This is a genomic window from Solimonas sp. SE-A11 (genome assembly GCF_030345715.1).
Lineage (GTDB): Bacteria > Pseudomonadota > Gammaproteobacteria > Nevskiales > Nevskiaceae > Solimonas_A.
The window spans coordinates 1-57671 of record NZ_JAUASX010000024.1 but is presented as its reverse complement, the minus strand read 5'-3'; the positions used below and the strand labels follow the sequence as shown (position 1 = coordinate 57671).

Below are 57671 nucleotides of genomic sequence, written 5' to 3'. Positions count from 1 at the left end.
AGGAGAACAGGCAGACGAACTCTTCGCCGCCATGACGCGCCACCAGGTCGCCCTGGCGCACCGCGAAGCGGAGCGCCTCGGCAAAGCGCTGCAGCAGGCGGTCGCCCGTGCTGTGGCCGTGGGTATCGTTGACGGACTTGAAACGGTCCATGTCGATGAGGATGACAAAGCATCTGGCGTGCTCCTGGCGGGCCGCAGACAGGTACCTGTCTGCGCGGTGGCGCAGGCCTGACCGGTTCAGCACGCCGGTCAGCGCATCGAAGTCCGCGGCATCGGCCAGGCGATTGGCCAGGCGCTCACCGACCATCAGCAGTACGGAGATGTTCCAGATCAGGCCAATGATCAGCATCAGCAGGGTCGCCAGCGCCAGCTTGCTGCCGCCTCCGACGAAGTTGGCGGCCTGGAGTTCGCCTTGCCAGACGCCGTAGACCCGCAGCGCCAGGGCGCCGCACATCGCGAGCTGGGCGCCCATCGCGACGCGGCGCATATCCAGATGCTCGGCCCTCTGCGCTGAGCGACCTTGGAAAAAGCAAGCCAGGGAGAATCCGGCAATTAGCAGGGAGCTCACTTGAACCCGGTGGGCCGGATGATCGGCAAACCATGGGACGGCGGAGAACAGCAGGGCCATCATCAGGGGGAGTAGGGCGAGCCAGAGCCAATCGACCCGCTGTTTGGCAAATCGGCGCAGCCCAAACCACATCAGGATGTAGCCCATGGCCAGCAGTGCATTGCCGATTCCAATCATCAAGGCCGGCAACAGCACGGTTTGCAGGCCCAGCATCAGACTACCGCCCGCGCAGGCCAGGTTGGAAGCCGCCCAGAAGGCGACGGCGGACTCCTGGGGCCGGCGCAGCCAAACCCGCCACTGGAGCAGTCCAAAGGCGAGATAGGAAGCAACCACGACCAGGAGCAGCGTAATGAGATCCAGCTTCATGGCGTTGGCCTGAGGATATCCGGCAGGATATCGGAAAGCCCGGGCCCGATGAATCCGCACCCCGTCGCCCTGTGGGACGTCAGCCTGCGGACTTCCCGGGGGGGCCATCGGCCGCGACGGCTCGGGGCCTGTCCGTAGCCGCGGGTCCGCGCTGCCACGCAATCTGTGGGTCACAGAGGTAGATCCGGATGTCAGTCGCCAGACAAATCGCTTGGCCATCTCGGAGCCTCGGGCCCAGGTTGGGGACTTGTCCAGATCGCGGGGCAGCCTCCGGGCTACCTTGATCGGAGCATCGATGACGGTTTCGGAGTTCCTGTTCCCGAGCTTCGCCAGCATCAAATAACGGGTGGATCGTTCCGCCAGCATTGCTACAAAGCTGTTCCTGCTCCCGCAGGGCAGATCGCCTTCCCAGTGGCCTGGAACTGTCCGATCTTCCGCATTCAAGACTGCTTTGCAGGCGCGTGGGATCTCCCACTATTCTGTCGCAATGAATGGCCATTCTCGTGATGGTCCTTTGCTTGGCGTGTCGTTTTCTCGGAGCGGCACGTGCGGGCAAGCCTATCGGGTAGGAACGAGTGGCGGATTTGGCAGTTCAGGAAAATAAGGGAAATCATGATGTGGTTCGTGAGGCCTTGGAGGCGGGTGGCGGCAGCAACGGCCGCGGCGCTGGTTTCGTGCCATGCACTCGCTGAAGATGACCACGGCACTTCAAGCGAAGCGGATGTGGTGCAGTTGGCCCCGGTTACGGTGTCGGCGCGCCTGCGGCCGGAGACTGCCGCGAAGGTACCGATTTCGCTGGTTGCGGTGGGGGGTGATGCTTTGGCGTCGGAGGGGCGCTTCACTCTGGGGCGGCTGGACAGCCGTATCGCCAATCTGCAACTGGGTGATCTGAATGGCACGCCCGCCTTGTTCGTGCGGGGGGTCGGTGGTGGCGGGCGTCAAGTTGCCTTCGAGCCGCGCACGGGCATTTATGTCGATGGCGTGTTCATGAACGCGCCGCCGCTCACGGATGCGCTATTGCTGGATCTGGACCGCGTCGAAGTGCTGCGTGGGCCTCAGGGTAGCCTGTTCGGACAGAACTCCGTTTCCGGCGCGGTAAGCCTCGTCACCCGCGAGCCGGGCGAGGAATTCTCCCTCCAGGGTTTGACCCGGGTGGATGCCAGCGGTGAGCGCCGGTTGAGCATGGCGATGGATGCGCCGCTTGTGGACGATACGCTTCTGTTTCGTGTGAGCGGTAGCCTTGCTCGCGCGCGAGGCGAGACCACCAATCTGCTCACAGGCGATCGCCCGGATGCTTATCGCGAGGCCGGCGGCCGCATGCGCCTGCAATGGCGCATTGCGCCCGGCCTGCGCGCAGACTTCGCAGCGGACACGTCCTATCACGGCGATGATTTCCCGACCGGCGAAGCGCTCAGCAACACGCTGGGCAACGGTCCCGATGCGAATCCCGGCGCGTTTAGCGTAGCCCTGGACGCGCCACAGCGGGACGACCTGCGCAGCAGCGGCCTGAGCGGCACCGTGCATTGGGATAGCCCGTTGGGAGAGGTGACCTCGATCAGCGCATGGCGTTCGGCACAACGACGCTGGGCGGTGGACGTGGATTACTCCCCGGCAGATGGACTCACGCTGGACTTCGTAGACCAGTACCGCCGCCTCAGCCAGGAATTTCGCCTCGCCAGCCCGCAGGGCAAGGGCCCGCTGCACTGGCTCGGCGGGTTGTACGCGTTCCGTCAGATCGCGGACTCTTATCGCCCGCTCCTGGCCGGCCAGGACATCAAGATGTTCGTGCCGCCTCTTGATCCAGGCGACAGCCTGATTGTCGCCCCCGACATCGAAACCACCTCCTACGCTCTTTTCGGCAGCGTGAGCTATGCGTTGCGGCCTGGTCTGAGGGCGGATGCAGGGCTGCGACTGCTAAACGTGCGGCAGAAGCTGCGATATACACAGCAGTCTTCTGCGGGCTATCAGTCGATCGGGGCGCTGCCGGTGGACGATGCCCGGCGCAGCGACACTGATCGGGCCCTGCTGCCGGATTTATCGCTGAGCTGGGATGTAACACCAGCGACAATGATCTACACCCGCTATGCCCGGGGCTCCAAGAGCGGGGGCTTCGATGCTGACGTGCTCGGTTTCGGCCGCACCGATCCTTCGGCTTTCGCCGAGGAGACTGCGGACAGCTATGAAGTCGGTGTGAAAGGCAGTTGGTTCGAGCAGCGTCTTCAAGTGGGGCTGGCGCTGTTCCTGGCGCAATACCGGGACTATCAGGTCTCGCAGTTCCGCCCCGTGGGCAACAACCTGGTCGCCCCGGTGATGAGCAACGCCGGCAAGGTCCGCAGCTACGGCCCCGAGCTGGAATGGAGGCTGCGCCCACTGGGCGGCCTGACGCTGCGCAATTCCACGGCCTGGTTGTCGTCCAAGTACGTGGATTTTCGCGACGGCGGCGGTGCCGGAGTGGACTTCTCCGGAAACCGCACCGAGTTCGCCCCGCGTTGGGTGGTGAACACGGAGCTGGGATATATCTGGAATCTTCGCGGCGGCTCCGCTGCAGCCGGTGCCATCAGCTACTCCTGGCGCAGCCGCTTCTATACCCAGCCATCCAACCTGGCCGTGTTCGAGGCCGACGTCCGTCGCTTGCTGGGAGCGCGACTAGCGCTGCTGGACGCCGGCGGGCGTCTGGACCTGGGTCTCTATGCAGACAACTTGCTCGACGAACGCTATCTGGAGACCATCAATCGAGGAACCCTGGGGACCATCTACGGGCGCTACGGCCAACCGCGCAGTTTCGGGGTGCAGGTTCAGTACCGATATTGAGTGGCCGGGAGCGGCACACAGGCCGTGATGGAGCCTAAGCACGCCTTCTCCGGTACTGAGCCGCCATTATGCTCGCCGTTCGCGCCGGGCGACCCCTCGCCTCCGAATTTCCTCCGTTCTTCGGCGAGCGGCCAGCAGACAATGGAGGAACGACTCCGCCAGAGGTGAGCCCGCCTTATGAACTCCCCACGCTCCAAGACGGCTGCCTTCGGCGGCCGCCTCGCCGCTGCCCGTTCTTTCGTCGTTCAGCTGCATGAAGACCCGCCTAAACAGGCCAGCAAGCCCGTCAGTGGCCGTGTCGAAAATGTCGCCACCGGTGAGCAGGCCCAGTTCGGTTCCCTGCAGGAGCTGGACGAATTCATGCGGCGCAGCGCTGCTCGGGAGATTTGAGCAGAGGGGCGCCGTTTTGGGCATGGCGCGGAGTAAACTCGGCGACGCCGATGAATCCCACATAGCCGCCAATGAGCGAGACCTCCGCGATCCGCTTCGGACCGTTCTGCCTGATGGGCAGACACGGCCCCTTATTGCGCGAAAATCGGGAAATCAAGCTCCAACGCAAGGCGCTCGCCGTCCTCTGGACGCTGGCTTGCCATCCGGGGGAGGCAGTGACGCGCTCCGCCTTGATGGACGCCGTATGGTCCGGCGCCATCGTCGTCGACGACGTGCTGAGCTACCAGATCAAGGCCCTGCGGCAGGCGATCGAGGACGATCCCAGAAATCCGCAGTACATCCTTACCGCCCACCGCATTGGGTTTCGCCTTGTCGTCCCCAGCGCGACTCCTCCCTCTCCCCAGGACAGCGCCCTGGTCGGGCGCGAAGCTGAGCTGCAGTTCCTGCGCGATCTCCACGAGCGCGCCAGGCAGGGTCAGCGCCAGGTTGCCTTCATTTGCGGCGAAGCTGGCATCGGCAAGACTGCATTGGTCGACGATTTTCTCCAGCGGCTACGGCATGACGCGCCGAACACGGTCCTGTGGTTTGGCCGCTGCCTGGAAACGACCGGCGAGAGCGAGCCCTACCAGCCTGTTTATGACGCATTGGACGGAGGGGCGCGTGGCGCCCAAGGCGAGGAATTGCTCGATCAGTTACGTCGAAGCGCGCCTTCCTGGCTGCGGCAGCTAGCTCAATTCCTGCCTCCGGGGGAGATCGAGCAATTGCGGCGTATCACGGCCGGGGCTCCTCCGGAAGGGCTGCGCCGCGAGCTTGTTGAGGCCCTGGAAGCCTACACCGCCAGCCGTCCCCTGGTGATGGTCATCGAGGATTTGCATTGGAGCGATGCTTCGACGGTTGCGTTGCTTGGCTTGCTGGCTCAGCGCGAGTCGCCTGCGCGATTGCTGGTGATCTGCTCTTGCCGTCCGATTGAAACCATACTGACCCAGCACCCTGCTCGTGCGCTCCAGCTCAACCTGGCCACGCGGGGGCGGGCACAGACCCTGCACCTGGCGCCGCTGCAGCCGGACGACGTGCGGCTCCTCATCCATCGCCGGCTGGCTGAAAGCAGCCCCGAGCAGAGCGAGGAGATCCTGCGCCGCAGCGGCGGGCACCCCTTGTTCCTGATCCACCTGACCGACTACCTGCGCGAAGGCATCCCTGCGCCGGCTGGCACGTCGGGCCTTGAAGGCGTGGTGCCGCCGCGGCTGCGCGAGCTGATCGAGTTGCAGCTGTCACAGTTGACGGCCAGCGAGCAACTGCTGCTGGAAATCGGCGCGGTCAGTGGCCAGGAGTTCGCCGCCGCCGCCGCGGCAGCTGGCAGCGGCATTCCTGTGGAGGCGGTCGAGGAGGCGCTCGAAGCATTGGTCCGGCGCCAGCTCTTCATTGCCGAGCGTGGCCTGGCGATCTGGCCGGACGGCACCGTGAGCGGCCGCTTCCAGTTCCGGCATACCCTGTACGGGCAGGCGCTGCGCCAGCGTCTGAGCGGCTCTCGCCTTGCGCGTCTGCACCGCCGGCTGGCCGAGCGGCTGGAAACGGCCTACTCCGGACGCGGTGCCGAGATTGCCACCGACCTGGCCCACCATTACGAAGCCGGAGGCGCTGCCGCCAAGGCGGCCGAATGGTGCGTGCAGACCGCGCAGACCGCGCTGGACCGACTCGCCACACACGAAGTCCGAGAGCAGGTTGCGCGGGGTCTGGCGCTCCTGGCACCCCTCGCGCCCGATGCTGCGCGGCATGCCATCGAGCTGGGCTTGCGCATCGTCGCCAGTCGCAGCCTTCAGATCGAGCATGGATTCGGTGCCGATGCCGCCTTCGAGCATCGTGACCGGATCGACGCACTGATCGATCTGGTCGGCGACCATCCGCTGCTGATTCCGGCCGTGCAGGTCCAATGGGTTTCCCGGCATTTCAGCCTCGACCTGGAGCGCGCCGTCGCCCTGGGAGAGCGCTTGCGCGATATAGGCCGAGCCGTGCGTAACGTCGGCCTGGAGTGTGGAGGGCTGGGCTGGGCCAGTCATAGCTTGCACAACATGGGTCTCCACGAGCGTGCGGATCAATATGCCTCGGAAGGCCTGCGGCTGATCCATGCAACCACTGAAACGACCAAGATCGCTCCGGAGGGTCAGATCGCCGTATTGGGTATACATGCCTTGACCCGCTGGTTTCTCGGATATCCCGAGCAGGCGCTGGCCCTCGCTGACCAGGCTTGCGCGGCATCGGAGCGATTAGGCAATCCCTACACTCACTGTGTTGCGGTCTGCGCGTCGCGCGGACTGGTACTCGACTTTACCGGCGACTATCGCGGACTGCTGATATTGGCCGAAGAAATGCTGGAATTGGCCCAGCGCTATGGCCAAACTGAGGGGCGGCGTTGGGCATCGATACTGCTCGGCGTCGCGCAATTCCGCAACGGCGACCCGGCGGCCGGCGTGCGGACCTTGCAACCGATGCTCGAAGAAATGCGGCGCCTGGGCCTTGTGATCTCCGCGCCCATCGGCCTGATCAACCTCGCTCAGGCCTGGGCGGCCCTGGGTGATCTGCCGAGGGCCATGGAGGCCGCCGAGCAGGCGCTGCAGCTGATCCGCCGGCGAGGTCATCGCCCCTTGGAGCCCGAGGCCCTGCGGACCATCGGCGAGCTGCAAAGGCGCGCTCGTCCTCGTTCCCTTGCAGCGGCCACCGTACCGATCTGGGAGGCACTGGAGCTGGCGCGCAGCCGCAAGGCGCTGTCGCTGGAACTGCGTGCCGCCACCAGCCTGGCGCGGCTGCTGCGCGACCAGGGCCGTTCGGAAGAGGCGCGGGCTCAGCTGGAGCCGGTGCTGGCGCGCTTCTCCGAAGGGCATGCGCTCTCCGATCAGGTGGAAGCCCGGGCGCTGATCGCTTCGATCTGGGACTGATCGTCGCCCGCCCTCGATAGCCTCCGGCTTTCATCCCTCCGAATTTCCTCCTTTCTTCCGGCGAAACCCGGCCAATCATGGTCAACGCGCGGCCAAAGCAAGCTCCGGGCCCGTACTCCTCGTTATCTGGATGCTACTGATGTCCACCATCTGCCTCTGCATGATCGTCAAGAACGAAGCCCACATCATCCGGCGCTGCCTGGACTCCGTGCGCCCGTTCATCGATCACTGGGTGATCGTCGATACCGGCTCCACCGACGGCACCCAGGACCTGATCCGGGAGCACCTGCGCGATCTGCCCGGCGAGCTGTTCGAGCGGCCCTGGAAGAACTTCGGCCATAACCGGTCCGAGGCGCTGGAACTGGCTCGCGGCCGTGCCGACTATCTCTTCGTGATCGACGCCGATGAAGTCCTTCAACTGCCGCCGGACTACCGCCGGCCGCCGCTCCGGGCCGACGCCTATACGCTCGACGTCCACTTCGGCGGCGTCGACTACGGCCGGGTCTGCCTGCTACGGGCCCGGCTTCCCTGGCGCTACGTCGGCGTGCTGCATGAGTATCCGGATTGCGGACATCCCGTTGAAAGGCCACTGCTGCCGGGCCCGACCGTGCAGGTCCATACCGACGGCGGCCGCAGCCAGATCGACACCGTCACCAAGTACGCCCGCGACGCCGAGGTCCTCGAGGCCGCCCTGCGCGACGAGCCCGACAACGCCCGCTATGTCTTCTACCTGGCCCAGAGCTACCGCGACAGCGATCAGCCCCAGAAGGCGCTGGCGGCCTACGAACGCCGCGCGGCCATGGGCGACTGGATCGAGGAAACCTGGTACTCGCTCTACTCCGCAGCGCGGCTCGCCGAGGCCCTGGGCCACGGCGCCGCGGAAGTCACCGAGCGCTACCTGAGGGCCTACCAGTGTCGGCCCGAGCGAGCCGAAACGCTCAGTGCGTTGGCCCGCTATCAGCGCTTGTTGGGTCGCTACGCCCTTGGCCGCCTGTTTGCCGAGCGCGCCATGAACACCCCGATGACCGACGACATCCTGTTCGTCGACCGCGCCGACTACCTCTGGCGTGCCGCCGACGAGTACGCGGTCTCCAGCTACTGGACCGGCGATCATGAAGACTCCCGCCGGGCCTGCGAGCAACTGCTGGCCAGTCCGCACCTGCCGGCAGCCGAGCGGCCACGGGTCGAGGCCAATCACCGGTTCGCACTGGACGCACTGCGCGGCCTGGGCCCGGCAGGCCGGTAGGAACCCGCGATAGCCGGGTCCTGAATTCCTCCGAACTTCCTCCGTTCTTCTGGTGTTGGCTTGCCTAGCATCCTGGGGAGAGGCGGGCGGCGCCGTTACCGCCCTTGCCACCACCAGGGGACCCGGATGAACTTCCAACGCAAGCTGTGCACCGCCTCGATGCTGATCGCCGCGTGGTACGCGGTACCGGCGGCGGCGGACCTGCAGATCCACAGCGCCAGCATCCTGTCGAACACCCTGTACATCGACGGCAGCGAATTCACCCCGCCGTCATCCACGATCGAACCGCTGATCCAGCTCAACGGCACCACCCTGCAGGTACTGCAGACCAGTGACGGCCACCTGGAAGCGCGCGTACCCACCGGCTTCCAGCTGGCGCCCGGGGTGAGCTACCAGCTGTACGTCTCCTCCCTGGGCGACCCCAACCGCTTCGGGAGCCTGACCACGGGCAAGGACCTGTCCAAGCACTCCTCCAGCCTGGCCCTGGTGGCGCCGACGGGCGCCACCGGCGCCAAGGGTGCGACCGGCGCGACCGGCGCGGCTGGAGCCAAGGGTGCGACGGGTGCCACGGGTGCGGTTGGCACGGCCGGCGCCAAAGGCACGACCGGTGCCACGGGTGCCGCCGGCGCCAAGGGCGCCACCGGCGCCACCGGTGCTGCGGGAGCCAAGGGCGGCACCGGTGCCACCGGTGCAGCGGGTGCCGTGGGCGCCAAGGGCGCCACCGGCGCGACGGGTGCTCAAGGCATCCAGGGCATTCAAGGCATCCAGGGCGTGAAGGGAGCCACAGGGGCCACTGGCGCGACCGGCATGACGGGCGCCACGGGACCGACCGGTGCGGCGGGCAATGCCGGCCCCACGGGTGCCACAGGCTCCTTCTCCAACAGCTACCGCGGCGCCTTCAGCGCCGCGAGCAGCTATGCCCTGGGTGACGTGGTGAGCCACGACGGCTCGGCCTGGGTCTGCGCGATCAACGGCAGCTGCGGTGCCATCCCCGGGACCGATGCGGCCTGGACGCTGGTGGTGCAGAAGGGGGCCACGGGTGCGGCCGGCGCCACCGGCGCGGCCAGCACCGTGCCCGGTCCGGCGGGTGCGACCGGTGCGACCGGCACCGTGGGCCCGACCGGTGCGACCGGCGCCAACGGCCTGCCGGGGGCAACTGGCGCCACCGGCGCCGCGGGCCCTGCCGGCCCCATCGGTGTCACCGGCCCGGCCGGCATCAGCGGGATGACCGGCGACACCGGCGCGACCGGCCCCGCCGGCTCCAGCGGCCCGCAGGGCGCCACGGGGGCCACCGGCGCACAAGGCCCGCAGGGCGCGATGGGTGTGCAGGGTATGCAGGGCGTCCAGGGCCCTGCCGGCCCCACCGGCGCCACCGGTCCCACGGGTGCCACCGGCACCAGCGGCAACGCCACCCTCAGCGGCAGCGGCGCGCCGAGCGATAGCCTGGGCAACAACGGCGACTTCTATGTCGACACCACCAACAAGCAGCTCTACGGCCCCAAGGCCGGCGGCGCCTGGCCGGCGAGTGGCATCGCGCTCGGCGGCGGCAGTGGCGGCGGCAGTACACCCAAGTTGCAGCTGTTTGCCCAGGTCAAGGTAGCCGGCGCCTCCGTCAACATTGGCTCCTCGGTGGCGCCACCGCAGGTGCTGAACTGGGATACCACAGTCACGGCCCCCGAGGCGTCGGTCGGCACCTGGACCAACGCGTCCAACGAGACCGGCTCGGCCAGCCCTCTCCCCGCGAACGTCGGCGGCACCGGCGGCGCCGAGCTGAATACCGGCTCCGGCAATCCCGACACCTTCACGGTGGCCAAGGCGGGGCTCTACCAGATCGTCGTGCAGGCCACCGCCTCCGCCACCAGTGGCGGTCCGATACCGAGCATCCAGGTCGGCAACGTCTGGAACGACGGCGACGACCTTTACGGGGACGGCTTATTCAACAACAACACCGCACAGGCCCCGCACAAGGGTCGCGGCTGGGTGTCGACGACGGTCTACCTGAACGCCGGCGATTACTTCAAGGTGCGGATGGGGAGTACAACCACCGCTGTTGCCATCCCGCTTGCCGAGGACGGCAGCACCTTCATCCGCGTCATCAAGCTTGATTGACGCCGGCCGCGTTCGGCAAACCGGACTTCACGCTTTGGGAGCCCCCGGCCGAAATTCCTCCGAACTTCCTCCGTTCTTCGTGGCGCGGCTTGCCTAGGATTTGGTGAACGCTGCGGTGACCGTCACCGCCATTGCCACCAACAGGGGATCCGGATGAACTTCCAACGTAAGCTGTGCACCGCCTCGATGCTGATCGCCGCGTGGTACGCGGTACCGGCGGCGGCAGACCTGCAGATTCACAGCGCCAGCATCCTGTCGAACACGCTGTACATCGACGGCCAGGAATTCACCCCGCCGTCATCCTCGATCGAGCCGCTGATCCAGCTCAACGGCACCACGCTGCAGGTACTGCAGACCAGCGACGGCCACCTGGAGGCGCGCGTACCCACCGGCTTCCAGCTGGCGCCCGGGGTGAGCTACCAGCTGTACGTCTCCTCCCTGGGTGACCCCAACCGCTTTGGCAGCCTGACCACGGGCAAGGATCTGTCCAAGCACTCCTCCAGCCTGGCCCTGGTAGCGCCGACGGGCGCCACCGGCGCCAAGGGTGCGACCGGCGCGACCGGCGCGGCTGGAGCCAAGGGTGCGACGGGTGCCACGGGTGCTGCCGGCCTGGCGGGCGCGAAGGGGGCCACGGGCGCTGCGGGTGCCGCGGGCGTCAAAGGCGCTACGGGGGCCACCGGTGCTGCCGGCGCCAAGGGCGGTACGGGTGCAACCGGTGCCACCGGCGCCAAGGGTGCGACCGGCGCGACCGGCGCGGCTGGAGCCAAGGGTGCGACGGGGGCCACCGGCGCGCAGGGTATCCAGGGTGTGGCGGGCGCCACCGGTGCAACCGGCATGAGCGGTGCGACCGGAGCCACCGGCGCGCAGGGCGTCCAGGGCATCCAGGGCGTGACCGGCGCCACGGGTGCGCAGGGTGCGGTGGGCCCGATGGGTGCCCCCGGTACGCAGGGAATCCAAGGTGCGCAGGGCATCCAGGGCCCTATCGGCCCCACGGGCGCGACCGGCGCCACGGGCGTGACGGGAGAGACGGGTCCGGGTGTGCCGGTGGGCGGCTCCGCGGGGCAGGTGCTGGCCAAGGTGGATGGCACCGACTACAACACTCAGTGGACCACGCCGACGGCGGGCGCCGGGGGCGGCGCCAGCGTCCAGCTGCGGGCCAACAAGTTGGGCGGTAGCGGCGAGACATGCCCCACTGCCATCAGTACCACTCCCTCCACCATCGCCTTCAACAACGTTTTAACGTCGCCCAGCAACGGCAGTAGCTGGAACGGCAGCGTTTTCACGGTGGGTCCGGGCCAGGGGGGGCTATACATGGTGCAGGCGCGCGTCCATACGCCGGATGCATCACCGGCTACGAATACCGTTGGGCTACAGCTGACCATATCGACCAACAACACGCCCTACAGCCCGTACAGCGACTCCAACATCTACGGTCCGTATCCCGTGCAGCAAACGAACACTATCGCCGGAACCAAGGGCAAGGGTGAAGTGATTGGCTTTGTCCCGCTGGCAGCCGGAGACAGCGTCAAGCTCTACTGCATTGGAGCAAACAGCAGCACGGCGCCACAGCCGCTCGCGACCGATGGCGGAAGCAATCTCACGATCGTGAAGATGAATTGAGGACAGGCACGGCGGCGCCTGGGGAAGTTGGCAGAGACTGCATTCCTACAGGCGCCGCTCCTTTGCCTTCCGGCATCCACCGAGTCCTTGATGGGGACCGGCGCGATGGGAGCCTCTGATGTACCCGGCGAGATAAATAAAATGACTGCCAGATTCCCTCAGTGGTTGCGGAATGGCTTGATCGGGATCGTACTTGGCAGTGCTCTTGCCTCGGCCGAGGCCAATGATCTGGGTGGCCAGCAGGCCTACCGGCTGTCCGATCCCAATGCGCGTTCGGTCAAGCTCAGTACGTTGGATTTGCGCGAGCGCAAGAAGGCGGGGGGCTACGTCTTCAACACCACCAACAACATCGAGCGACAGATCAACTGCAACCTCAGCGTCAGCGCCACGGGCAACGCGGCCTCGCCGACGCATTCCGGCTCGGGTATTGCTCCCGTCGGCATGCAAGGCTCCGGGCTCAATGCGACCACCACCGGCAACCATTCCGTGGCCGACAACAGCGCCTCAGGGGTCAACAGCAGTGTCAGCGGGTCCAACACCTACCCGGCGCTCAATGCCAACAACAACGTCGGCAGCTCCCTTCAGCTCGACGGCAACAGCCAGCTCAACAGCGGCAGCCACGCCGCCAACGGTACCAACGTCAATCAGGTCGGCCAGTCCAACACTGGCAGCACCCTGACCTCCGGAATCAGCAACAGCCCGACCACGGTCTCGCTGGGCAGCATCTCCGCTGACGGCGCCCAGATTCTCAATACCGTGGATACCACGCAGTCGATGAACGACTCCCAGGTCCATGCCAACGTGGAAGACTCGCGCGCCTGCGACTTCGTGGAGACCAGCCCGTGATGCGGCACGGTCTCGTCCTTCTCACAGCCGCTCTTCTGGGCGGCTGCGCCGGAGTCGGCGGCGGCGTGCAGCGCGCCCCGGACCAAGCCCCGCAGATCGTCGGCCCCAGCGTCACCCGCAACACTACCCCGCTGGAGCCGGCCTTCCAGTGCATGGGCGCCGCCCTGCGCCAGCGCATTCCCGCCAAGCCCAAGATCGGCGTGGGCCAGGTGCGCGACTACACCGGCAAGTTCTCCGAACTGGACGGTGGTTCCGCCATCACCCAGGGCGGCTCGCTGATGACCATGTCCGCGCTGGGCAAGCTGCGCGGCGCGGTTCGTGTGTTCGAGCGCTTCGACACCACCGTGCCGGAGTGGGAGTTGGGTCTGCTGGGCAAGCGTTACCTGGGCGATGAGAAGGTGCACGCCGTCAACAACAACGGCGACGTGCAGCAGGTGCCCTGGAAGCCCTACACCGGCGGCACGGTGGTGGAGACCGACTACTTCATCGTCGGCGGCATCACGGAACTCAACTACACCATCACCAGCGGCGGCGTGCGGGCCGAGATCAACCAGATGGGCCCCTCGGCGCGCAGCTTCATCGCCAACGTTGCCGTGGACCTGCGCCTGGTGGACTCCAAGAGCCTGGAGGTGTTGGAGACCGTGTCGCTGCAGAAGCAGGTGGTGGGGCGCGAGGTCAGCCTGTCGGTGTTCGAGTTCTTCAGCGACGTGCTGGTGGACGTCGAGGTGGGCGGCAAGCACCTGGAGCCCTTGCAGCTGGCCGTGCGCACCACGCTTGAGCAGGCCGTGCTGGAGCTGCTGAGCCCCATGGCGGGTGTCGATCCGCAGCAGTGTATCGAGTACCGGCCCGAGAACCTGAAGCTGGCACCGGGCAGTTCTCTGAAGCTGGATGGGGCCGCGTCGATCCTGGCGGCGCCGAAGGCCGGCACCGCCGGCGGAGCAGGAGCCGCGTCGCGGCCTGAATCGGCCGACACGGCCGTGGCGCCCGCACCAGCAGCTTCGGCGCCAGCGGTTTCCACGCCCGTTGCACCGCTGCTGCCGCAGACCGGCCGCCCCGACATTGGCGGGGGCGAGGGACAGTTTGGACCGCGAGGCATCGGGCCTGAGGCTTCGCGCCGACCGCGCGACGGAAGCGCCCCATGAGTCCGCGCCCGATGAAGCCGGCACCGACCGGCGACCCGCCACGACGGCACGGAGGTCCGCCATGACCGGCGAACCTCGCGGCGATTGAACGCCGCACCGCAACCCATTCGATGCACCGAACGTCATACCTAAATATTCAAGGGGACCGCTTCCATGAACAACAAGCTACCGTTTGCCCTATCCGCCCTCGGCCTTATCAGTCTGGCGATCCATCAGCCGGCCTTCGCCCAGCAGTCGGGGCCCGCACTCAACATCGAGATCACCCAGACCGGTGGGGTGGTCAAGCCGCCGTCGGGCGCCGTGAGTATCGAAGGAACCCCCTTGAAGGTGATCGACGGCGACAGCCCCGAGACGAAGTATCTGGTGTTCACCGACGAAGCGGCGGACATCACCTTTACCTTTGAGATCGAGATTCCGGGTGACGGAACGCAGACGGGGGGGTTCACCATCGAGGCTGTGGACCGCGCCGATGCGGAGGCGAAGTTTGCCGCGGCCTATGCCGACTTCCTGACCGCGATCAACAACAAGAATCCCGGTACCACGGTCACTGGCGTATCGGACATCAAGATTCCGGATGGACAGGTTCTCGTGTCGACTGACAAGTACTTCGCTGTAGGCGAGCCCAGCGCCGGAGGCCCATCGCGCCTCGTGGCCGCCACCAACGAACTCAGCAACTCCGTCATCCTCACCAGCTTCGCCGACCCGAGCCAGATCCAGGCGCAGGTCCAGAGCGCGCAGGTCGGTACCGCTGTTGAGAACGCCGTGGATGCGGCGCTGGCCACCTCGGGCAACACGCTGGCATCCAATGCCACGGTCATCAGCCAGCTCGCCTCGCAGACTATTGCCACCGGCGAGAACAGCCTGGCTGTCGCTGCGCTGGCGACGACCACCGACCAGACCACCAGCACCGCGACCATCGAGCAGTCGGGAGCCGGCGTGCGGATCACCAACGATGGCACACTGTCTGGAGCCACCAGCGTGACCGTGGACAGCAACGCGCTGACGGCCACCGCGCGCGCCAACGACAGCACCAGCCGGCTGATCGCCAGTGGGGCCAACTCGGGCGCAGGCGGCAACGATGCCACCAGCGCAGCGCAGGACAACACCTATCCCGCACCGGGCACGCTGACCATCCTCGGCGACCTGCAGGCTGTCGGCGTCCAGGGCCTGGACCAGCAGTCCAACGTCAGTGCCAGCATCAACACCTCGGTCCTGGGCCTGACGGACGAGGCGGGCGCCGGTACCGTGGATACCATCGCAGGCGGCATATCGGTGAGCGGCAATCGCGCAGCATCGGTGGCCGACGGCAATCGCCTGGTGCTGGAGCTGACCGATGCCCTCAGCGGTAGCGACGTGGACAGCGTTGCCTACGGACTGCAGACGGTCAACGACACCAGCATCAGTGCCGCCGCCAGCGCCACGGTCGGCGTGGACGTCACCACGGTCACCAGCAGCGCGCTGGTCGTGGACGGCAACCGCACGCAATCCGCGGCCACCGGCAACCGTGCGACTGCCAGCGTTAGCGCACGCCCGAATGGCGCCGACGACAGCCTGGTCGCGGACGTCGAGCAGTTTGTGCGCGCGGAGACGCTCGATGTGAACATCGAGTCCATCGCCGCCGATAACCTGATCGGCCTGAGCGGCGTGGATACGGCCACCAGCGTCAGCAGCAACGTTGCCGGCAACCTCCTCACGGCCATCGCCACCGGCAACGACCAGAGCACCGTGGCCGACCTCGGCGCGGGCGTGCAGGCCGGTACGGCCAGCATCGGTGGCAACCAGACCCTGGGCGTGGTCGCTGGCGACCTCACACTGAGCGCCAACATCAGCAATTCTCGTATCGGCACCGTCGCTACCACCGACGCCCTGTCGCAGACCACGGTCTCGGACAATACCGCCATCGGCCAGGTGATCGGCAACAACGCCCAGCAGAGCGTGGCCGCGTTCGCCGGCGCGCGTGAAGCCAATCTGGGTGTGATGCAGGACCAGCAGGCGATCGGATCATCGACACAGCTCCTGACCCTGGCCGCCGACGTCAACGGGCTGGGAATCGGCTCCAGCGCCACCACGCTGGCGGCCCCGCAGCTGACCGTTTCCGGCAACCGTGCCGCAAGCCTGATCACGGTCAACCGCAACAGCCAGAGCCTGGGCGCGCAGAGCGGCGGCAGCAATGCCACCGGCACCACCGCGGTCAGCGCCACCCAGGCGGCAGACAGTATCAGCACCGGCGCCAACGTCACCGACCTGCGTCTGGGCGTGATTGACGCGGGCACCACGATCAGCGCGGACCCGGGCCGCGCCGCGGCGGAGATCACGGTCTCCGGCAATACCGTGGACGCGCAGACCGAGCTGAACCGCTCGGTGCAGACGCTCGACAGCGCCAGCGGCAATTTTGAAGGCACGGTCGTACTCAGTGCTACCCAGACCGCCAACACCGCCGCTGGCGGCGTATCGGACGTAGTGGCTGGCCTGACCCGCGCCGGCGCCGGCCTGTACGGCGCCACCGAGCCCATCGACATCGTCGATGGCCGCTTCAACCTGACGATCAGCGACAACAAGCTTGCTGCGCAGGCGCAGGCCAACCAGGCGCAGGCACAGATCGGCGCGGTCAGCGGCGTGGTCAATCTGCCCAGCGCGACCGACCGTCTCGGAGTCAGCCTCACGCAGGTCGCGGATGACGTGGACACGCGGGCGCAGAATCTTGACACCGGCCTTGGCCTGGTCGAGTCCAGCCCGACGGCAGCACTGTTCGGCAGCAACACTGATAACGTCTCGCTCAACGTCAACGGCAACACGCTGCAGGCGCTTTCGCGGCGCAACAATGCGGGAATCGTGTTCGGCGCGGTGTCCGGCCAGATCAATCAGGGCGACGTGGGCAGCCTGGTCAGCCAGACCGGCGGCATCGGTGCCTCGCTGGCTCAGAACAGCGGCGTCTATGTTGGCGTCACCGCCGCCACCACGGCCGCCGATCTCGGCCTGGGCAACGCCCGCGCGGGCACCGGCCTGACGGTCACCGGCAATAGCGTGCGCGCCGATGCGGCCGACAACCTGTCCACTATCGTGGGTGCCGGCGTCAACGGTACCGTGGGGGCCAGCGCACGCGTCGGCGCCACGGTTACCCAGGCCAGCGCGGGAGCGACGGTGGATGCCACCAACAACAGCGTCAACCTCGGCGCGAACCTGCTCAACGGCGGCACCGTCGGAAACGGCACCGGCAGCACCAGCGTGAGCGTCGCCGACAACAGCCTGGTCGCCGTGTCGGCAGCCAACAACAGCACGGCAAGCCTGGGTGGGATCTTCGGCAGCATCGCGGCCGGCGGAACGGCGGGCATCGATACCACCCAGACGCTGGACAGCCTGGTCACGGCCAGCAGCAACAGCATCAACGCCGGAATTACCGACGCCAACATCGGTAACGTTGCGGGGGCAGGTGCCACCAGCCTGAGCGTCTCGGCCAATGGCGTCACCACGGTCGCCAGCGGCAATGACAGCCGCGTGGTGGACCTGGGTGATTCCGCCGCCAACATCGACGGCACGCTCGGCGCCACCGCCACGCAAACGCTCAACAGCAACGCTTCGCTGGCGGCCAGCAACGGCGGCCTTCGGATCGGCGCGGTCGGTATCGGTGAGCTGGGTACCGAAGGACTCGCGGCACTGACGGTGGACAGCAACCAGGCCGTCACCAGCGCCACCGGCAACAACAGCGAAACCACGGGCACGGTGTCGGGCACGCTGACCGGGCAGATTGCCCTGAGCGCCACGCAGGTCATCAGCGGTTCCAGCGGCGGCATCAGTGCAACCAGCGGCACCACGGACAATGTGATCGGCGTACAGGCCGCCACGCTGGGTGCCAATACTAGTGTCAGTGTGGCCGACAATACGGTCCGCTCCGCAGTGGCAGGTAACCGCGTGCTGAACAACCTGGACGGCGCGGCCTTCTCCAGCGCCACCGGCACGATCGCGCTGACTGCGACGCAGGCCCTGACGGGCAACGCTGCGGCCACCAGTGGCGACCTGTTCTCGGAGGTGACCAACACTATGGTGGGCGTCATCGGCGGGGATGGCAGCGTTCTGCCGGCAGCGGCGGTCAGCGGCAACCGGCTGCAGGCCACCACGGTGGGCAACGACTCCAGCCGTCTGCTGAACAACCTGAGCGGCAACTTCAACGCTGCGACCACGGCGGTGACGGCCAACGACACGCAGACCACCGACGCTGCGGTGCTGGTGGCACGGGTGGCGGACAGCAGCATCGGCAGCAGCCTGTTCTCCGACTCGTCGATCCCGACGGCGCTGTCGGTCAATGGCAACGTCGTGGTGGCCCAGACGATCGCCAACAGCAGCAATCAGCAGGTGCAGCTGAATGGCGTGAGCACCATGGGCGGCCCGCTGACCAGCCTGAGCGCCGGCCAGAGCCTGCTGAACACTACGGTGACGGCGACGATCAGCAGTGTGAATGTCGGCTTCAGCACGGCCGGCCTGACCACGCCGGGCAGCTACACGGGCGGGGCCGTCACCAGCGGCAACAACCTCAATGCCACCGCCATCGGCAACCAGAGCAGTCTGGTCCGCAGCGGCCGATAAGCCAGGCGGCTCCGGTCCGGGACTGCGCCATTGTCCCCGATGAGCGCAGTCTCGGGCTGAAAGCCAGTTTTGTTGAAAGGGAATTCGAATCCGAGCAAAGGCCACGGTACTAGAGCGACGGTGAGCTGAACTCTATGAACCCGTGCCTGACGACTCCCAGCGAGCACGAGTTCAGGCCCAGTCCACGGTGTCCATCAAGCGCCGGGGCCTTTCCCTCTGCCAGTACCAAAGTGGCAGAGGGCTTTCTATTGGAGCGATCTGCAATGACACGGCCGGTTAAGTGGCGATTCAAGCGAACCGTCTGGGCCTTGGCCCTGGCAGCGCTACCCTGGGCGCCGCCGGCGCCGGCACAGACAGCGGCACCCACTCGGGCCAAGCTGATGATCAACGTCCGCGCGCAGCCTGACCTGGGCAGCGGCATCCTCGGCGTATTGAATCAGGGCGAAGCGGTTACCGTGCTGGCGGAGCATGGCGAGTTCGTGCGCCTGCGAACCCCAGGGGGTACCGAGGGGTACCTCAAGCACAAGTATCTGCTGAACTACGCAGGCCCGCGGCCAGCACCGGTTGCTCCGCCGCCTGTAGCCGCTCCGGCAACGCCGCCGGTAGAGATCTACCGCTCACCCTATCCGGCCGTGCCTCTGGCGGGAACCCCGACGCGGTCGCCGGTCTCCAGCGTGCCGCCCCCGCCGATGACTTTCCTGACCACCGGTGCCGGTGCCGGAATCCAGTTCACGGCAGGTGTGGGATCGGCATTCAGTAGTCAAAGTCGGGAAGGCCTGCGGCGGGACCTGGCCAGGGAGGGTTACGCAGGAGAGGTCGATAAGCTCGATCGCGCAGTCCCTGGTGGATTCCTGCGTGTCGGCTATGGGTTGAGTGCGCCCTGGAAGGTCGAGGTGGCACTGAGCTACATCGATGACTTTGATGTGTACCTGAGCTCAACGGCCCTGACGCCGATCACCTTGGCGCAGTCGGTGGAAGACCATGCGCCGGCCAGTGGCTTCGGATTGGCGCCGACGCTGGGCTACGGCTGGAACTGGCCTGGCAGCGCCATGACCCTGCGGGCCGGTGGATACTTCTCGCTCGGCAACGAGACGCAGGTCCGCCTAAACGGCCGTCCGTTGGATGTGGACTACCAGACGCACAGCTGGCTGGCGGGCGTTTCCTGGGAGACAGCCGGCGATTCTGGAATCTGGTACGGGCTGGACCTGCAAGTCATGGACCTGAACGAACTGGCAGGGCTGGTGGCGGTGAGCTTGCGATGGGGCAACTGAGCCGCAGCCGTATGGAAAGCCCACCGGTCGAGAGGGGTGGTGAGATTCACCGGCAGGATCGGAGACTCATGGAACGCACTGTTCTGCCCGCCGCACTCGCTCAAGCCCTCCAGGCGGCAGCACGTTCCTTCGTCGTGCAGCTGTGCGACCCCGCTGATCCCACCCCCGCCCAGGCCATCGGCAGGGTCGAGAATGTGGCCTCGGGCGAGGTCGCGTACTTCTACACGATGCAGGAACTCGGGGAATTCATGCGCCGCACGGCCGGAGCCGGCGGCTGATCCAAGGCGCATGCTGGACGATATTGGCGCATCCTGCTGCGTCGGCAGGCTTCATACTGCTGCCCTGCCTTCCTGGAAATTAACCCGTGAGCCCTGAGCGTCCCGTCGCCCGACCCTTGTATCTCTGGTTCGTCGTGGGCGTGCTGCTTCTGACGTCGATGCTGTCCTTCCTGGATCGCCAGGTCCTCAGCCTGCTGGTGGCCCCACTCCAGGCGGAGTTCCAGATCGGCGATGCGCAAGTTGGGCTGCTATTGGGCGGGGTGTTCGGACTGGCGTACGTCCTGGCCGGCCTGCCTTTGTCCTACGTGGCGGATCGCGGCCATCGCCGCAACCTGATCATCGCCGGGCTATTGTTCTGGAGCCTGGCAACAGCAGCGACCGCACTGTCGCGAAGCTTCGGAGATCTGCTGCTGGCGCGCGCGGCGCTCGCGATCGGTGAGGCGGCGCTGGCGCCCGCGGCTTATTCGTTGATCGCTGCATATGCTCCGCCTCATCAGGCTGCACGCGCGACCAGCGTATATTCGCTGGGTGTCTATCTGGGCGCTGGCGCCGCGGTGCTGATCGGCGGGGTGCTGCTACAAATGATCGAAAGCGGTGCCTACTGGACGCTCCCGGTAATCGGCGCCGTGCAGCCATGGCAGGCGGTACTGCTGCTACTTGCCAGTGCCGGACCCGCGCTGGCACTGCTGTTGCTCGCTGTGCGGGAGCCACCGCGCACCGTGCCGGCATCCCAGGCTGGATCGGCCCAATGGACGCTCCTGCGCGGGCGCTGGAGCGTGATCCTGCTTCTGGCCAGCGGATTCGCGCTGATGGGCATGTCCGGCTACGCGTCCTCGGCCTGGCTGCCCAGCTACTTCGTGCGAACGCACGGTTGGTCCGTGGCTACCTTCGGCATGACCTACGGCATCATCATCTCGGTCTTTGGAGGCGCGGGGGTGCTTTTTGGTGGCTGGCTGGCGGACCGCTGGACTGCCGCCGGGCACAGGGATGCCGTGCTTCGAGTGGGGCTGCTGGCGTCAGCGGGCAGCGTGGTGTTCGGGCTCTGGTTCCTGTTGCCGATCGATGGGCGCGTTGCTGCCGCTTTTATCGCACCTTCTACTTTCACGATCGCGATGACCGGTGGACTCTGGGCGGCCGGCCTGCGGCAGTTGGTGCCTGTGGTGATGATCGGACGAGCGACGGCGTTGTGCCTGATGATCATGACACTGGCCGGACTCGGCCTGGGGCCGACACTCGTCGGCTGGCTCAGCCATGCCTTTTTCAAAGGCGACGGGTCATTGGCAATGCCATTGCTGCTGGTCTGTGGCGGGTCACAGATTCTCGGAGGCGTGGCGTTATGGGCAGCACGCCGTCCCTATCTGTCTGCTATCAGCATATCGAGCTGAAAGAGTGACACGGAATCCGCATGGAAGGCATTCGCAGGCTTAAAGGTGGCAGAAGGGCTGCGTGGCCATGCCGATCGCTGAAGCAGGGATGCCAAGGGACGGGCACAGAGCGATTGGGTGAATGCACATGACCCCCGAGAGGCGTGGGCCTAACCTGGGCACAAGATGGGCATTCATGCCCAACTACGTTTTGTGCCTGGAATTGGGATCGGGTCAATCCGTGAAGAGCGGAGATTGGCCGAAGTTTTTCGAGAGCAGGGTGCCGGCTGCCGAGCCGGCACTAAGTCTTTGATTTGGTGCGCCCGGAGGGATTCGAACCCCCGACCCTCGGCTTCGGAAGCTATAAGTGTGTAACGCTACAAGCGACGATATTTCACTTTAATCTATTAAAAACAATATGTTAAATCAAAAAGCAGCGTCGCATTTTCATGCAATAATATAGCACAATGTAGAACTAGGTAGATTACCGCACTACGAAATCGGTCGATAAAGTTGACTGTTTCTGCGCTTTTCCAGTATACAAAGCCGGTGCGGCTCGGGTGACTGAGCGGTATAGATCCGCGTCACCAAGTTGGGGTGCTTGGGGGCATCCGGGAGGAGACCGAGCTGTCTCCGATTTGTGGCTCCCGCAGGGATCTGAGGGCAGACACCAGCTTAACCGCCGCTTGGGAAGACTCTTTGCCAGCAATATGGGTATGGGGCATGCCTTGCTTTGGCGCCTCTTCCGGCACGCGTCGACCGCCGATTTGGCGGACGTGCCAGTGACAACATGAGGTGGTTCTCGAGGCTCGTGAAGGTGCTGCAGCTGTCGCGATTCGAGGCTGCGGGACGGCATCCGCCGACGGGCGGGAATTGTGCTTAGGGGATGGTCCCAAATCGCCTGCTCAGACGACCAGGCGTGGGGTACGTGCTGGCCCCCGAGTTGGGGGTTTTCTACAGGTCGGAGTCGGGACATGGCACGTTCCCCGAAAGGGCGAGATTCAAGGGACGCAGCGGTGGGCTGCATCGAGCTCACTGCAGGGCAGCTGCAGGTGATCGCCCGAGTTCAGCCCGAAGAACTTTTCAGACTGCATATCGCGTACCGGCCGGAGAGCCCCGTCCGTACCGAAGAAGGTGCATTGGCGCTTCTTCAATTGGTGCCTCCCCAAGTGGCGTACCGGGGCGACACCGAAGCAGGCGGTTACTCCCTAGCCGGATGTGTCTCCCTGACTCGAAAGTTAATTGCTGCCTGCCGGCCCGAGTCGACCATCCGATGCCTCGTCGTGGATAGGGCGGCCCCTTCAGTCGATCCGGCAATGCTTGGAACCCTCATGTATAAGGCTTGCACCATAGATGAGTTGGTGAAGTGGGCGACCCAAACGGAGATTTGGGAGTGGTGGCACTGGAAAAAGCCCACTGCTGTTTCCGTGGCGGAGTTCTTCGATTTGGGCCGGAATAGAGCTGCAGACTTGCTCCGCAGCGCCAAAGGAGAGCCGGCCGACACCGACGCCGAAAACGCCAACGCCGACAATGCCAAAGCTGATGCCGACAACGTCAAGGTCGACGCCAACAACGTCAAAGCCGAGGCAGACGAAGTCAAGGTCGACGCCGACGACCCCGGGGCGGCAGGGGACAAGGCGTGAAATGGCGCGACCACAGGGCAGCTCTGATTGTGGAGCTTGGGGCCAGGGGAGGGGGAAAACCCCTTGCGTCGCTGCTCCAGATTTTGTTTGCTCCGCCTAATCTTCGCTACCTGGGCGCCATCCTAGAACGGGGTCGTCTGCTCTCGTCGATTGGACCATCCTGGCGCGATTTGCCAGATCCAGCCTCTAGCGCTTCCTCCTTTACCGACGCATTGGTATGGGCCGCTTCGACCGCCGGTTCAATAGACCCCTCCTACCAAAAGGAGTGGTTTCAAGCTCCGGGGCGTGATGCTGGGGTACGAAGCAGTCCCCTCAACAGATACTGCATTAGTGAATTCCCAATCTGGTCGGCGATGCTCGTCGAAATCGACTCACTGGGAAAGAATTTCTTCAATGACCTGTGTTCCGAGGTGATCGGGGATATGGTCTCGGCCTCGTGCAAGTTGGTGACTCCCGAGGCGCACAAGCAATTTGTTAACGAATGGCAGGAGCGCCGGGAGACCAAGGGTCGGACTGAGGTGATACGCCCGACTCATCCATACGGCCCCCGCCTGTCTGCCTTCAGCTCGATTGAACATACTCTCCGATTGCTGTCCCGGCCTGAGCACGACTTGGCATGGGAGCGCTTGGAGGTGGCAGGTCTAAGTGCTGACGCGGTTCTGGGTAGCCCGTCAGAGGCTTATGGAATCGGTGCCGACACCCACGAGCTCCTGGTCGAACTGTCGAACCTCCTAGAACGCCTAGATTTGGACGCGACCCGAGGTGGGAGGCGTTTCAATCGATTGCTTCGAAGCTCGAAGTTGCACGAGATCGGTCGTGGTCGATTTGTCTACCAACTGAAGTGGATCTTCGAGGCGGCCGAATTGGCCGCAGAAGAGTCAGGTCTGACTCTGCTCAGTGAAATCGATCAGAAAGGGGCAGTTGGACGACTCTCCCAGGACTATTCGCTCGAAGAAATTGTAGAGCCATCCGGAACCGTCGCGTATACAGCGACGGCCGAAGAGTCGAGTCTCCTTTCACCCGCCTTGGTGGTGCGGACGAAGTGGCACTATCAACTTGCCCAGTCCATAAACCAGTTGCCGCGGTGGACCCTCAAGGCACTGACCGGTCAGAAATTGGCGCAACTGCTACACACGGTCCTCGGTCCTGAAATCGACCTTGCAAGTGATAGTGTCGAAATTCTGCGATCCAGGATGATCAACGCGGCAAGCTTTGCAACAGGGCACGATCGGAAAACCGTTCAGGAAAGTCTCTGGATCGATGATTCAAAGCGGACCACGATATCCAGTCGCATCGAGTACCGGTTGCAGGACAGGCAATTTCGCGTTTCGGCCAAACGCCCCGAACTGGTGGCGGGCGAGATCTTGGGCGGTCCCAAGAAAATCGAGGACTTCCTTTGCATTCCGGATCGCATCGGCTTTCACCACCTGGCAGAGGAATGGTTTCGCCGCCAGGGGGGGAATCGAGCGAGCATTGCTGAAGCCGATCCCAGTCTGCAGCAGTCGATGCTTCGTGAGTCAGAAATCGACCTTGAGCTGAGGGCGGCTGGAATACTGCCGGCCCAGATAGCACAGGCGCTGCCAAGGGCAGTGCTCGACCAAACGGGCGACCTTGCATCAATCGCCCTTTGGGGTGATTGGGAGCCGGTGCACACTCGAACGATTCGCCATTACCTTGGGCCGATGTCAGGGGGCATCGAAAAGGCAATCGACGCAGCACTGCTGACATTGATCCATCGCGCGAAAAAATCGCATGGGAGGTCCCAGGACCTAATGAAGCCGGCAGACGACGTCCGTGCGCGCCTCGATGGACGGCGTATAGGTGCACCGAAGTTGCCATCACGCACTGAAGTGCAGGACCTGTGCGCCTCCTACAGGGAGCGGCTCTCGGTCGTGCCGGATGGATCGATGGCTTCTGTATGGGCTTACTCGAACAGCTACATTGCGTACTCGGCGTTCATGATGACGGCAGCTCTTGCCTATCGTGCAGCCATAGATCCACAGCAAGAGTACGTTGAGGTCGGCGGACGCACTATCGCCCTATTCAGCGACAAGGACTCCGAAGGCTTCCATCGGCGAATTGTTCCAGTGCCCGGGGTCTTTGTTGATCACCTGCACCACCTAAAAAATCATCGGCGGCTGATGGCCTCGTTGCTGCGTTCGCTCGCGCGGATGCAGGGATCCAACCTCTTCTGGATCGATGCTGGCAAGGCGAGGGTATTTGAGCCTTTGCGCGCCGAACGTGACGCTGGTGACTTGTGGCCCTACAGAATCAATGCCTTGCGACGGCGCATGAGAACGCGCCTGTTCGAACGCGGCGCGCCAGGGCTGCCTGTGGACGTATGGATGGGCCACTGGAACCTTGGCGCCTGCCCCTGGATGGAGGGCTCCGGCTTTCAGGTCGGCGAGCTGCACGACTTGGTCGCAGCGCATGTCGAACCGATACTCATTGAAGACGGATGGGTAGCGATACCGTCCATCCTGGTTGACGGGCTGGCGTGGACGTCGTGACGACCTTGTCGCCCTCTTGGGAGCATTTCCCGGATAGCGCTGCGCCAGAACTTGGGCGCTTGATTTCATCGGTCCCGCCCGATGAATTACAACAGTGGGAACTCACGTGGAGCCGACTCCACCTTCTATGTGTGGCCCCATCGGGTGATTACGTCTGGGATTCGGCTTCCCTCACCGTCGAAGGTGCCAGGGAAATCTTGCTGAAGCATCTGTCGAGGTCGACCAAAGGCTCGAGCACTCCCGTCAGTACTCTGCAGGGCGAGATCGAGCGAGCGAAGGCGATCCTCGAAACCATAGTCGGTAGGCCGATTCCGGGAATCGTCATTTGCCAGTTCCCGAAGCCGAGGCAGACGATCGGGGAAATGGTTGGAACGGATATGGAGGCGGCATCAAGGATCGATGCTCTACTCGAAATATTTCTTGATAAAGCGAGGGGCGGCAAAGAGCGCGCGCCGTTGGACCCAGTTGAGGTAATGGGCTTGATCGCGCTGCTTCTGGTTATGGACAACGGCGTTCTCAATCGCTACGAGCTCGCCTCGGCGCTTGAGGCCCTGACAGAATCGAAGAGCGTCCGCGTCTGTCACAACAGTTACTATGTTTGGTTGCCCGCGATTCGCGGGCCCAAGCATGATGGCGTTGGTGCGCGCCGTCTCTATTTGACGCCCAGAACCGCTGCGGCGGCCATGGCGCTGAAGGCCAATGGATCGGAATTTCCTCGACCAGACGAGGCGATAAAGAGGTTCTGCGCGAAGATGGGCATGCGCAGTGCCGAAATTCCAAGTTTGGCTTCTCTCATGCGCGGTGTAGCCACTCGATTGCGGCTGACGCCGAGAGTTCCCCAATTCGTGGTCGATTACGCGGAGGGCCGCGTCGTAAGTTATGCCGTTCCGGAGTCGGTCTGGCGCAGGTTAACGGGGTTGGCGCCATGGGTCGAACAAGCTCCGTTGGATCGGCCCTCGAGGGAACCTGAGTCCCAGGAAGGCGACGGGGCGACAGGTACTGATCTGCGCCGTGAAGATCGGGGATACCTGACCAGCTCCCGAAGCATACTTAGGGCAGTAAAGGAGTCCGCGGCTGCTATCGAACAGCTCCGTGCCTTGTGTGAATCCCGGCCGCCTGTGTCGGAAATTGACCAGCTTTTGCTGGAGTGGACGATACATCTGCTGGGCGAAAAGCTCACAACGGGTGTTCCGCGCAGGCTGAGCAGTGTCCGGACAATGCTCAATGCACTTGGCCCCCGTCTGATGGCAGCACTTCTGGAAACCCCCATACGAGGGCTCGCCGATGATGACTGGCATTTGGCTCAGGAGCAGTTGCTTGATCCGGAGTTATCGAGCTCCTGGAACGCCACGATCAGGAAGTCTTACTCGCACTTTGTGAGCTGGGCGTACAGATCTGGGAAGATCGATCAACTCCCCCCGTCGATTCAAGGCCAACAGCTAGAGGGTGTGGTTAACGCCAACCTGATCGCTCCGCTCGAATTCAAGAGCCTTCTCGAAATGCTCAGCGACGAGGCGTCCACGGAGAGTGTGAGTGATCGAGAATATCAGGGAGTGATCGCCCGATTTGGGTTCGCCTATTCGATGCGCCGAGGGGAGGTTGGCGGGCAGCGGCGCGGCGAGATCAATCTCGACACGGGGTCAACGATTGATGTTGTCCACAATTCTCACCGAGCATTGAAGACGGATTCGTCGCAGCGGCGTATCCCCATCGCGTTGAATGATCATTGGGGCATGGACGACGACATTCGATCTCACATCATGGAAGGAGATCCGAGCGAAGTCCTGGTTCATGGTTACGGGGCGACAGTTTCCGAAGATACCCTTCAAAGGCGGCTGAGCAAGAAGTTGACTGAAGTCACCGGGGATGAAGGGGTTAGCATCCAGACACTGAGGCACTCAGCGGCGAGTTGGCTTCTGGTTACGCTTTACGCAGATGATCTCAAGTTGGACCGGTTCTCGGACGACTGGCCCTTTCTTCGCGAGTTGATACCTCATTGTGCTCAGGCGAATGGGGTGTTGATGGGCAAGCGCGGCTCCATGCATCGCCTTCACGCCGTGCGCGGCCTCCTCGGCCATCGTCACGAAGGTATGACCTTGCTTCACTACTTGCACGCGCAAGACTGGCTGCGACATGCCGCCGTGACTCTTGGCCGGGAAGCCGAGATTTCTGGGGTGCAGGCGGTTTGTATCGCTGCCGGCGGTGCCAGGCCGCGGGACGCCTCGCTGCGGGCGGTCATGCTCAGTGTCGAACGGCAGTATCCCAGCCGAATCGCTAGAAATGATAATCCCCGCAATCCGGAGCCGAGGGCAGGCGAGGGGAGTCGCCATTCAAAAGCGCTGGCAACGCCGCGCGACTGGATGATCCTGTGCAAGCGTATCAGCTCCGGCGCAGTGGAGGTTCCGGCAGTCACGCTGGAGCTTCATACGAAGATCGTCGATCTGATCAACGAGAAGAAGGCTATATCGAGGTCCAAGCTCGGGCCGCATGGAATTTCATGCCTCGCAGACATCGCTCCAGAATCGGATGACGAGCGAGCCCTGTGCAAGGCGATGCATCTTTGGTCCAGCCGTGTGGGGGCTCGAAACAAGAAAATTCCGGCGTTCGCTCAGCTATTGCTCGAAGCGTTTGAAACGCAGGGCGGTGGACAACTCGTGCTTTCAGTCGACAAGGCCAGTCGAGTACTTTCCTTGATGGACTCGCTTTCCTCAGTGGCGGGCCTAAAGTTTGAGCTTTCGATTGAGCGCCGGGTGCGAGTATCGAAGACAAATGCTCGCCGTGTTGTAATCAAGGTCAGCAGCGTAGCAGAAGCGCGCGCCCTTGGAGCCAAGCGTATCTTCGTCCGCCCTCGATACGGAAACGAGGAAGCGGGGGGCAACAGGCTGCCTTTAGAAGCCTTTGTATGGACGCTGGCGATGCTTGTGCTTTATCCAACGGTATTGGGGGCGACTCCTGTGCCTGGCTGCGCGGAATCCGGATGATGACGCAATACCCCATTGGAGATTAGCTCCGAATCGAGCTGCTGCTCTAGAAAATCGCGGCTGCAGCACAGCGTGGGCTAGAACTTCCACATGCAAATTCCGTCCCAACAGTCGCGGGGCTGCTCACACCCAGTGCCGGTCGCATCCTGGTCGACGGCGTCAATCTGGCCGATCGCCACGCTTGGCGCGAATGCGTCGCCTATGTGTTGGCGCGCAGCGAAAGTTGACCCAGGGGGTGCGGCAGAAATCTTGGACCGGTTAAGCAGCGATCGCTAGGTTCCTGCGGTGCTCCATGGGACTGCGGTAGCCCAGCGAGATCTTAATCCGTACCTCGTTGTACCAGCGGATATAGGCGTCCAAAGCTGCGACAAACTCTTCGATAGTTGTGGACAGCCAATCGCGCGGGTAAAAAAGCTCGTTCTTGAGGCGACCAAAGAAACCTTCGCATGCCGCGTTGTCCGGCGAGCACGCCTTGCGTGACATGGAGCGAACAAGCTTCGCCTCCTCAATGCGGGACAACCAGCCAGGCCACCGATAGTGGCCGCCTCGATCCGAATGCACCACAGGTCGGTTGATGCAGCCAGCAACCGTCTCGATAGCCGTATCCAGCATCGTGTTGACGAGCTCAGCGTCTGGACGGGTGCTGATCGGCCAGCTGACGACCAGGCCGTCGTAGCAAGCGATAATCGGGGACAGGTACACCTTGCCGGCCGGAATCTGGAATTCCGTGATATCCGTGAGCCACTTCTGGTTGGGTCCCGCCGCGCTAAAGTCCCGATTTAAGAGGTTGTCAGGCGCTGGACTGATCTCGCCCATGTACGAGCCGTATCGACGGCGTTTGCGCTTGACGGGGATCAGGGACTCCTGTTTCATCAGTCGCCGAACGACCTTCTCGGAGATATTCATGGATTGCCCGGTGAGGGACGCGCGCATCCGGCGGTAGCCGTAGCACCGGTAGTTGCGCTCGAAGATGTCGGCCATGGCGCGGCGCACCTCGACGTACTTGTCTCCGACCTCAAGCCGGGCCAAATGGTAGAAGAAGGAGCTGCGTGGCAGGCCGACGGCTCGGAGCAGTTCCGCCAGAGCGTAGGTTGGTCTCAGGGCATCAACCAGCTGTGTCTTCTCCCGGTTCGTCAGGAGCTGCTGGTAGATGCCCAGATCTTTTTCTAGAAGTTCGTTCGCCTTTTTAAGAATGTCTTGCTCGAGCTGCAGGCGTCGGATGTCTCGTCGAAGCGACTCGACCTGCCGCTCCAGCTCATCGCGCTCAGGGCTTGGGGAGGGCTCACGTTTGCGTGTCATGGGGACGGAGATGTCGCTGCCGAGCAGCTGATGCTTCCAGTTGTACAGCGTGGGGCGCGACAAGCCCAACTCATCCGCCACAGACCGCGCGCTACCTTGCCGCAAGCACAGCGCGATGACTGCGGATTGCTTCTCCGCCGGGGACCGCTCCCGAGATCGCCCCACGATGCGCGGGCATCCCTCCGGGCGCCATTCTTGAACCCAGGCGGACAGCAATGGTCTGCAAGGATAGCCCAGCGTCCTGATCGTCGCCGAGATACAGCGACCATTCTCCAGATAGTGGTTGACCGCCCGTTCTCGCTGCGCCTGCGTGTACTTCGCCTGGCGCGTGTAGCCGGCCGGCATATCGATGTGCTGCTCATACTGCCGAAACCAAGCCTTGAGGTCGTTCTTGGTTGGATAACCGAGCTGCCGGATGGTCAGACCGACTCGTTTGCCCAGCTTGATGTACAACTGCACGGCGCGTAGCCGATCCTCGTGTGAATACATGAACTACCCCTTCAGATAGTCCAAGATTTTGTCCGCACCCCCCCTGGGTCAACTCTCGCTGCGTGCCAACACGCATCGGTCGTCAGTCACAGGAACTCTCGTTCTGGATTATGTGATGCAATTTCAGATCGACCCGGATGCCCGCATTTACCTCCCGGCACAATGCAGAGGTGATCGAGCAAGCCCACCGGGGGCGACTTTGTACTTCGCTCATGTGACCGTCCATATGGAGGTTAGGGACTTTGCGGCTTAACGCCGATCAGATGGACGCCGAGCCGCTCCGCCTGGCAAATGGCAAGCTCCCAGCCCGCCTGTCCAATTTTCGACTGCACCCTCGCTGCGCCCTCCCTCTCGATGTCAGACAAGAAGGCGAATGTGCCGAGGGCCTCAGAATGCCGATTCTGATGGTCATTCAAGCGTTCATCCCGAAAGAACTCGCTGGCAGTCTTGTTGAATCGCATTCTGGAAATCCACGACTCGGAGGGTGACGTTTGCACGCATATCGACCAAGGTCGGTCCGCACCTCCGTTGGTGTTGTTATGATCAAAATCGGCATTTGGATGCGCTCCTGGAGCAGCGCTTGAATGCGGATGATGTCCGCCGGTCGTATCCGACGCGCTAAACTGAACCGGCGACGCACTGGAATCGATATGAAGCCCCATGAGGCATGCCACGCATCCGACATATGAGGCGCTTACGTAGGAAGCGCATGTCAGGTGTTTTGGGGATTGGTAATGGAAGCATCGATTCTTGGCGGACGGCTTTGCGAGCGAGCTGGGCTGTCAGTCCAGTTGGCATTGCCTGTGGGTTGCCTGAATGTGTAGGAATCTGGCCCTGGTCCTAGGCGATCAGCTGGATCTAGGTGCATCGGCGTTCGACGGGTTCGATGTAGGCCGCGACCTCATCTGGATGGCGGAAGTGTGAGAGGAGTCCACGCACGTACGGTCATCCAATCTCAAGCCGAGGCTGATCCGGATCAGCAGCCTGCCGCGCTCGCCCAGCGGCCTGCAATAAGAAATTATGTGCACAGGCCGAGATTGCGTGAATCCAATTGTCGGCAAGCTGCGTAAGACCCTCCAGTTCGGGTGATCACCCTACCGTAACCAGGAGAGATTGGTGACTAGAAACAAGATTGCAATGGCTGCTGTGCTTGCCGCCACTAGCCTTGCGATGGGCAGTGCCGCCATTGCTTCCAGCCACCGCGAGGCGCCTTTCGTCGCCGGCCTGCCTAAGGTGGATGGCACCGATTTCTACATGTTCCGCAGCTACGAGCCCGGCCGCGAGGGTTTCGTCACCATCCTCGCCAACTACCAGCCGCTGCAGGATGCCTACGGCGGGCCGAACTACTTCACCATGGATCCGGATGCGCTCTACGAGATCCACGTGGACAACAGCGGCGACAGCGCCGAAGACCTCACCTTCCAGTTTCGCTTCACCAATGCCTACGGTCAAGCCAATATCCCTTCGCTGAACGTCACAGGCGGCAAAGTGCCGGTAACCGGTGGCCCGGCAGGCGGCGTGCAGGTGCCACTAGCCAACATCGGACCAGGCATGGGCGCGGCCACAGGCGCGCTCAACGTCACCGAGAGCTATACCGTGAAATTGGTGCGCGGCAACCGCCGCACGGGCTCGGTGGCAGCGGTCACCGCCGCCAGCGGCGGCGCCAGCAGCTTCACCAAGCCGGTCGACAATATCGGCAGCAAATCGATCCCGGACTACGCCGGCTACGCGGCAGGCTTCGTGCAGAACATCAACGTGCCGGGCTGTGCGGCCACCGGTGCCCGCATGTTCGTCGGCCAGCGCCGCGAAGGTTTCGTGGTCAATCTCGGCCAGGTGTTCGATCAGGTCAATCTCAACCCGCTGGGCGCTCGCAATTCGGCGGGCAACACCATCGGCAACAAAAATGTCACCACCCTCGCGCTGGAACTGCCCATCGCCTGCCTCACCAACGGTGCCGACCCTGTGATCGGCGCCTGGACCACGGCCAGCAAGCGCCAGGCGCGCCTGCTCAATCCGAACCCCGCAGGCCCCGTGGCGAACGGTGGCGGCCGGGGCCCGAGCCGGGATGGTGGCGCGTGGACGCAGGTTTCGCGTCTCGGCAGCCCGCTGGTGAACGAAGTGGTGATCGGCATCACCGACAAGGACAAGTTCAACACCAGCGAGCCGAAGAACGACGTTGCCAACTTCGGCGCCTACGTGCTGTATCCGACCCTGCCGGTGCTGGTGAACGTCCTGTTCAACGTGCCGCCCCCTGCCACGCCGCGCAATGATCTGCTGGCGGCCTTCGTCACCGGCGTCACCGCCACCGTCAACGGCGCGCCGTTCAAGTACACCGCACCCACCAACCTCACCGTGCCGGGCGAAATGCTGCGCCTCAACACCGCTATTGCGCCGGCCGCCATCGGCAACCAGAACGATCTGGGCTTCCTGGGCTGCGATCTGGCGGGCTTCCCCAACGGCCGCCGCCCGGTCGATGACGTCGTCGATATCGCGCTTACCGTCGCTGAAGGCGCGCTCACTGGCACTAACGGTCTGCAGACCTGCAACGTCTCCGGCGCGACGCCGATGGTCGTCAATCCGGGTGCGGTGGTAAACGACGGTGCTCGTCCCAATCCCGCGGCGTATCTCACCGCCTTCCCGTACCTCAATACGCCGGTTCCCGGCTCGCCGTAACGGAGGGTGCCATGACCCGACTGAAATGCTTCAGCCTTCTGCTGGCGCTGTCCTCCGCGATGTTCGTCACGGCCTGCCACGACGATAACGCGGCGGGACCGCAAGCTGCGCAGACCACATCTGAGTTAGTGGATCAGGAGATTGCCGACAACACCACCGAGGTGTCGGCACCGCTGCCGCTCAACCAGTTGAACATCAGCGACGAAGACACGAACGACACGGCACCGCCGCGTCCCATCTGAGCAGATAGAGCGTTGCTGACCGTCAATTCCCCCCGCGCATCGCGGGGGATTCTCTCGGCCGTACTGCTGGTCTTGCCACTGTCGTCAGCTGCCACCCCGTTCCGGCCCACCGATGATGGGCAGGTGCTGGAGCATGTCCCGGCCGGCAAGGTGGCGCGCATCGCGCAGAAGGCGCCCGCTACGCCGGAGGCGGCGGCGGCTTTGGCTCAGTCCTACATTGAGCGCGCGCGTAGCGAAGGTGATCCGCGCTGGCTGGGTTATGCGCAGAGCATGCTGCGCCCGTGGTGGAACCTAGCGCTCCCGCCCGCGCCGGTGCTTTTGCTGCGCGCGACTCTGAGGCAATCGCAGCATGACTTCGACGCCGCGCTGGATGATCTCGGCCTGCTGCTAAAGGACAACCCGCGTGATGCGCAAGCGTGGCTGACGCGCGCTACCGTGCTGCGTGTACTGGGCCGCTATCCAGAGGCGCGCGCAGCCTGCGCCAGGCTGATCGGACTCACGGATGACTTCGTGCCGGCGCTATGCGTGGCAGCGGTTCGTGGTCTTAGTGGCGAGTTGTCCGCTGCCTTGGTGCAGATTCAGGCGCTTGAAGCGCCTGGCCGCGCACGCCCGCCGTCGCTGAGTGCCTGGTACTGGGCCGAATACACCGAGATGCTGGAGCGCAGCGGCGCCGTTGAAGAGGCCGCGGCCGCCTACCCGCGGGCATTGGCGGTAGCGCCGGATGACTTGGGGCTGCGCGCCGCCTATGCGGATTTCCTGCTGGACCACGGCAAGTCTGCCGAAGCATTGGTGGTAGTGACACGCGATGACGGCGATGCCCGTGTGGACGCTCTGCGCCTGCGTCAGCTGCTGGCGCAACAGCAATTGGGCCGCGTCGATGCCAGCCTTCAGGCAGCCGTTGCCGACGGCTTCGCCGCTGCGCGGCAGCGCGGCGATTCTCCGCATCTGCGCGAGGAGGCGCGCTATGTATTGCAGGTTCGTGGCGACGCCGCACAGGCTCTATCGCTGGCGAGACAGAACTGGCGGGTGCAACACGAGCCCTGGGATGCACGCTTGCTGCTCGCCGCCGCCAAGGCCGCGGGCCAGCCGGCAGCTGCCAAGACGGTCCGCGACTGGATTGCGGCCACAGGCTACGAGGATGCGCGTCTCAGGCCTTACCTGGACGCCGCACCATGAGCCGCACCGGCCGTCTTTGTTGCGTCCTCCTGCTGATGCTGTGCGGAGGTGCCGCGCAGGGGCACCGCCCCAGCGACGCCTATCTCACGCTTACCGTGGAACAGGCACAGCTCCACGGCCAGTGGGAGATCGCATTGCGCGATCTCGAAGCCGCCGTGGGCGTGGATGCCAACGGCGATGGTGCCATCACCTGGGCCGAACTGCGCGATGCACAGCCGGCGCTGGAGCAACTGCTGAAGTCGTCACTGCAGGTGTCCACAGACCGTGGCGCCTGCCCGTTGCGGATCGAGGATCTGCTCGTCAACGACCGCCTCGACGGGCGGTATGCCTGGTTCACGCTTGCGGGCCATTGTGCTCAGCCACCCGGGACGCTGGCGCTGGACTATCGCCTGCTGTTTGACATCGACCCCACGCACCGCGGCATCCTGGTTCTGCATGCCGGCGCGCTGACGCAAACCGCCGTGTTCAGTCCGGCGCAGGCGCAGCGCTCGCTTTCGCTGCGCAGCGCATCGCGCTGGACACAATTTGCGGACTACCTCCGCGAAGGTATGCATCACATCTGGATCGGTACCGATCACATCCTGTTCCTGGTCACGCTGCTCCTGCCCTGCGTGCTGGTGCGGGTTGGCACCCAATGGGTGGGCGTGCCGCGCCTGCGCACCGCCCTGCTGGACGTGGTCGGTGTGGTGACCGCCTTTACCGTGGCCCACTCCATCACCCTCTCGCTGGCAGCGCTGGATATCCTGCGCTTGTCGATCGCACCGGTAGAAGCGGTCATCGCGGCCTCGGTGCTGCTGGCAGCGCTCAACAACCTGTGGCCGGTGGTCATCGGCCGCCGCTGGCTGCTGGCCTTCGGCTTCGGCCTGATCCACGGCTTCGGCTTCGCGTCGGCTCTCAGCGAACTCGGCCTGCCGGATGAGGCGCGCCTGCTTTCCCTGCTGGCCTTCAACGCCGGAGTGGAGCTGGGGCAGCTTGCCATCGTAGCCATCCTGCTGCCGGTGATATTTCTGCTGCGGCAACGGCGACTCTACCGCCTGCTGGTGTTGCAGGCGGGCTCCGTGCTGGTAGGGGCGGCGGCAGCCTGGTGGATGATCGAGAGGCTCACGTCCCTCTGACGCCCGGGCGAAAGGGCCCAGTTTGCATCCACTTTGTAGCTTGGCGCGTAACGGCAGCAGGGAATTCAATAAATTCAGGGGATTAAAGATGCAACGCATGCTTGCCGCCACCGCTTTGGCTCTGGTCGCCCAGTCCGCCTTCGCCGTTGAAACCGACCTAAGCTTCGATGCACACCTGGCCGGCTCCGTGCGCCATCTCGACAGCGATTTCGAGGCGGTCGGCGATGAATACGACACCGTCAACAATGCCTCCAAAGCCGGGCTGGCCCTGAGCGTCAAGCACGACGCCCTGCACTGGTTCGCGCGCGTGGATGCCGGCGAGAAGAACGAGAAGGCCGGCATCGAGAGCCTGCGCCAGCTCTATGCCGGCGTCGATACCCCGCTCGGGCAGCTGCTGATCGGCCGCAAGGCCAACGACTACCGTCTCTCGGGTGAGCGCCTCGACCCGTTCTACGACACCTCTGTGACCGGCTTCAACGGCCGCGAGGCGCGCGAAGGCGCGAGCTTCGGTCTTTCCAACCTCACCAACGGGTTCACCACCAACACCGTGGCCTACACCACGCCGTCGATTCTCGGCGGACTGCGCCTGAATGCCGCGGGCTATTTCGGCCGGGAGGACGCGCCGAATGATGAGACCGACTACGCGGCCGGTGCGGACTACGTGATCACCGGCCCCGACGATCAATACCTGGCGAGCGCGGGCGTGCAGTACATCAAGATCGAGAATCCGGCCTCGTTTGCGGCGGGCAACGTGGACCGCAATTCGCTGCTCACCGTCAGCGGCTCGCCTGGCAAGTCCGAGAGCGTTCGAGTGCATGGCTCCTTCCGAACGCCGCGTTACAGCGTCGGCGTGTCCTTCGAGAACGTGGACGTGGCGGCGGAACCCGAGCCGCGTCACTACCTGCTGGTTTCCGGCAGCTATTCGCTCAACGCCAGCACGCAGCTGGCGGCGACTTACGGCAAACTCGATTTCGAAGCCGGCAGCCCGGCGCTTTCAGGCGACGGCTACAGCCTGGGCGTGATACACAAGATCGGCATGGGCTTCAGTGGCTATCTGGCCGCGCGCCAGGTCATGCTGGATGTGCCGGGTGACAGCACGACCATCGCGCTGGGACTGGCCTACGATTTTGAGGCTGATCTCGGTTCGATATTAAATTTCTAGGCCGTCAAGCGAACGATTGCGGAGAGAAGCTTGGGACGTGAATGGTAGTCTGCGGTTTGCGACGGACCTACCACATGCAATACCGCCAGCCGCAGAGGACGGCAAAAATTCATTCTCGTTATGTTCGATGCGAGAAACGCAGGCCGCTGTTGTTGATAGGGGCGCTCACCTACGCACGGTTATTGCTTGATGTCCCCCGGGTTGCTACTCCAGCCGGGGCTCGTGCCAGGCAATAACCCAGTGCACCGTCTCGTCCAGATTCGAATCTACGGGACCAACCCGTTGGCGAAAGAACTGCTTAAGCAAAAGCGGGGTGTCCCGGGAGTTCTGAACCTCGAGGTATCCGCGTAGCTCCAGCTTGAACACCAAGCAGTTCACCAGCAGCGACTGGCAATCGTTCCTGAAGGCGCACCGGATGCAGTCAAGCATGAGTCGTCGCGGGAACTGTCACGACAACGCCGTGGCCGAGAGCTTCTTCAGCGCATTGAAGAAGGAGCGGATCAAGCGACGGATCTACCCGACACGGGTTGCTGCGACGTCGGACCTGTTTGACTACATCGAGATGTTCTACAACCCGATCCGCCGGCATGGTTCCGCTGGCGGCGTATCACCGGTAGAGTTTGAAAAGCGCTACGCGCTAAGCAGCAACTGAGTGTCTAGGAAACTCTGGCCGTACCAAGATTGGCAGTCCCTGCACCGGCAGGCTCGTTGAGGTCTTCTACCCAGAGGGGGCCACTGTGGAGGTAAACGTGGTCATCGCTTACATCGATCCGGCGCGATAAGTAGAACTCACGCTTGGGCTGGCATTTAAGTAATTGGCACCAACGCCTCAACAACGCCAGTAGTTATAGGGCGATTATTGCCTTGGTTAGCCAACTCTGACCCACTAGACTCTTCCACAGAAACCATGTCAAGTTTGCGCCCACGGTCAGCATGTTGCGGGAAGTCCCCGTAAGTGGCGGGCCTGACCATCGGAGTCTTCATCTAATGACTGTTATCGTAGCCGGCCGAAGCCTTACTCGACCCGACGGATTGACCGCTCATGCCAGATTGGCGCTGGCAACCATTGACGGGGGAATGGAGTGGCTGAGTTGGGCCATGTCGTCGATCTCACAAGCCTTTGAGTCGCCTGACGAGACCTCGCTTCTGATAGATATCCAGCGGCGCCTGCATGGCTCTGATTGGGTGCATCTGCCCCGCACCGGACTGAAGCTGGGCGTGGCCTGTCTGATGGCCAGCAGCCTCGAAGAATTGCGCGCTCTCACGAGGGTTGAGGCCGGGGACGATTCCGCGGACGCCCGATTGGTGATCGGCAACCTCCTAAAGAAAAGGCAGTTGATCCTCCAGAACGAGTTGGCGAAGGTGCCGATTTTTCTGTCCAGTCTTGGGGTCGCAGCGGACCCACTGTTCATTAGTCTGGCAACGGAGGATTTGCTGGCACTGCACTCCTTCCAGCAATCGCCAATAATGGCGAACCCACCCGACCAGTGGCTCTCGGAAGCTGCGGATTTCAGCCGCCGCCAAGCGCGTACCCCTATAGAGTTCGCTGACTATATGCACTGCTATCTCGCGCTGGCGGCACGCATCGGTCAGGAGGCCACTGAACCGAAGCAGCGTCAGGATCAAGTCGCAGCTGCGATTTCCGCAGTCGGGTCATTTCTCCTTCACGCTCTGGAAGGGCCGACAGTCACCGAGCTGGCAAGTCCGATGGCTATAGAGCACATCATTCGCGATTGGTTGGCCAGAGGGAAGCTGCTAGGGTTCTCGGGCCTGTCTCAGGGTTTTAGAGAAATCATTTGCAACACCGACTATCGCGGCGAACGCGGTGAATCGTGCAATAGAATTGTCAATCAGTACATCACCACTAGCAACAACTTGGTCGGAAGTGGGCGCCTGACGCAGTTCCGGCTCGAGCAAGATGGACGCAGCCTGCGCTTGTACTGGCACACCGCGGAGCACCGAGTGGAGTTGCGGCAAAATTCACGCGGGGATCTGCGGCTGGAGCGGCTGGAGCTCGTCACCTGAGCAGCAGTCGCTAGGTTCCTACGGTACTCCCAGGAACTTCAGCAACCCGTCGGTCCTCGCGCCTGACTGATGCTTGCCTCGATCACGGACTTCGCCAGCTGCGTTTGCATAAGTAAGTAAGGCGGATGTGCCTCCGCTGCCTCTTGAAACCCTAGCCGGTCGTAAAGGCGGCGTGCCGGATTGTTGCTCTCTACGTGGATGCTAACAGTCCTACTGGTCGCCCTCGCGTCGGCAATCAGAGCGCAAAGCAGTGTCCTTCCAATGCCCTTGCCGCGACATGACGCGACTAGGGTGATGTCTATAATGCGACTGTCCATGGGGGCATCATAGAGGTAAAGACGGCCTATCGGTCGTCCATCGTGCAGCAGAATTCGAAACGCCGAAACGTCCCTGTAGGCTTGTGCGTAGTGACGGCACTGAGCCGCGAACTGGCTGGCGAGAAAGGCCCGTAGTGGCGCCTCCGGCCAACCAAGTGCTGCAAACTCGTCCCAGCGCGTGTCGATGTACAAGCTTTCAAGAAACGGATAGTCCCCCCCGACCTCCGGACGCCAGGCCAAGGCCAGGGCCTCAAGGCAGGCTTCGGTCAAAGGTCGGGGGTAATTCAGGCCTGGCACGATCAGTCGTTACTGACGTAGTGGCCAGATACCCTTCAGGGCAATGCAGTAGTTCAATACAAGGAACGGCTGCTGATTTTCATGTGGCTGATCGCTGCCGGTTAAGCCGATGGCCGAAGGTGCAAGTTCGGTATCCACGGTTCCGACAGACGAGTAGTTCCGCGTCGAAGTTGGGCTACCGCCCGTGGTCGCGGGCAGCGTGAATGCGCGTGACAGGCGTACGTTGCTGGCCGGGGCGGCCACCATATTGGGGACGCTTGGCGTGGTAACGGTCGAGGCGATGACCCGATGGCTATGCGGCGGAATCTGCGCCTCGGTTAGTGTCTCAGCTTGCTTGCCAAACTGCTCGCCCAATATGCGCTTTGTCAGCCCGGGACCGGCGCCAACTCCTACGGGTGTCCGGCCGGAAAAGTTCGGCAGCCCGAACGTCGACTTACCGTCGCCACCGAAGGTTGTTCCTAGGATTGTAAACAACGACGTATTTTGGTTGATGGCAAGCAATTGCCCGTTGCACAGCGCCCAGTCGGTGGGCGGAAAGTTGAAGCTAAACGCCCGGATTTCGCCAACAAAAGGATCCATATTCACATGCTCCGAAATCAGAAATGCGAAGGATAGAGGCCATTCACGCAAATGATGAAACTCACCACTAGGGAGGGCATGAGGTTCGCATGCGGCTGCCCACCTCCGACCGGTGCGAGAGCCAACGGACTGATCTCGAGGTCGGTACGGCCAGTTACCGTATTCGGCAGGTACAGCACTCGCCGCCTGCCGTCTGTCGTATTGCTTACCGCTCCTAGTAACCGAGTCTTGGATGGTTGCCGGTCAGACGCTACTGATGTCGATGCCATGAACGCATGCTGATGCGACGGAATCTGATTGTGCGTCAAGGTTACATCCTCAAGACCTCCTTGCTCACCCATCACTCGCAGAGTCAAGCCGGGGCCGGCGCCCTGGTGCACTGGAGCTCGTCCTCGAAGGTCGGGTAAAGCAAAGTTGGTAACGCCATCGCCACCATAACGGGTGCCGATTAGGTTATACAGGACGTCGTAATCCGAAATTGGCAGCAGTTGCCCCTGACACAATGCCCAATTAGGAGGTGCATAGTCACCGCCAAATAAGCGAATTTCACCGATATAAGGGTCCGACATTTTGTTATTCTCCCCCCAAGAAGCGAGTCTGGTGGCTTACGACCGCAGCGGAAACGCGCCGGTTAGCGCGATGGCGTAGCTGGTGACGAGGTAGGGCTGCATGTTCGAGTGCGGCGCGACAGTACCGGGAAAGTTCGGCGCGACCGTTCCGGGATCGACCGCGGTCAGACTGCCTTCAGTTGCATAGATTGGGAAGGCCTCCGACTCCTGGGTAGCGGCGAAAGTACCATTGCCTGGGGATCCTTGATTGGCATCCTGATTAAAGGCTTTCGCCGGATGACTATGCGCCGGCATCTGGGATGAGGTTAAGCCAATTGTCTCGAAACCACCTGCTTTGCCCATCGGCGCATTCTCAGCCACGCCCACCGCTACTCGGCCACGCAAGTCCGGCAGTGCGAAATTGTTGACTCCATCTCCTCCAAACGCTTTCCCTAGCAGAGTAAATAGAGCTTGGTTCTGTTTGACGGGCATCAGCTGACCATCGCAAAGGGCCCAACCCCTAGGTTGGAAGTCAAAGCCAAAGATTCGTACCTCACCCAAAAATGGATCCATAAGTACCCCCGTACGTTTTCGATTACAAATTTTGACTAACAGGCGTGTCCTGTTTGTGCTACCGCAACTGTATACCATAGACAAGTAGTCGAAGTAATTTGTCAACTGTTACCCCGCCGAGTACTAGGTTGCCGTCACAGGAATAGAGGAGGCTTGTTTAAAATGCTGAGTCGCGAAACGCTTAGTCCTTGCGTGGGGCAAGCCTTTGAACTGGAGTCCGCCGAGGGCCTGTTCCTGCCGTTGGTACTGGTGGAATGCGTGGCTCTTTTGCAGGGGAGGGGGTATCCTGGCAGCCGTGAGCCGTTCAGTCTGGTTTTCGAGAGCCCGGTTCGTCCGCATTGGCCTCAGGGGAATTTCCGCCTTCATCATGCACAGCTGCCACCTCAAGTACTTTTTGTGGTGCCGCTGGGACCCGCGCCGCACTCCGGACAAATGCGTTACCAGGCAATTTTCAACTGATGACACATCGGCGCGTCAATTCGCGAGTTTTTACATGCTAGGGTTTCGGCAGCTGCGCAGCGTCCTCGTTGGGCCAGATCATCCCCGTCACTTCCAGATCTGAATGCCATGACCTCCCGAGTGTCTTTTCGCCCCGCTTCGTGGGTGTACTGGAATGCCGCCGGGAGCGAATTGGTACTGTTCGATACGCGCAACGGCAGCTATCACGCCCTGAATGCCAGCGGGTCGGCGATATGGGAGTTGATCGGCGAATGGGGTGAGCCAGCACAGGTGGTAGCGGCCCTGCAAATCCGCTTTCCGGAGTCAGGAGGGCAGCTCGCTATTGAGGTAGAGCAGTTCATTGCACGGGCGCTTGAGCTCGGCCTTCTGGTATCTGGAGTCGAGAGTTCGGCATGACCGGCCTTGCCGGCATTCTGCGCACAGACTACAGTGACCTGGATCAGGAGACCTTGCGATGTTTTCGCTCAGGGCTACCGGTTCGGGCCGGTCGCGTGCCACGACTATGGACCGAAGGCGCCGTCGCTTTGTTGCGTTGCTGTAGCCCTTGGGAAGATTCAGTTGCCCCCGCCGTCTCTGTGTCGAGAGATGGACGGCTGGTGGCCTTGTTCGACGGTCGCCTCTCGCATCGCCGAGACCTTGCCCATCGTCTACAGGTCAAGGCTGATGCCTGCAGTGACGCAGAGCTCGCCGTAACCGCCTTCGCGCAGTGGGGCGAGATGGCGACCCACGAGCTGGAAGGAATCGACTACACATTGGCGATCTGGGATCGACACCAGCGTCGCCTTCTCCTGCAGCGCTCTCCGATGGGCTGGAGACCGCTGTATTGGTGCGAATCACAGGGCCTCCTGGCATTCGCTACCGAGGCTCGTATGTTGCTCAATGGCCTGAATCTGGAGCGCCGAGCCGACGAGGCTGCCGTCGCGGAGCTAATGGTTATGCGCTTCGTGACTCAGACTGGGTCGCTTTGGCAGGGCATCCATGCTTTGCCGGCCGGATCGCGTCTGGATTGGGTGTGCGGGCGACGTCGCGTGAGTCATTGGCATCGCGTGAAAACAGAGTCCCTCGGCGGGCTTAGCACAGAGGACCATGTCGAGCGTTTTCGCAGCCTCTTCGATGCTGGCATGCGCGATTGTCTCGATAGTCCCGGCCCCGTCGCCGCACACCTGTCTGGTGGGCTGGATTCATCCACTGTGGTCATGCGTGCAGCGCAACTGATTCGTGTTGACGGCGGCCAAATGCCGGTCGTGGCCACCGTGCGCTACCCTGGCGAGGCCTGCGACGAATCGCGCTACAGTGATGCGGTCATCGAGGCGGCCCATATCGAACCCATCATCGCTGATGGCCTTATGCCCTATGACTGGTCTACCGCCGAAGCCGAGGCCCACCGGTTCCTGCTGCCGCCGATGCGGCCCGCCATAGCTCACCCGCTGGCGGCTTCGCCGCAGTGGAAGGCCCTACAGCCGCGAGTAGTCCTAACGGGCGAGGGCGGCGACGACTGGCTGGGGGGGCACTACAATTACCTGGCCAGTCAATTTCGACACGGGCAGTTCGGCCAATTGTTGGAGGGTCTGTTCAGCGACCGAATTGCCGACGACGTGCCGCGCCGGCTGCTCTACCTATGGAGACACGGTATCAGGCCTTTGATGAAAGCCGATGATCGCCTGCGTCTGTGCTTTCCACATCTGAACCCGCAACTGCAAGTGCCGACGCTGCTGCAGCCGGACTGGGCACGCCGAGTCGATCTGGCCGGACGCTGGCAGCGTGCACCGCAAGAAACCCCAGCTATAGCCGATACTCTATGGGGCCAGTCACGGTATGCCCCGTTCGTGATGGCCCGGCGCCGCATGGCCTGGGAACCGCTTCTTGCACTCTATGACGAGGCAGGACTTCAGTTGCGCCACCCCTTTCATGATCCGCGCCTAACAGCCTACTTGTTCGAGATTCCGGGGCACCTCCTGCGACGTCACGTTGGGGGCAAGTCCGTGAGCAAGTGGCTACTACGAGAGGCCACGCGCGATGTACTACCGGAGCCTGTCCGTAATCGTCAGGACAAAGCCAATTTCTCATCAAAGATCGCCGATGCGGTGCTGGACCGAATGGCGCAGCGCGATCCGTGGCGCCTACAGCCCGTGCAGCGTGGGTGGGTTTCGGGTGACAGCCTCGAGGCATTGGTAGCGCAATATCGCCTTTGGCAACGGAAAGGCCGCCCCTTCCCGTTCGACACAGGGCGGCTATCAACTCTATGGGCAGTAGTGGCCGTTGATACTTGGCTTGAACAGGCTGCTGTCTGCGGATAAGGTACGCTTCAATGACCGCAAGAATTTCGCGATACGTGCGCCGTAGTGACGCGCACCTCGACGCTCCTATCCAGGATGGAGGCGCTGTGCTGGATCGCGATAGTGGTGAGGTGTTTCAACTCAACGCCAGCGCCCACTGGATCTGGCGGCGGCTGCTTCAGCCTGCAAGCGTCTCAGAACTGGTCGCGGAGGCCCGACAGCAGTTCTCCATGGACGACAGCGTTGCGACCGAAGAGATAGAGAGTTTCTTGCAGACCTTGCTTTCGCGCGACCTGATCTTGCAGCTTGACTGACCCGGCGTCCCACGCCTGCAAGCAACTACCGGTCCTCGACGTGCCGACTCATCCTGGAGCCAGCTGGCCGGCGCAGCCTCCGAAGATTTTGGCGCGCCGGATCATCCAATCAACCGACCAGGTGAAATTCTGGTCGACAGCGTCCGGTCCAGCACTGCTCGCCGTGGTGAGATCGGACTTCTGGCGGAACATTCTCCGGGAATAGCGGTGTTGTCAGCCGGTCTCCGACACTCGTCAGTTGGAAGCAGGACACCTCTCCGCATGGTCGCGCAGGAACCTCAGCAGCAATGTCTCCGAATGACGCGAGGATTGACGCGTCAGCCGTGGCGCGGGCAGCGATTTTTGGCCAGATCCGCCCAGGGATGTAATCACATTGGTGACACTGCCATGGTAGTCGGCCTGCAGCTCCTCGTAGCTTAGGCGCAACGGCCTGATGCCGGACGCGGCAAAGTAGGCCCGCCAATGAGCATGGGCAGCATCGAAGGCGGCCAGCGCCTGCCGGATACCCTCGTAGTCATATTCGACCTCTCGGCGCGTACGCTGGAGCTGCTCCGGGGTGAGCGCCCGGAATACTCCCGTCTTGCTCGCGATATAAGCTGAAATTGCGGCGCGTAGGCGGTCCTCGCGATACAGATAGACGAAAACCGGATTCGGTAGCACCCGCTGCAAATGTGTGTGCAGGGCCATGTAGTCCTCCCCCCCGGGTGGCGGATTGGGGCCTTGGTCGGACCGGATGCCAGCCTCCACTGCGGTTTCACGCAAGTCGCGCCAGAATAGTTTTATTCCCAAGGTACCCCCAGGGTCCGTACGCAAGCGGTGAAGCTTTGTCAGATATTGCGGAAGCGACTCCGCTTGCCAACGTCGAGCAAACGTTGGGCGGAATCCCGCATGGAGGTATTCCAGAGGGTTACCAAGCCCCCCGGCTGCATGGAGAGCTTCCGCCAGCAGTGTGCTGCCGGAGCGAGGGTGGGAGATTAGGATCAGGCTGCGCCGCGGCGCGCCCTGCCATTCCGGGTAGTCATGTCCGGCTGAAACCATGTCGTAGGAGTATTCATGTGATGTCATGACATCACTCCGATCTCAGCTGAAAACCGGCAGCGCGCGAAAGGGCGGCTCCATCTAGGGAGCTCCACGTGCCGTTGACGGCACCGGACCAGGAAAGCAGGCGGCGGCCCGAACTGCTGGCAGTCGTCATGGCCCCTGGTGGAGGCAGGATTCTGAAGCGGATTTCTCATCGTGTGACTGCTGCAGATCCTTCCATGCGCGGCTTAGCGAGGCGACAGATTCCGGCAGACGCGGGAGAGACCGTGGAAGTCGGAGCCTAAATGCCGGTGCACAAGCCAGCAAACTCGCCATTTGCTTCCACTCAGCGGCGTGATTGGCGTGGTCGGCGGGATTGAAACGGGCACGCTTGTTCCAAAGCCCTGCCAGGGCTTCTGGAAGGTCTAACGGAACCCACTCGGGACACGGCATGGTGGAGTCCCCTTGCTCCAAGAACCAGATCGCTCGCACGGGCGCCTCACGCAGCGCAGGCATACTCGCATGCGGCAGGCATAGCTTGGCGCGGGCAGCGCGCCGCACATTAAGTGATGCCGGGTCGTGATTCAGGGCAGTTACAGATTCGGTGAGCAGGCAAGACTGGACGGAAGACACATGGCAGAAGTACCCGCCCGGACGCTGAAGCAGAACGGCGGCGTCGTCGCTGAGTAGAGTCCACCCGCCTTGTGCCAGCGCCGCCGCAAGGGTGGATTTGCCGGCGCCGGAACGCCCTATGATTACGGCCGCCGCGCCGCTATACGCTGCCGCCGAGCCGTGAAGAACCAGCGACCCTCTCAGTGCGCAGAGGCGCGGCAGCAGGCTGCGCGCCAGGAAGTCCGCTTGACGCTCCTGGACCTCCTGTGATTCCGCGTAACACACCAGCCGGTGGCCAGTTGCGTCCACTCCGATATGGCCGCCGCTTCCGAGCGCCCAAAGCCAATCCTCGCCGTCACGATGTAGCTTGGCGCCATCATTAATGTCCCAACGGAACACGAGGGGGCCAGGTTTGCACTCGCCTCCGAGCTGCCAGTGGATACGAACATCGGTCGACCCAGCGCCCGGCCCCGCCATCGGTAGCCCCGGGATCGGCAAAGCACTCTCGATGCACAACCCTCCGCAGTCGAAGGTCCAGAGCTCAGCCATTACGAAAGCATTTACTTCAGAAAGCGAGTAGCCGCCCGTCAATCGTCTGAAGGGAATCCAGACGCTGTCAGGTTAGCGAGGCCAAATTGCCACGCCGCGCAGCCCCCCGCAATACGGCTCCCGGGGCAGCGGGGGAGCAGTATCAGGTGAGGTTCGAAACGCCATCACCGGGATTGCCCGAGGCACCCTGTGCGTCCGATACAGGCACCGGCGCGAAAGAGGTGATCTTAGGTGTCGTCCAGCGTGGCTGCGGGACGGGGGTACCTGCTTCTTCGTGGGCGGCTGCCGGAGAAACCGCATCGAGATCCTGCTGGGTCATGGCTTGAATTACTCTTATCGGAAAACACAAATCTGGTAGCGCAGCAAAAACTAGTCTAGGTTAATTGAAACATTACTCACCGTCGAGCCCCCAACTTTGTGCACTGCCGCATAGCAATGGGCTATCCGTTGCCATAGCGGTTGAGTACAGCACATCGATCTGCCCCTGCGGCGCCGATGATGATGTTGCCGTCGACCTCCAGCCATGCATGCAGCAATATCCCGGGCTGGGTGTTTTCCACCCCCAGAACCAAGCAACAACCGATATTTCGCCGCTGCAGCATTAACTTTCCCGCCATGGCTTGCGGCAGGCAGACTGCCGACCAAGGGGCGACGCGAGCCGCACGGCGCACGGCGCGCGCGATGCGCAGCGCCATTTCGGGTGCTGTCCCGGGGTTGTCGGACCGCAGTTCGAGCCACGGCCGGTAGTGCCGGTACGGCAGCAGCAGAGCCAGCCGAGCCAGACCCAGTGCAGCTAAGGCCTCAACGGCCAGCAGATCATCGGCCAGCACGCGGCTTCGTAATCGTTTACGCCAGCAGGGGCGACGGTGGGAGGTGCTGGAGTCGGGCATACCACCACGATAGCATGCGCGTCATTCGGATTCGCTCGGAGCTGCTATCCAATGACCTCGCAGTCACAGGCCTTGCTGCGTGTTCCTTCCAAGGTGGTGGTCGATGGATTCCTTGGGGCCGAACGCGCAGCCGCGTTGCACGCACTGGCGATCAAAAGACAGCCGCTTTTCGAGCCGGCGGTTCTTGGAGGTGGGCACCTCCTTCCCGGCACCCGCACGGCGCTGCGCTACATTGGCGCTGAGTTGCCGACTCTGTTCTACGAGCATTTTGCCGCACGTGTTCCAGATTTGCAGCAGGCGCTGGGCATGCCTGGCTTCACCGATTATCGCGCTGAGCTGGAACTGACGGCCTATGGCGACGGCTGCTTCTACCGCCGCCACATTGATACAAGCACCGGGAAAGACGCGCGCTGGGCCAGGCAGATGAGTATGGTCTACTACCTGCATCAGAGTCCACGGACTTACGAGGGCGGGGCGATTCGCTTCCATGCGCCAGTGGGTGCAGCTTTCGAAGATATCGACAGCCGCCACGACCGACTCGTGGCATTTGCCTCCTGGATGCCACACGAGGTGCTTCCAGTGCGCTGCACCGACGATCGCTTTGAGCAGCGGCGCTTTGCGCTGAACATTTGGTTGCGCACCTTGCAACTTGCGCCGACCTGAGCGCTCAGCGGGACGGCAGAAGCGCAGCCAGAGGCGGTTCGTCGGCCAGGGACCGCAGAAGGCGGCGGCCGAATTCGACCTCGCCAGCGGGGCTCCAGTGGTCTCCGTCACGCCAAAGCAGTCGCCGGCAGTCAAAGACGTCACGATTCGGGTCGAACTGCATGCGCTGCTGAGCTGACAGATAGCGAACGGCGGCCTCCGGATTTGCGAGTCGCAGGGCAAGCTTTTGATCTAGCGATTGGAATGCCTGTTGTAGATGCGGCCGTAAGGCGTTGCCGGAAGGCGAGCAATCTAGGGCCATCCTCCGCAGCTGCTGCGGGTCACGGTGTGGCTCCATGAGCGGACCCAGCCAATACACCAGCGGGCCAGCGCGCTGTAGTTCCTTCAGCAGCGGGAGCTGGGCATTAACGCGCATAGGATCGATTCTGAGGCCCCGCATACCACTGCGGGGATCGGCCAGCACATTCCGAGACGGCTGCTGATCTTTGCTGTCCTTCATCAGATGAAATCCGGCCTGAGTGTAAAGGACGACGGCAAAGCTATCGGGCTGCTGCTGCAGGAGATCGAGCAGCCGATCATAGCCGCAAGATTTCTTGTGCTGCCATTCGGCCTGGCATCCCGGATAAGCCAGGCCAACGATGAAAGGCTGCGAACTGCTTAGCAGCATGGCGCGGTAGAGATCCTGAGCACGAGAATCGCCCATCACCAACAGTCCCGAGCCGTGGAGGTGGAAGCACTCTCTGATGCGCTCTGCGGTGGCATTGGCAAGACCGTGTGGCATGAAGCGGCAGCGGCCTTCAAGCAGCGGATACTCTTCTCGCGAAAGGCTTCGGTAGATTGCCTGGTGCGAGGTAGGGGCATAACGCAGAAAGAGCGATTCGAAGCCCTTGGTGTAAAAGCCCGCTGCGGCGAATCCGGCGAGAAGTAATGTGGATACCGTGATGCCGATGAGGAAGGGCCGCAGTGGCACACGACGACGGTCGCGCAGCGGCTGCTCCAGCCAGCGCCAGCTCGCCAGCCCGATAATCACCGCCAGTCCGGCTGCGGTCAGACGCAGAGCAAGCGGAGGCTCGTCGCGAACTGCGTAGCGCAGCCAGGCTCCCAGTGGCTGGTGCCAGAGGTATATGCTGTAGCTGGACAGCCCCAGCCAGCGGAGCGGCGCAGCGCCAAGGCATTGCGAAAAAGCCGGCGCCGCCGGGAGCGCCTGAAGCAGCAAGGCGGTGCCAAGCACTACCGGAAGGGCAGCCAGTCCAGCGCCGTGAGGAGGATTCGGCCAAAGCAGGCTGGCAAACACCGCCAGCAAACCGAGGCCACTGAGGGCGATTGCAGTCCGAGGCCCCGGCCGGGCCACTCCCCGCCGCTCCATGCCTGCCACGCAGGCACCCGCAAGCAGCTCCCAGGCGCGACCAGGGAGGAGGTAGAACGCCAACCGGGGCAGACGTGTATCCAGTAACTGTGCCACTATCAGCGCCAGTAGAGCGAGCGCCACCAGCAGCACAGGCACGCGACGCGGGGAGATCCGCAGCAGCGGCAGCAGTAGCAGCGGCCAGAGAAGGTAAAACTGCTCCTCCACCGCCAGGCTCCAAGTATGAAGCAGCGGCATCCAGTCACTCAGTGGGTTGAAATAGCCGCTGGTCTGCCAATAAACGAAGTTGGCGCTGAGGAGTACTGCTCCGCCCAATTCGCGGCAAAAAATCCTTAGCTCGTCGGGTTGCATCAGCAGCACCGCGGCGACCGTGCTGCAGAGCAACATCATCTCAAGTGCAGGCAGGATGCGCCTCGCGCGCCGCTCATAGAAGTCACGCAGATCCATGCCCCTCTGCGAGCTGGTTACAAACAACATGCGCGTGATCAGATAGCCACTGATCACGAAGAAGATGTCGACCCCCCTAAACCCCCCGCTTAAGCCTGGAAGCCCGGCGTGGTACAGCACCACCGCCAGTATGGACAACGCCCGCAGGCCGTCGATCTCCCTTCGGTAAGTGAGACCTTGAGATTGATGATCACGCGAGGGGTTAAGGGCGTGCCTCATCGGTTTCGGCGTGTCTTGCGGCGAATTGCGGCAACGACGCGAACTAGCGGCGCCAGCCAAGGCCACTTTGCCACCAGAGAGTAGGCGTCATCGCCTACGTCCGAAGATATCCGCGTCAGCATCCAGCCCAGATACTCCAAGCGGGCCGCGCCGCTCTGAAGCGCCGCCCAAGCAGCGAGATGCAGAAGCAAACCATCTCGAAATGTCCTGCCAATGCCTGCGCCACCCCGCAGCAATTCACGCCCCTCGACAGCGGCAGCGCGACAGATCAGATCTTCCGATGGCGAGCGCTGCCAGCCAGGCACCTGAAGTTGCGCCCCCATGACTTTTAGGACCTGGCGGATTTGTGGGGGCTGTGCTGCGATGAGGCGCGGATTCCAAGGTGAATCGCCCTGAGCCCCAAAGATCTCTAAGAGATCGTAGCCCCATTTCCAGCGGGCGCAGCGGGAACGGGCTGCATGACAAGCTAAGGATCTATGAAGAAGCTCCGGCGGCAGTTCGCGCAGGCCGCGAAATGGACCTGAAGCGATGATGCCAGTTTCAGGGAGTAATTGCGCTAATGATGGCAGCGAGGTACTGCGCAGTGGTTCAGTCCGCCAGTGAAGTTCCAAATAGGTGCCGCTCTCATTCCGGAAATTGGCGTGATGCCGCGTTCGCATCAACTCACGCCAATGCAGGGGATTCTGCGGAAGAGGTGCTGAGGGAAAGTATCCGAGATCCAAAAGGAATGCCACGGCCGGAAGCACCGTGTCGGGATCGATGAGCAGGTCGACATCACTGCTGTGGCGCGCGCCAATCGCGCCGTAAAGACGCCAGGATAGCGCTTGTCCCTTGAGAGGAAGGCACGGTATAGCAGCTCGCTCAAGCGCTTGAGTCACGTTAATGCAGGCACGCGCCTGCATTAACGCAGCGTTGACACCACGTCGCTGCGCTTGGACCACATGATCAGCCAACTGTGGCGGCAGTTGATGTATCTGGTCACTATGACGTAAAGCCAGCACACTGGCGACGCCATGAATGCGCAATAGAGCAGAGAATGCCGCGGCCTTTACGTTGGAAGTGTCGGACTCCGAGATCGGCTCCCCGGTCCATCGTGCTCGGAGCAGCAACGCAAGCAATCGTCTAGCGCGATCTAGTTCGACATCACCTATATACCGAGTATCAACAGGAATGGTCATTCTTCTATCGTCACACCGGGATGCTGTAACTGAATTAGCGCACGGTCGGCCGAATAGTTCTGACGAAATCGCAGGTAGCGGCGATCAAACGGCGACCTCACATGGAGGCAGGGCAACGAGGGGTCCAAAATCATCATATAAGGCGTGTGTAGAGTTGCCCCGCTCTGACGGACGGGTGTGCGCTTGATTCTCAAGCGGCGACTGCAGCTTCTGCAAGGGGTGGTTTGCCGGGTGTTGGGTTTCTCCGTTCGTAGTTGATGGGCGACTGGTAGCCTAGCGCCGAGTGACGACGGCGCGGGTTGTACCAGCCCTTGATCCAGGTGAAGGGGTGATGCGGGCCTCGGCCTTGCTGCGGAAACTGCTGTGGTCAATCAGTTCGCACTCCAGGCTGGCGAAGAAGCTCTCGGCCATGGGGTTATCGTAGGCGTCTCCGACCATGCCCATGGACGGGCGCACGCCCATCTGCCGGCAACGCTCCCCGAAGGCGATGCTGGTGTACTGCCCGGGTCGCTGTGGTGGATCACGTTAGCGGGCCGACGCCACTCCAGGGCCATGTTGAGCGCGTCAAGGACCAGATCGGCCGTCATCTGCTTCCCCATTGCCCAGCCGACCACCCGGCGACTGAAGACGTCCAGCACCATCGTCAGGTACAGGAAGCCGCCCCAGGTAGGGGGTGTAGGTCATGTCGGCGACCCAGAGCTGGTTGTGGCCATCGGCTGCGAAGCGCCTCCGCACCAGGTCCTGCGCCGAGCCCTGGTGCCGATCCCACCCGGTGGTCACGACATGGCCGCGCCGCCGGCTGATCCCACGCGAGCCGGCTTTGCGCATCAGCCGCGCAACCCGCTTGCGGCTGATCGTCGCGCATACTGAGCTTGCTCCAATGCATCCAGCCCGAGATTCGATCGGACTCAGCGGGCCGCCTTCCAGCCGAGGACCCGGCTCGCGAAGACGTCGATCACGAGGGCTGGATAAACGAAGCCCGCCCAGATCGAGACGCAGGCTAAGTCGCTGACGGCACATATCAAGAATTTGGATTGCAACAGATGCATTTGAGTAGGCGCTTTCACGTTGGCTCGCGTGTCTGTTCTTGCGGACCGGACAAATGGGCTTGATTGATAATACTTAAATTCCATTAAAATCATAAATATATCTTCGATTTCGTCTGGCTGGGCTGCGCCAGGCACATCGGCGCTGATCAAGCTCGGGGTAACGTCGGGGGCATGGAGGAACTCCGGCCGGCCAAATTCGTGCTTAGTTCCTCCGAACTTCCTCCGTTCTTCTGGGGCTGGCTGGCCTAGCCTTCGAAGAACACACCCACGCCGCTACCGGTCGCTGACGCCAACAGCCTGGGAACCCGGATAAGCATCAAGGGCATTTTGTACAGCGCTTGCGCGACTGAGAGAGCTTCGGGAGGCATGAGTCTCTGCTTGCAAGCCCGCGTGGCCTAGCCGGGTATTCGAACCGACCCTTGGTGTCAGGGAGTATCGTCTCATGAGATTCATCACCTCGATATTTCCGTCCGCGGCGCCGGTCAATACAACGCTCAGGCTGTGCGCTGCCCGTGCGTCCGATGACCCGCGAGGTAGGGGGCGCACACCCGGCGCATGTATGATCAGGGGGCGCATCTCAGGACCACATGTGAGGTTCTTATGACATTCATCCTGGTTCCGACTGGCGGGGCCAACTACTGAAGCTGCCTAGTACTGAATATCGGCACCATTTGACGGATATCGGCCCATGCGCGGCCCCTGAGGAGGCATATTGAAAAACCAAAAGGCATCACCTTGCACAGACAACATAAACCGCTCCTCCGCCGATCCAAGTCCGTGCGTGAACAGCATTGGCGGACTTCGTAAGCCCTATAGACGACCAGACGTTCGTTTGTTAAGTGAAATAGGCAGCACATCTGCCAAGTTTGACGGTGCTTCAGAGCGAGCGACCGAGTACGGGTCACTCGGGCCGTCTTAGCGAAAGGCCGCTACTAACCATAGCCACCGCTCTTCTTGTCTTTGCCCACAGGAATTCTTATGCCGAGCATTATTGAACCCTCTTTCAAGACTCTCGCGATTCAGGCTCCCCGGCCCGATCCCAAAAGCGATCGGTACTTATCCATCCGAGATACCCGCTGGCATGATGGATCCTTGCGTCGCCAAATTTCTGGCGTCCATATCGTGATAGATCGGTTCAAAACTCCTTGGAAGGAGCTTCATAGTGATTCTCTGATAGATTCAAACCACATCAGATATGCGGTTGGCCAAATCGACATCCATTGCGATGTCCTCGAGATCACAACAAGGTTCTTTCTGCCTTGTGCCACCATCCGCATCTTCGCAAGGCAGCTCGTTTTCAAAGATGGACGAGAGCGAGCCGAAATCTCCGTCTCTCCAGCGAAATGGCTGGTTCCCACCGCAGTGTCGGCAAACTCGTCAGGAAGCGCCGGCGGCAATGGAAAGCACGGCCAGGATGGCGGACGAATCGAAGTTTTCGTCAGCGACTGCCTTGCTCCAGATTCGAGTCCTCGATTTCATGCTGCGGGTGGAGATGGGCAGCATGCTGGCGCGGGTATCAATGGCAGCGACGGCCGCTCGGTTAGCGCGATGAATCATCACCATGAGGAGTTCAGTGCAAAGATAGGAACTACGGGTGTCGATTTTAACTTCAACCCTCCTGCGGTGTACTTCAGCTTTCGCTGGTTTACATCGCCGGCTCACTGGAGCGGCGGGACTTGGTCAGACTGGACCTGTGGCGAGGGAGAGTGGCCGACCGATGGCGGCAATGCCGTTTCCCCAGGGGTCCCCGGGAATCCGGGGAACGGCGGAGTTTTGTTGAGCAATCATGTCAATTTAAAATCGCTGTTTTCCGCGCCAAGTGGCCGTTCAGGAAACAAGGCGAATGACTGCAAAGGTGGTCGCGCGGGCTCCCCGATGAAGTCCTGCAAGTATCATGTTCAGGGTTTCTACAATTCATGGTGGGGCGTGCATACTGGGACCGATCTACGATACGAAACCAAGGAAACTCGCGAGACGAAGGCCGGCGTAGACGCCTTTGCCAGGGAAGCAGCAGTGACCAGAGGACGAGATGGCCACTTCGAGCACGTGGCTACTCCGTCTGCCTGGCTTTCTGCTCTGTCTTTGCCCCCTTTGATGCAATATCTTCGCGACCTCCTGCTTGCCAACCACGGGGATGAACTGCAAAAGCTACTCGCTCTTTATGAAGAACGCCTAGAAGGAGCCGGAATCGAGCATGGAGATGCCGACATTTTGATCTGGGCCAAGACCGAAGCCGCCAATATTGGCAACCGGTTCAGGCTCAACCTTGACTACTTTGGCAAGCCATCCGGCTACTCGCCGAGTTATTCGCTGGGCGCCACGATTCGCATGCATCAAGCTGAAGTTGATGCAGCCGCCCGCACACTTCTGCTATGTAGCCGGATAGAGTCTCTGCAGGAATCGTCGGAGTCGACCCTGAATATTAATCAGGATCTGAAGTCACTTACTTACGATGAGATTTCGCGCAATGCACAACTGCTCGAGAAGGCCGAGCGCGATTCCGCAGAGTTGCGCAAAAGAATAGAAGACGTCCTCCAGCCCCAGATCCGAAAGCTCCAGGCTGAAATGTCATCACTGCGACTCACACTCGTCAACAAAGCGCGAGGTGATCTTTCGAGGGAGCATGACATTCGAGGATTCTTCAAAATCGCTGGAGCCCTTTGTCAAGCGATACCCGTAGCGCAGCCCTATCTAGGCTGGGGAGGAAAACTGTCCACGTTGCTTGCGGACAAGATCGGGCGAGCCGACTCCGAAGTGGACTTTATAGAGCCGATCGCGAAAATTTTTGAAAAGGCGGACGATCTCTGCAGTGTCGTAACCGCCATGAAGTCCGAGAAGATGGCAGTGCAAAGTGAGGGGGGCATACAAAAAGAGGAACGCGACGGCATCGCCCACGCAGGCGGATATATTTTGGAAGGTAAAGAGAGCCTATCGGATGCTTCATCTGAGACCTCATTGTTCACGATTGAGGAGGAGGATGAAGATCCTGAGCCAAAATTTGCGGGCCGAAAGCGCGTCCAGCCCATCCGTGACAAAGTAGAGGATCAGCTACTGGCCAGAGACCGTGAACGAAGAGAACGCTTCAAGCCGCAAATTAATGAAGTCATAAAGAAGGCCCAAGCCGATAGCTCTTCTGGCAACGGGATCGACAGCATAACAAAGTACGCCAAGGCAGGCGCCCCGATTGTAAAGGGCTTTGCGGATGCAATCCGCGAGTTTCAGGTTCCTCAGAGTGAGTTCGACAGTTACCTTGAGAAACTGGCTTCCCAGAGTGATGAATGGAAGAAGCTTTCCGGTGAGATTAAGAAGTTCACAGACGAAAAAAGTCGATGCCTCACCAAGATCCAAGAATTAGGGCAGCAGGTTGGTAACTGCTGCTCGGCGATCACGGCTTCGGCTGCGCTGGCGTTTCGAGTGGATCACGCTGTCATTGGGGCAGGAGCTGAAATAAGTCCGGTTCTGCGATCGTTGGCTGGGGTCAACCGCCGCCGCGCCGAGGAATCACTTCTGCGCTCGCTATACCTGATGGTGAAGGCCCACGAGGCGCTGCTATTGACCAGCCCAAGTAGTATCGATTGGGGATTGACCGATATCGCCAGAAAAGCGAGTGAGTTACTTAAATCGTCAGGAAGCTTCGGCGATGCTGCCATGCAGCTCGCGGAGTCCTATCGAGCCAACCTAGCACGCATACGCGAAACGCTAATTTCTGACTACGTCCCTGGGCAGGTGCAACAGCGACAAATTCCGTTGCATTTGCACGCCAAGGCTGGCCGTGGTGTGGCGGAACTTTTTGAGGCAATCAATGCAGGCCAGAAAGGCGAGATCGACCCACAGGTTTGTGGCATGATCAAGCCGGAAGAGCACATGGCCCGGCTTGCAAAGATTGAGTTGGTGGATATCGACTTCGAGGAAGCTGATGCCCTGAGCGACTACTCGATGCGGCTCTATCTTGAAGTCGCTCCGGAGGGCCTTGTTCGTAAGGGAGCCCAATTGTTTCTTTTCCGCTCCGACCGCAGTGCGAGTTGGAGCTGGTCATGCTGGAGAAAGAAGGAGTCGACCGGCCCCCGATGGGAAATAAAGCCTAGCGTTCCAAGTGTGGCTGATTCAGAAGTCCTCGACTTCCTTGTCGGCCAGCCGGCAGGCGGTGAAGCGCTAGGCGTTCGTCGCGAACGAGCACGCAGCGCACTTTCGAACCCGCCGCTATGGTCAAAAACGCGACTCTGGGTTGCCTATGACAACCAGGGCATCAGGCGCCGGGCGCCCCCGCGGATTACTCGGTTGGAGTTTCTCGTCGAGTACGAAGCGCCACTTGCCGACGATACACAAGCAGTGGTGTGCATTTATGCTCAGGGGCCAAATCCTGGGGCAGCCATTGCCTGCGATCCGCCCGATATGCTGGGCCGCGGGGAAGGCTATATCAACCCCGCTATGCTGCGCATTTTTGACAAGAACCAATCTCAACAAGTTCAACTGACAGCACCCCGACAAAGTGGCGATGTGATATTCGACCGCTGGGGTTGGCAGACCCGGGGTGGGCCTCCGAAAGTTAGCCGTCAGGCTGATCTCGTCCTTGATTTGACCGCGCACACTGATGTTGTTTGCATCTGGCGGCACGCCACCTCGTCGTCTTTGGAAGAAGCGGAGACCAGCGGCGCGCCGATAGATGAAAAGGGCGCTCTGCGATTGCCATCCGTGCCAGGCGCATCCTTGGTCGATATTGCGCAGGACAGCGACGCGCAAGCGGATGAGATGGTCGCGCTGCGGTCGCAGCCCTCGCCCGACGCTTCTCTTGTTGATGTTGTGGACTCCAAAGAACTTGGGTCCATATGGAAGAGTTTGGATAGCGGGTGGCGCTTGGTCGAGTATGCCGGCGGTGCTGCCTGGATGGGGCCTGCGCGGTAGAACCGCTCAGTAATATCCTTCCAATGGGTTAGGGCAGTGCTACATCTGGGCTGCCCGAAGCCAATGTCGTGTGCGGCATTCTCGACAGTCCTCCCGGGCCTTGATCTCGACCAGGACGGCATTCAGGGCTGCGATCAGGCTCTCGGCCTGGACATTGGGCAGGCCATCGACCGTGATTTTGGAGGCCAGACGGTAGAGGGTGTTGCCGCGCGTTGAAAACTGACCACCTGGGTCAATCTTCAACGCGCGGCAACACACTGCCCCGATGACTGTTGCCGCTCGTTGAAAATTGACCATCAAAACGGGGTTCTGCTCACTGAAAATTGACCAGGGTGTTCTTCACTAGCCTGCGGGGTTCCAAGCCCAGCAGGAAGACGAGGTGCATACCATGGCGATGTACGCAAAAGTGCGGCGAATGCGGTTCCGGGACGGCCTGTCGATCAGCGAGATTGCGACGTTACCCCGCCTTGAGTAGCGGTTTGGTTTAGAGCCCTGGGTTGATGGTAATAGCCTTTGCAGCAAGCTGCTTGGCGTAGACGGCGGGCGCCAGCCCGCCGAGTGCTTTCTTGGGTC

41 protein-coding genes and 3 pseudogenes (1 of these 44 running past the window's edge) are annotated in these 57671 nt (G+C 62.3%); 28 read left to right on the top strand and 16 right to left on the bottom strand.

The window, feature by feature from the left end:
* Together QT386_RS20680 and QT386_RS20675 are read right to left on the bottom strand one after the other, a co-directional pair.
* Positions 1-934 carry the 5' portion of a diguanylate cyclase gene (locus tag QT386_RS20680; protein WP_289275644.1) on the bottom strand. The gene continues 263 nt to the left of window position 1, outside the view, so the window shows 934 of its 1197 coding nt (coding positions 1-934); its start codon is at positions 932-934; the stop codon falls past the left edge of the window.
* A 145-nt stretch (positions 935-1079) separates the two neighbouring features.
* Positions 1080-1369 (bottom strand): annotated as a pseudogene (locus QT386_RS20675) (transposase); the annotation flags it as partial.
* Positions 1370-1546: 177 nt separating this feature from the next.
* Here QT386_RS20675 and QT386_RS20670 point away from each other — a divergent pair.
* From QT386_RS20670 to QT386_RS20600, 15 genes are all read left to right on the top strand, one after another.
* The gene (locus QT386_RS20670; RefSeq protein ID WP_289275643.1) at positions 1547-3745 is read left to right on the top strand and encodes a TonB-dependent receptor; all 2199 of its coding nucleotides are present in this window, start codon (positions 1547-1549) and stop codon (positions 3743-3745) included.
* 177 nt (positions 3746-3922) lie between these two features.
* Positions 3923-4135, top strand: coding sequence for a hypothetical protein (locus tag QT386_RS20665; RefSeq protein ID WP_289275642.1), 213 nt, complete (start codon positions 3923-3925; stop codon positions 4133-4135).
* A gap of 71 nt (positions 4136-4206) precedes the next feature.
* Positions 4207-7068: an AAA family ATPase gene (locus QT386_RS20660; RefSeq protein ID WP_289275641.1), complete on the top strand. Its 2862-nt coding sequence runs from the start codon at positions 4207-4209 to the stop codon at positions 7066-7068.
* A gap of 139 nt (positions 7069-7207) precedes the next feature.
* On the top strand, positions 7208-8314 hold the full coding sequence (locus QT386_RS20655; protein WP_289275640.1) for a glycosyltransferase: 1107 nt from the start codon (positions 7208-7210) through the stop codon (positions 8312-8314).
* A gap of 126 nt (positions 8315-8440) precedes the next feature.
* On the top strand, positions 8441-10423 hold the full coding sequence (locus QT386_RS20650; protein WP_289275639.1) for a hypothetical protein: 1983 nt from the start codon (positions 8441-8443) through the stop codon (positions 10421-10423).
* Positions 10424-10576: 153 nt separating this feature from the next.
* Positions 10577-12043: a hypothetical protein gene (locus QT386_RS20645; RefSeq protein WP_289275638.1), complete on the top strand. Its 1467-nt coding sequence runs from the start codon at positions 10577-10579 to the stop codon at positions 12041-12043.
* Positions 12044-12220: 177 nt separating this feature from the next.
* Positions 12221-12889, top strand: a complete 669-nt coding sequence (locus QT386_RS20640; RefSeq protein WP_289275637.1) for a hypothetical protein — start codon at positions 12221-12223, stop codon at positions 12887-12889.
* Positions 12889-14031: a CsgG/HfaB family protein gene (locus QT386_RS20635; RefSeq protein ID WP_289275636.1), complete on the top strand. Its 1143-nt coding sequence runs from the start codon at positions 12889-12891 to the stop codon at positions 14029-14031. The genes QT386_RS20640 and QT386_RS20635 overlap by 1 nt, the downstream gene beginning before the upstream one ends.
* A 153-nt stretch (positions 14032-14184) precedes the next feature.
* Positions 14185-18612 (top strand): hypothetical protein, encoded by a 4428-nt coding sequence (locus tag QT386_RS20630; protein ID WP_289275635.1) that lies wholly within the window; start codon positions 14185-14187, stop codon positions 18610-18612.
* Positions 18613-18992: 380 nt separating this feature from the next.
* Entirely contained in the window at positions 18993-19883 is an 891-nt protein-coding gene (locus tag QT386_RS20625; RefSeq protein WP_289275634.1) for an SH3 domain-containing protein, read from the top strand.
* Positions 19884-19951: 68 nt separating this feature from the next.
* Positions 19952-20161 carry a hypothetical protein gene (locus tag QT386_RS20620; RefSeq protein WP_289275633.1) on the top strand — a complete coding sequence of 70 codons (210 nt, stop codon included), beginning with the start codon at positions 19952-19954 and terminating at the stop codon, positions 20159-20161.
* 86 nt (positions 20162-20247) lie between these two features.
* Positions 20248-21546: an MFS transporter gene (locus QT386_RS20615; protein WP_289275632.1), complete on the top strand. Its 1299-nt coding sequence runs from the start codon at positions 20248-20250 to the stop codon at positions 21544-21546.
* A 953-nt stretch (positions 21547-22499) separates the two neighbouring features.
* Positions 22500-23168, top strand: a complete 669-nt coding sequence (locus QT386_RS20610) for a hypothetical protein (protein WP_289275631.1) — start codon at positions 22500-22502, stop codon at positions 23166-23168.
* On the top strand, positions 23165-25678 hold the full coding sequence (locus tag QT386_RS20605; protein WP_289275630.1) for a hypothetical protein: 2514 nt from the start codon (positions 23165-23167) through the stop codon (positions 25676-25678). The genes QT386_RS20610 and QT386_RS20605 overlap by 4 nt, the downstream gene beginning before the upstream one ends.
* A gap of 197 nt (positions 25679-25875) precedes the next feature.
* Complete coding sequence (locus QT386_RS20600; protein ID WP_289275629.1) at positions 25876-28659, top strand: hypothetical protein; 2784 nt, start codon at positions 25876-25878, stop codon at positions 28657-28659.
* A 258-nt stretch (positions 28660-28917) separates the two neighbouring features.
* Here the strand turns inward: QT386_RS20600 and QT386_RS20595 are convergent, their stop codons facing one another.
* Positions 28918-30447: an IS3 family transposase gene (locus QT386_RS20595; protein ID WP_289275628.1), complete on the bottom strand. Its 1530-nt coding sequence runs from the start codon at positions 30445-30447 to the stop codon at positions 28918-28920.
* A 233-nt stretch (positions 30448-30680) separates the two neighbouring features.
* Complete coding sequence (locus QT386_RS20590; protein WP_289275627.1) at positions 30681-30908, bottom strand: hypothetical protein; 228 nt, start codon at positions 30906-30908, stop codon at positions 30681-30683.
* A gap of 676 nt (positions 30909-31584) precedes the next feature.
* Here QT386_RS20590 and QT386_RS20585 point away from each other — a divergent pair.
* From QT386_RS20585 to QT386_RS20555, 7 genes and pseudogenes are all read left to right on the top strand, one after another.
* On the top strand, positions 31585-33120 hold the full coding sequence (locus tag QT386_RS20585) for a DUF4331 domain-containing protein (protein WP_289275626.1): 1536 nt from the start codon (positions 31585-31587) through the stop codon (positions 33118-33120).
* 11 nt (positions 33121-33131) lie between these two features.
* On the top strand, positions 33132-33362 hold the full coding sequence (locus QT386_RS20580) for a hypothetical protein (protein WP_289275625.1): 231 nt from the start codon (positions 33132-33134) through the stop codon (positions 33360-33362).
* A 12-nt stretch (positions 33363-33374) separates the two neighbouring features.
* Complete coding sequence (locus QT386_RS20575) at positions 33375-34538, top strand: tetratricopeptide repeat protein (protein WP_289275624.1); 1164 nt, start codon at positions 33375-33377, stop codon at positions 34536-34538.
* Positions 34535-35653 (top strand): HupE/UreJ family protein, encoded by a 1119-nt coding sequence (locus QT386_RS20570; protein ID WP_289275623.1) that lies wholly within the window; start codon positions 34535-34537, stop codon positions 35651-35653. The genes QT386_RS20575 and QT386_RS20570 overlap by 4 nt, the downstream gene beginning before the upstream one ends.
* Before the next feature lie 88 nt (positions 35654-35741).
* A complete protein-coding gene (locus QT386_RS20565; protein WP_289275622.1) occupies positions 35742-36815 on the top strand; it encodes a porin in 1074 nt (357 codons plus the stop codon).
* 370 nt (positions 36816-37185) lie between these two features.
* Positions 37186-37467, top strand: a pseudogene (locus QT386_RS20560) (IS3 family transposase); the annotation flags it as partial.
* Positions 37468-37913: 446 nt separating this feature from the next.
* Positions 37914-38840, top strand: a complete 927-nt coding sequence (locus QT386_RS20555) for a hypothetical protein (protein WP_289275621.1) — start codon at positions 37914-37916, stop codon at positions 38838-38840.
* A gap of 38 nt (positions 38841-38878) precedes the next feature.
* Here QT386_RS20555 and QT386_RS23555 read toward each other — a convergent pair whose 3' ends face one another.
* Genes QT386_RS23555 through QT386_RS20540 form a run of 4 tightly spaced genes read right to left on the bottom strand, consistent with a single transcriptional unit; the run spans position 38879 to position 41154 of the window.
* On the bottom strand, positions 38879-39454 hold the full coding sequence (locus QT386_RS23555) for a GNAT family N-acetyltransferase (RefSeq protein ID WP_367401473.1): 576 nt from the start codon (positions 39452-39454) through the stop codon (positions 38879-38881).
* Between the two features lie 9 nt (positions 39455-39463).
* Positions 39464-40033, bottom strand: a complete 570-nt coding sequence (locus QT386_RS20550; RefSeq protein ID WP_289275620.1) for a phage tail protein — start codon at positions 40031-40033, stop codon at positions 39464-39466.
* Positions 40034-40050: 17 nt separating this feature from the next.
* Positions 40051-40602 (bottom strand): phage tail protein, encoded by a 552-nt coding sequence (locus QT386_RS20545; RefSeq protein ID WP_289275619.1) that lies wholly within the window; start codon positions 40600-40602, stop codon positions 40051-40053.
* Positions 40603-40638: 36 nt separating this feature from the next.
* Complete coding sequence (locus QT386_RS20540; RefSeq protein ID WP_289275618.1) at positions 40639-41154, bottom strand: phage tail protein; 516 nt, start codon at positions 41152-41154, stop codon at positions 40639-40641.
* A 162-nt stretch (positions 41155-41316) separates the two neighbouring features.
* Between QT386_RS20540 and QT386_RS20535 the strand changes: the two genes are divergently transcribed.
* The 4 genes from QT386_RS20535 (at position 41317) to QT386_RS20520 (ending at position 44203) form a co-directional block, all read left to right on the top strand.
* Positions 41317-41613 (top strand): hypothetical protein, encoded by a 297-nt coding sequence (locus QT386_RS20535; protein ID WP_289275617.1) that lies wholly within the window; start codon positions 41317-41319, stop codon positions 41611-41613.
* 108 nt (positions 41614-41721) lie between these two features.
* Positions 41722-42009 (top strand): PqqD family protein, encoded by a 288-nt coding sequence (locus QT386_RS20530; protein WP_289275616.1) that lies wholly within the window; start codon positions 41722-41724, stop codon positions 42007-42009.
* Positions 42006-43910, top strand: a complete 1905-nt coding sequence (locus QT386_RS20525; RefSeq protein WP_289275615.1) for an asparagine synthetase B — start codon at positions 42006-42008, stop codon at positions 43908-43910. Before QT386_RS20530 ends, QT386_RS20525 begins: the two co-directional genes overlap by 4 nt.
* A gap of 86 nt (positions 43911-43996) precedes the next feature.
* Positions 43997-44203 carry a PqqD family protein gene (locus QT386_RS20520; protein WP_289275614.1) on the top strand — a complete coding sequence of 69 codons (207 nt, stop codon included), beginning with the start codon at positions 43997-43999 and terminating at the stop codon, positions 44201-44203.
* 48 nt (positions 44204-44251) lie between these two features.
* Here QT386_RS20520 and QT386_RS20515 read toward each other — a convergent pair whose 3' ends face one another.
* The 4 genes from QT386_RS20515 to QT386_RS20500 all read right to left on the bottom strand — a co-directional run bounded on the left by QT386_RS20515 (position 44252) and on the right by QT386_RS20500 (position 47214).
* Entirely contained in the window at positions 44252-44395 is a 144-nt protein-coding gene (locus QT386_RS20515; protein ID WP_289275613.1) for a hypothetical protein, read from the bottom strand.
* Positions 44396-44437: 42 nt separating this feature from the next.
* Complete coding sequence (locus tag QT386_RS20510) at positions 44438-45241, bottom strand: Stf0 family sulfotransferase (RefSeq protein WP_289275660.1); 804 nt, start codon at positions 45239-45241, stop codon at positions 44438-44440.
* Between the two features lie 1285 nt (positions 45242-46526).
* Positions 46527-46703 carry a hypothetical protein gene (locus QT386_RS20505; protein ID WP_289275612.1) on the bottom strand — a complete coding sequence of 59 codons (177 nt, stop codon included), beginning with the start codon at positions 46701-46703 and terminating at the stop codon, positions 46527-46529.
* A gap of 121 nt (positions 46704-46824) precedes the next feature.
* Positions 46825-47214, bottom strand: coding sequence for a lasso peptide biosynthesis B2 protein (locus QT386_RS20500; protein WP_289275611.1), 390 nt, complete (start codon positions 47212-47214; stop codon positions 46825-46827).
* Positions 47215-47325: 111 nt separating this feature from the next.
* Between QT386_RS20500 and QT386_RS20495 the strand changes: the two genes are divergently transcribed.
* Complete coding sequence (locus tag QT386_RS20495; RefSeq protein ID WP_289275610.1) at positions 47326-47937, top strand: 2OG-Fe(II) oxygenase; 612 nt, start codon at positions 47326-47328, stop codon at positions 47935-47937.
* A 4-nt stretch (positions 47938-47941) separates the two neighbouring features.
* On the opposite strand, the gene QT386_RS20490 is transcribed toward QT386_RS20495, so the two are convergent.
* From QT386_RS20490 to QT386_RS20480, 3 genes and pseudogenes are all read right to left on the bottom strand, one after another.
* Positions 47942-49969, bottom strand: coding sequence for an acyltransferase family protein (locus QT386_RS20490; protein ID WP_289275609.1), 2028 nt, complete (start codon positions 49967-49969; stop codon positions 47942-47944).
* Positions 49966-51147, bottom strand: coding sequence for a nucleotidyltransferase family protein (locus QT386_RS20485; RefSeq protein WP_289275608.1), 1182 nt, complete (start codon positions 51145-51147; stop codon positions 49966-49968). The genes QT386_RS20490 and QT386_RS20485 overlap by 4 nt, the downstream gene beginning before the upstream one ends.
* A 190-nt stretch (positions 51148-51337) precedes the next feature.
* A pseudogene (locus QT386_RS20480) lies at positions 51338-52002 on the bottom strand (IS3 family transposase); the annotation flags it as partial.
* A 1172-nt stretch (positions 52003-53174) separates the two neighbouring features.
* On the opposite strand from QT386_RS20480, the gene QT386_RS20475 reads away from it, so the two are divergent.
* Complete coding sequence (locus QT386_RS20475; RefSeq protein WP_289275607.1) at positions 53175-57098, top strand: hypothetical protein; 3924 nt, start codon at positions 53175-53177, stop codon at positions 57096-57098.
* 39 nt (positions 57099-57137) lie between these two features.
* On the opposite strand, the gene QT386_RS20470 is transcribed toward QT386_RS20475, so the two are convergent.
* Positions 57138-57395 (bottom strand): hypothetical protein, encoded by a 258-nt coding sequence (locus QT386_RS20470; RefSeq protein WP_289275606.1) that lies wholly within the window; start codon positions 57393-57395, stop codon positions 57138-57140.
* Between the last annotated feature and the right edge of the window lie 276 nt (positions 57396-57671).

What these genes read in the sequence shown, in the direction of transcription:
- QT386_RS20515 (WP_289275613.1), bottom strand. Translation starts at nt 44,395, where the DNA reads ATGTTCCGCCAGAAGTCCGATCTCACCACGGCGAGCAGTGCTGGACCG.
- QT386_RS20630 (WP_289275635.1), top strand. Translation starts at nt 14,185, where the DNA reads ATGAACAACAAGCTACCGTTTGCCCTATCCGCCCTCGGCCTTATCAGT.
- QT386_RS20485 (WP_289275608.1), bottom strand. Translation starts at nt 51,147, where the DNA reads ATGACCATTCCTGTTGATACTCGGTATATAGGTGATGTCGAACTAGAT.
- QT386_RS20535 (WP_289275617.1), top strand. Translation starts at nt 41,317, where the DNA reads ATGCTGAGTCGCGAAACGCTTAGTCCTTGCGTGGGGCAAGCCTTTGAA.
- QT386_RS20540 (WP_289275618.1), bottom strand. Translation starts at nt 41,154, where the DNA reads ATGGATCCATTTTTGGGTGAGGTACGAATCTTTGGCTTTGACTTCCAA.
- QT386_RS20530 (WP_289275616.1), top strand. Translation starts at nt 41,722, where the DNA reads ATGACCTCCCGAGTGTCTTTTCGCCCCGCTTCGTGGGTGTACTGGAAT.
- QT386_RS20625 (WP_289275634.1), top strand. Translation starts at nt 18,993, where the DNA reads ATGATCAACGTCCGCGCGCAGCCTGACCTGGGCAGCGGCATCCTCGGC.
- QT386_RS20510 (WP_289275660.1), bottom strand. Translation starts at nt 45,241, where the DNA reads ATGGTTTCAGCCGGACATGACTACCCGGAATGGCAGGGCGCGCCGCGG.
- QT386_RS20660 (WP_289275641.1), top strand. Translation starts at nt 4,207, where the DNA reads ATGAGCGAGACCTCCGCGATCCGCTTCGGACCGTTCTGCCTGATGGGC.
- QT386_RS20545 (WP_289275619.1), bottom strand. Translation starts at nt 40,602, where the DNA reads ATGTCGGACCCTTATATCGGTGAAATTCGCTTATTTGGCGGTGACTAT.
- QT386_RS20620 (WP_289275633.1), top strand. Translation starts at nt 19,952, where the DNA reads ATGGAACGCACTGTTCTGCCCGCCGCACTCGCTCAAGCCCTCCAGGCG.
- QT386_RS20475 (WP_289275607.1), top strand. Translation starts at nt 53,175, where the DNA reads ATGCCGAGCATTATTGAACCCTCTTTCAAGACTCTCGCGATTCAGGCT.
- QT386_RS20670 (WP_289275643.1), top strand. Translation starts at nt 1,547, where the DNA reads ATGATGTGGTTCGTGAGGCCTTGGAGGCGGGTGGCGGCAGCAACGGCC.
- QT386_RS20495 (WP_289275610.1), top strand. Translation starts at nt 47,326, where the DNA reads ATGACCTCGCAGTCACAGGCCTTGCTGCGTGTTCCTTCCAAGGTGGTG.
- QT386_RS20490 (WP_289275609.1), bottom strand. Translation starts at nt 49,969, where the DNA reads ATGAGGCACGCCCTTAACCCCTCGCGTGATCATCAATCTCAAGGTCTC.
- QT386_RS20595 (WP_289275628.1), bottom strand. Translation starts at nt 30,447, where the DNA reads ATGTATTCACACGAGGATCGGCTACGCGCCGTGCAGTTGTACATCAAG.
- QT386_RS20570 (WP_289275623.1), top strand. Translation starts at nt 34,535, where the DNA reads ATGAGCCGCACCGGCCGTCTTTGTTGCGTCCTCCTGCTGATGCTGTGC.
- QT386_RS20645 (WP_289275638.1), top strand. Translation starts at nt 10,577, where the DNA reads ATGAACTTCCAACGTAAGCTGTGCACCGCCTCGATGCTGATCGCCGCG.
- QT386_RS20655 (WP_289275640.1), top strand. Translation starts at nt 7,208, where the DNA reads ATGTCCACCATCTGCCTCTGCATGATCGTCAAGAACGAAGCCCACATC.
- QT386_RS20470 (WP_289275606.1), bottom strand. Translation starts at nt 57,395, where the DNA reads ATGGTCAATTTTCAACGAGCGGCAACAGTCATCGGGGCAGTGTGTTGC.
- QT386_RS20590 (WP_289275627.1), bottom strand. Translation starts at nt 30,908, where the DNA reads ATGCGATTCAACAAGACTGCCAGCGAGTTCTTTCGGGATGAACGCTTG.
- QT386_RS20610 (WP_289275631.1), top strand. Translation starts at nt 22,500, where the DNA reads ATGGCACGTTCCCCGAAAGGGCGAGATTCAAGGGACGCAGCGGTGGGC.
- QT386_RS20635 (WP_289275636.1), top strand. Translation starts at nt 12,889, where the DNA reads ATGCGGCACGGTCTCGTCCTTCTCACAGCCGCTCTTCTGGGCGGCTGC.
- QT386_RS20665 (WP_289275642.1), top strand. Translation starts at nt 3,923, where the DNA reads ATGAACTCCCCACGCTCCAAGACGGCTGCCTTCGGCGGCCGCCTCGCC.
- QT386_RS20650 (WP_289275639.1), top strand. Translation starts at nt 8,441, where the DNA reads ATGAACTTCCAACGCAAGCTGTGCACCGCCTCGATGCTGATCGCCGCG.
- QT386_RS20580 (WP_289275625.1), top strand. Translation starts at nt 33,132, where the DNA reads ATGACCCGACTGAAATGCTTCAGCCTTCTGCTGGCGCTGTCCTCCGCG.
- QT386_RS20585 (WP_289275626.1), top strand. Translation starts at nt 31,585, where the DNA reads ATGGCTGCTGTGCTTGCCGCCACTAGCCTTGCGATGGGCAGTGCCGCC.
- QT386_RS20505 (WP_289275612.1), bottom strand. Translation starts at nt 46,703, where the DNA reads ATGACCCAGCAGGATCTCGATGCGGTTTCTCCGGCAGCCGCCCACGAA.
- QT386_RS20550 (WP_289275620.1), bottom strand. Translation starts at nt 40,033, where the DNA reads ATGGATCCTTTTGTTGGCGAAATCCGGGCGTTTAGCTTCAACTTTCCG.
- QT386_RS20555 (WP_289275621.1), top strand. Translation starts at nt 37,914, where the DNA reads ATGTCGTCGATCTCACAAGCCTTTGAGTCGCCTGACGAGACCTCGCTT.
- QT386_RS20525 (WP_289275615.1), top strand. Translation starts at nt 42,006, where the DNA reads ATGACCGGCCTTGCCGGCATTCTGCGCACAGACTACAGTGACCTGGAT.
- QT386_RS20565 (WP_289275622.1), top strand. Translation starts at nt 35,742, where the DNA reads ATGCAACGCATGCTTGCCGCCACCGCTTTGGCTCTGGTCGCCCAGTCC.